At 69.2% G+C, this 56,768-nt stretch carries 46 protein-coding genes (1 of these 46 running past the window's edge); 24 read left to right on the top strand and 22 right to left on the bottom strand.

The genetic code is table 11. From position 1 onward, the window contains the following. Window positions 1-4,242, bottom strand: partial view of a GH36-type glycosyl hydrolase domain-containing protein gene (locus DFR50_RS25720; RefSeq protein WP_113892131.1) — the 5' portion only. The gene continues 1,197 nt to the left of window position 1, outside the view; only the first 4,242 of its 5,439 coding nucleotides appear in the window; the start codon lies at window positions 4,240-4,242; the stop codon falls past the left edge of the window. 124 nt (window positions 4,243-4,366) lie between these two features. Between DFR50_RS25720 and DFR50_RS25715 the strand changes: the two genes are divergently transcribed. Further along, entirely contained in the window at window positions 4,367-4,597 is a 231-nt protein-coding gene (locus DFR50_RS25715; protein WP_113892130.1) for a hypothetical protein, read from the top strand. On the opposite strand, the gene DFR50_RS25710 is transcribed toward DFR50_RS25715, so the two are convergent. Beyond that, window positions 4,590-4,934 carry an IS3 family transposase gene (locus tag DFR50_RS25710; RefSeq protein WP_113892129.1) on the bottom strand — a complete coding sequence of 115 codons (345 nt, stop codon included), beginning with the start codon at window positions 4,932-4,934 and terminating at the stop codon, window positions 4,590-4,592. The genes DFR50_RS25715 and DFR50_RS25710 overlap by 8 nt on opposite strands. Window positions 4,935-5,844: 910 nt before the next feature. On the opposite strand from DFR50_RS25710, the gene DFR50_RS25705 reads away from it, so the two are divergent. From DFR50_RS25705 to DFR50_RS25695, 3 genes are all read left to right on the top strand, one after another. After that, window positions 5,845-6,966, top strand: coding sequence for an acyltransferase family protein (locus DFR50_RS25705; RefSeq protein ID WP_113892128.1), 1,122 nt, complete (start codon window positions 5,845-5,847; stop codon window positions 6,964-6,966). A gap of 132 nt (window positions 6,967-7,098) precedes the next feature. Further along, the gene (gene queF / locus DFR50_RS25700; RefSeq protein WP_113892161.1) at window positions 7,099-7,563 is read left to right on the top strand and encodes a preQ(1) synthase; all 465 of its coding nucleotides are present in this window, start codon (window positions 7,099-7,101) and stop codon (window positions 7,561-7,563) included. 79 nt (window positions 7,564-7,642) lie between these two features. Beyond that, on the top strand, window positions 7,643-8,242 hold the full coding sequence (locus DFR50_RS25695) for a DUF4142 domain-containing protein (RefSeq protein ID WP_113892127.1): 600 nt from the start codon (window positions 7,643-7,645) through the stop codon (window positions 8,240-8,242). A gap of 62 nt (window positions 8,243-8,304) precedes the next feature. On the opposite strand, the gene DFR50_RS25690 is transcribed toward DFR50_RS25695, so the two are convergent. Further along, on the bottom strand, window positions 8,305-9,204 hold the full coding sequence (locus tag DFR50_RS25690) for a lysophospholipid acyltransferase family protein (RefSeq protein WP_113892126.1): 900 nt from the start codon (window positions 9,202-9,204) through the stop codon (window positions 8,305-8,307). 69 nt (window positions 9,205-9,273) lie between these two features. Further along, window positions 9,274-10,131: a 3-deoxy-8-phosphooctulonate synthase gene (gene kdsA, locus DFR50_RS25685; protein WP_210209044.1), complete on the bottom strand. Its 858-nt coding sequence runs from the start codon at window positions 10,129-10,131 to the stop codon at window positions 9,274-9,276. A 131-nt stretch (window positions 10,132-10,262) separates the two neighbouring features. Here kdsA and DFR50_RS32330 point away from each other — a divergent pair, with 131 nt between their 5' ends. Further along, window positions 10,263-10,562, top strand: coding sequence for a type II toxin-antitoxin system Phd/YefM family antitoxin (locus DFR50_RS32330; RefSeq protein WP_170153394.1), 300 nt, complete (start codon window positions 10,263-10,265; stop codon window positions 10,560-10,562). Next, on the top strand, window positions 10,559-10,726 hold the full coding sequence (locus tag DFR50_RS32655) for a PIN domain-containing protein (RefSeq protein WP_210209043.1): 168 nt from the start codon (window positions 10,559-10,561) through the stop codon (window positions 10,724-10,726). Before DFR50_RS32330 ends, DFR50_RS32655 begins: the two co-directional genes overlap by 4 nt. A 1,296-nt stretch (window positions 10,727-12,022) precedes the next feature. Here DFR50_RS32655 and DFR50_RS25675 read toward each other — a convergent pair. The 3 genes from DFR50_RS25675 to DFR50_RS25665 are packed head-to-tail and all read right to left on the bottom strand — an operon-like array spanning window position 12,023 to window position 14,205. Then, entirely contained in the window at window positions 12,023-12,235 is a 213-nt protein-coding gene (locus tag DFR50_RS25675; protein ID WP_113892125.1) for a hypothetical protein, read from the bottom strand. Then, the gene (locus DFR50_RS25670; protein WP_113892124.1) at window positions 12,232-13,014 is read right to left on the bottom strand and encodes a bestrophin-like domain; all 783 of its coding nucleotides are present in this window, start codon (window positions 13,012-13,014) and stop codon (window positions 12,232-12,234) included. Before DFR50_RS25670 ends, DFR50_RS25675 begins: the two co-directional genes overlap by 4 nt. A gap of 21 nt (window positions 13,015-13,035) precedes the next feature. Continuing rightward, on the bottom strand, window positions 13,036-14,205 hold the full coding sequence (locus DFR50_RS25665) for an alpha/beta hydrolase (protein ID WP_210209045.1): 1,170 nt from the start codon (window positions 14,203-14,205) through the stop codon (window positions 13,036-13,038). A gap of 288 nt (window positions 14,206-14,493) precedes the next feature. Here DFR50_RS25665 and DFR50_RS25660 point away from each other — a divergent pair, with 288 nt between their 5' ends. The 4 genes from DFR50_RS25660 to DFR50_RS25645 all read left to right on the top strand — a co-directional run bounded on the left by DFR50_RS25660 (window position 14,494) and on the right by DFR50_RS25645 (window position 16,796). Beyond that, window positions 14,494-15,018, top strand: a complete 525-nt coding sequence (locus DFR50_RS25660; protein WP_113892123.1) for a cupin domain-containing protein — start codon at window positions 14,494-14,496, stop codon at window positions 15,016-15,018. 238 nt (window positions 15,019-15,256) lie between these two features. After that, window positions 15,257-15,736, top strand: a complete 480-nt coding sequence (locus DFR50_RS25655; RefSeq protein ID WP_113892122.1) for an L-2-amino-thiazoline-4-carboxylic acid hydrolase — start codon at window positions 15,257-15,259, stop codon at window positions 15,734-15,736. 41 nt (window positions 15,737-15,777) lie between these two features. Beyond that, the gene (locus DFR50_RS25650; protein WP_113892121.1) at window positions 15,778-16,500 is read left to right on the top strand and encodes an SIMPL domain-containing protein; all 723 of its coding nucleotides are present in this window, start codon (window positions 15,778-15,780) and stop codon (window positions 16,498-16,500) included. A 29-nt stretch (window positions 16,501-16,529) separates the two neighbouring features. Further along, on the top strand, window positions 16,530-16,796 hold the full coding sequence (locus tag DFR50_RS25645) for a DUF2277 domain-containing protein (RefSeq protein ID WP_113892120.1): 267 nt from the start codon (window positions 16,530-16,532) through the stop codon (window positions 16,794-16,796). Window positions 16,797-16,885: 89 nt separating this feature from the next. Here DFR50_RS25645 and DFR50_RS31700 read toward each other — a convergent pair whose 3' ends face one another. Continuing rightward, window positions 16,886-17,254, bottom strand: coding sequence for a hypothetical protein (locus tag DFR50_RS31700; protein WP_147262923.1), 369 nt, complete (start codon window positions 17,252-17,254; stop codon window positions 16,886-16,888). A 32-nt stretch (window positions 17,255-17,286) separates the two neighbouring features. Between DFR50_RS31700 and DFR50_RS25635 the strand changes: the two genes are divergently transcribed. Further along, window positions 17,287-17,721 carry a CHRD domain-containing protein gene (locus DFR50_RS25635; protein WP_113892118.1) on the top strand — a complete coding sequence of 145 codons (435 nt, stop codon included), beginning with the start codon at window positions 17,287-17,289 and terminating at the stop codon, window positions 17,719-17,721. A 158-nt stretch (window positions 17,722-17,879) separates the two neighbouring features. Here the strand turns inward: DFR50_RS25635 and DFR50_RS25630 are convergent, their stop codons facing one another. Together DFR50_RS25630 and DFR50_RS25625 are read right to left on the bottom strand one after the other, a co-directional pair. Further along, window positions 17,880-21,350, bottom strand: coding sequence for an AAA family ATPase (locus tag DFR50_RS25630; RefSeq protein WP_113892117.1), 3,471 nt, complete (start codon window positions 21,348-21,350; stop codon window positions 17,880-17,882). Window positions 21,351-21,353: 3 nt separating this feature from the next. Further along, entirely contained in the window at window positions 21,354-22,619 is a 1,266-nt protein-coding gene (locus tag DFR50_RS25625; protein WP_113892116.1) for a metallophosphoesterase family protein, read from the bottom strand. A 164-nt stretch (window positions 22,620-22,783) separates the two neighbouring features. Here DFR50_RS25625 and DFR50_RS25620 point away from each other — a divergent pair, with 164 nt between their 5' ends. Next, a complete protein-coding gene (locus tag DFR50_RS25620; protein ID WP_113892115.1) occupies window positions 22,784-24,091 on the top strand; it encodes a glycosyltransferase family 61 protein in 1,308 nt (435 codons plus the stop codon). A gap of 234 nt (window positions 24,092-24,325) precedes the next feature. On the opposite strand, the gene DFR50_RS25610 is transcribed toward DFR50_RS25620, so the two are convergent. From DFR50_RS25610 to DFR50_RS25600, 3 genes are all read right to left on the bottom strand, one after another. After that, on the bottom strand, window positions 24,326-24,895 hold the full coding sequence (locus DFR50_RS25610; RefSeq protein WP_113892113.1) for a cytochrome b: 570 nt from the start codon (window positions 24,893-24,895) through the stop codon (window positions 24,326-24,328). A gap of 443 nt (window positions 24,896-25,338) precedes the next feature. After that, window positions 25,339-26,088: a sulfite exporter TauE/SafE family protein gene (locus DFR50_RS25605; RefSeq protein ID WP_113892112.1), complete on the bottom strand. Its 750-nt coding sequence runs from the start codon at window positions 26,086-26,088 to the stop codon at window positions 25,339-25,341. Between the two features lie 101 nt (window positions 26,089-26,189). Beyond that, on the bottom strand, window positions 26,190-27,032 hold the full coding sequence (locus tag DFR50_RS25600; protein ID WP_113892111.1) for an AAA family ATPase: 843 nt from the start codon (window positions 27,030-27,032) through the stop codon (window positions 26,190-26,192). A 567-nt stretch (window positions 27,033-27,599) separates the two neighbouring features. Between DFR50_RS25600 and DFR50_RS25595 the strand changes: the two genes are divergently transcribed. Further along, a complete protein-coding gene (locus tag DFR50_RS25595) occupies window positions 27,600-29,798 on the top strand; it encodes a PAS domain S-box protein (RefSeq protein ID WP_113892110.1) in 2,199 nt (732 codons plus the stop codon). Window positions 29,799-29,892: 94 nt separating this feature from the next. Here the strand turns inward: DFR50_RS25595 and cckA are convergent, their stop codons facing one another. Continuing rightward, a complete protein-coding gene (gene cckA / locus DFR50_RS25590; protein WP_113892153.1) occupies window positions 29,893-32,400 on the bottom strand; it encodes a cell cycle histidine kinase CckA in 2,508 nt (835 codons plus the stop codon). Window positions 32,401-32,746: 346 nt separating this feature from the next. Between cckA and DFR50_RS32325 the strand changes: the two genes are divergently transcribed. Then, the gene (locus tag DFR50_RS32325) at window positions 32,747-34,096 is read left to right on the top strand and encodes a flagellar biosynthetic protein FliO (RefSeq protein WP_170153391.1); all 1,350 of its coding nucleotides are present in this window, start codon (window positions 32,747-32,749) and stop codon (window positions 34,094-34,096) included. Window positions 34,097-34,253: 157 nt separating this feature from the next. Here DFR50_RS32325 and dksA read toward each other — a convergent pair whose 3' ends face one another. Beyond that, window positions 34,254-34,670 carry an RNA polymerase-binding protein DksA gene (gene dksA / locus DFR50_RS25575; protein WP_113892107.1) on the bottom strand — a complete coding sequence of 139 codons (417 nt, stop codon included), beginning with the start codon at window positions 34,668-34,670 and terminating at the stop codon, window positions 34,254-34,256. Between the two features lie 210 nt (window positions 34,671-34,880). On the opposite strand from dksA, the gene DFR50_RS25570 reads away from it, so the two are divergent. Continuing rightward, entirely contained in the window at window positions 34,881-35,303 is a 423-nt protein-coding gene (locus DFR50_RS25570) for a universal stress protein (protein ID WP_113892106.1), read from the top strand. A 508-nt stretch (window positions 35,304-35,811) separates the two neighbouring features. Here the strand turns inward: DFR50_RS25570 and DFR50_RS25565 are convergent. Both DFR50_RS25565 and DFR50_RS25555 read right to left on the bottom strand, forming a co-directional pair. Further along, window positions 35,812-36,678, bottom strand: coding sequence for a hypothetical protein (locus DFR50_RS25565; RefSeq protein WP_113892105.1), 867 nt, complete (start codon window positions 36,676-36,678; stop codon window positions 35,812-35,814). Window positions 36,679-37,836: 1,158 nt separating this feature from the next. After that, entirely contained in the window at window positions 37,837-39,012 is a 1,176-nt protein-coding gene (locus DFR50_RS25555) for a vWA domain-containing protein (protein ID WP_113892103.1), read from the bottom strand. A 66-nt stretch (window positions 39,013-39,078) separates the two neighbouring features. On the opposite strand from DFR50_RS25555, the gene DFR50_RS25550 reads away from it, so the two are divergent. Beyond that, window positions 39,079-39,951 carry a metallophosphoesterase gene (locus tag DFR50_RS25550; RefSeq protein ID WP_170153393.1) on the top strand — a complete coding sequence of 291 codons (873 nt, stop codon included), beginning with the start codon at window positions 39,079-39,081 and terminating at the stop codon, window positions 39,949-39,951. A 100-nt stretch (window positions 39,952-40,051) separates the two neighbouring features. On the opposite strand, the gene DFR50_RS25545 is transcribed toward DFR50_RS25550, so the two are convergent. Then, window positions 40,052-41,185: a Hint domain-containing protein gene (locus DFR50_RS25545; RefSeq protein ID WP_170153392.1), complete on the bottom strand. Its 1,134-nt coding sequence runs from the start codon at window positions 41,183-41,185 to the stop codon at window positions 40,052-40,054. 532 nt (window positions 41,186-41,717) lie between these two features. On the opposite strand from DFR50_RS25545, the gene DFR50_RS25540 reads away from it, so the two are divergent. Next, window positions 41,718-43,046, top strand: a complete 1,329-nt coding sequence (locus DFR50_RS25540; protein WP_113892100.1) for an 8-oxoguanine deaminase — start codon at window positions 41,718-41,720, stop codon at window positions 43,044-43,046. Between the two features lie 33 nt (window positions 43,047-43,079). Here the strand turns inward: DFR50_RS25540 and DFR50_RS25535 are convergent, their stop codons facing one another. Next, entirely contained in the window at window positions 43,080-43,619 is a 540-nt protein-coding gene (locus tag DFR50_RS25535; protein WP_113892099.1) for a hypothetical protein, read from the bottom strand. A gap of 184 nt (window positions 43,620-43,803) precedes the next feature. Here DFR50_RS25535 and DFR50_RS25530 point away from each other — a divergent pair, with 184 nt between their 5' ends. From DFR50_RS25530 to DFR50_RS25510, 5 genes are all read left to right on the top strand, one after another. Then, on the top strand, window positions 43,804-44,328 hold the full coding sequence (locus DFR50_RS25530) for a SixA phosphatase family protein (protein ID WP_113892098.1): 525 nt from the start codon (window positions 43,804-43,806) through the stop codon (window positions 44,326-44,328). Between the two features lie 64 nt (window positions 44,329-44,392). Continuing rightward, window positions 44,393-45,832, top strand: a complete 1,440-nt coding sequence (locus DFR50_RS25525; protein WP_113892097.1) for a YcjX family GTP-binding protein — start codon at window positions 44,393-44,395, stop codon at window positions 45,830-45,832. Beyond that, window positions 45,829-46,878 carry a YcjF family protein gene (locus tag DFR50_RS25520; RefSeq protein ID WP_113892096.1) on the top strand — a complete coding sequence of 350 codons (1,050 nt, stop codon included), beginning with the start codon at window positions 45,829-45,831 and terminating at the stop codon, window positions 46,876-46,878. The genes DFR50_RS25525 and DFR50_RS25520 overlap by 4 nt, the downstream gene beginning before the upstream one ends. Window positions 46,879-46,949: 71 nt before the next feature. Continuing rightward, window positions 46,950-47,600: a PEP-CTERM sorting domain-containing protein gene (locus DFR50_RS25515; protein ID WP_113892095.1), complete on the top strand. Its 651-nt coding sequence runs from the start codon at window positions 46,950-46,952 to the stop codon at window positions 47,598-47,600. A 551-nt stretch (window positions 47,601-48,151) separates the two neighbouring features. Beyond that, window positions 48,152-49,747 carry a carbohydrate porin gene (locus DFR50_RS25510; protein ID WP_113892094.1) on the top strand — a complete coding sequence of 532 codons (1,596 nt, stop codon included), beginning with the start codon at window positions 48,152-48,154 and terminating at the stop codon, window positions 49,745-49,747. A gap of 140 nt (window positions 49,748-49,887) precedes the next feature. On the opposite strand, the gene DFR50_RS25505 is transcribed toward DFR50_RS25510, so the two are convergent. Beyond that, window positions 49,888-50,760 (bottom strand): protein-methionine-sulfoxide reductase heme-binding subunit MsrQ, encoded by an 873-nt coding sequence (locus DFR50_RS25505; RefSeq protein WP_113892093.1) that lies wholly within the window; start codon window positions 50,758-50,760, stop codon window positions 49,888-49,890. A gap of 177 nt (window positions 50,761-50,937) precedes the next feature. Here DFR50_RS25505 and DFR50_RS25500 point away from each other — a divergent pair, with 177 nt between their 5' ends. Then, on the top strand, window positions 50,938-51,501 hold the full coding sequence (locus tag DFR50_RS25500; protein ID WP_113892092.1) for a Yip1 family protein: 564 nt from the start codon (window positions 50,938-50,940) through the stop codon (window positions 51,499-51,501). A gap of 51 nt (window positions 51,502-51,552) precedes the next feature. Here the strand turns inward: DFR50_RS25500 and DFR50_RS25495 are convergent, their stop codons facing one another. Further along, entirely contained in the window at window positions 51,553-52,176 is a 624-nt protein-coding gene (locus DFR50_RS25495; protein WP_113892091.1) for an MSMEG_1061 family FMN-dependent PPOX-type flavoprotein, read from the bottom strand. A gap of 92 nt (window positions 52,177-52,268) precedes the next feature. On the opposite strand from DFR50_RS25495, the gene DFR50_RS25490 reads away from it, so the two are divergent. Continuing rightward, window positions 52,269-53,066 (top strand): AraC family transcriptional regulator, encoded by a 798-nt coding sequence (locus DFR50_RS25490; RefSeq protein WP_113892090.1) that lies wholly within the window; start codon window positions 52,269-52,271, stop codon window positions 53,064-53,066. A gap of 57 nt (window positions 53,067-53,123) precedes the next feature. On the opposite strand, the gene DFR50_RS25485 is transcribed toward DFR50_RS25490, so the two are convergent. After that, the gene (locus DFR50_RS25485; protein WP_113892089.1) at window positions 53,124-56,459 is read right to left on the bottom strand and encodes a PAS-domain containing protein; all 3,336 of its coding nucleotides are present in this window, start codon (window positions 56,457-56,459) and stop codon (window positions 53,124-53,126) included. Between the last annotated feature and the right edge of the window lie 309 nt (window positions 56,460-56,768).

Raw genomic sequence — 56,768 nt, 5'->3', positions numbered from 1 at the left:
CAGCACGATCTGCGCCCGGGTGAGGCGCGGCTCGATCAGCGCGAGCGGCAGCACGTCCTGAAGCTGGTCGCGAAAGCCGGTCGCGCCGCCGCGCTGATTCGGGCCGACCCGGCCCCACAGGCGCGAGGCGTAGAGCTGGTAGGGCAGCCAGGTGTTGACCAGGCGGTCGAAGTCGGGCCGGTTGGTGCGGATCTCGACCTTGCCGAGGCGGGCGGCCCAGGAGGCGCGGGTCGCGGCGAGGTCGGCCTCCGCCTCCGCGACCGAGACGCGCCGCGCCGCGGCCAGCGCCTCGTCGCGGCTCCTCGCCTGCCCGAACACGACGACGAGCTTCGCCTCGCCCTTCGGCGCAATGGCGATCTCGCCGCAGAACGCCGCGACCCGCCGCCCGTCGTCGGGCGCGGCGCCGTCGGGCGCGCCGGTCTCGACCATCGCCGGCGTATGGATGTCGCGCCCCGGGCCGCCGAAGAACCGCGTCCGCACGGTTTCGGTCGCGGCCCCGTCGAGGCTGGTCGCCGCAAAGGCGAAGCCGCGTTCGAAATCGTTCGACCGGTTCTGGAACACGAGCGTCGCCCCGACCGTCTCGTCGCGGATTTTTCCGACGCTTTCGTTTGGGCTCTCCTCGAGGGCGATGTCGAAGAACGGCACGATGCGCAGGCGCTTCACGCCGTCGCCATCGTTGCGCAGGGTCAGGATGCGGACGTCGCACGGCCGGTCCGGCGGCGCGAAGACGACCATCTCCATCGTCATGTCGCCGCGCGTCTTGAGGAACGTCGCGACGCCGGGCTCGTAGGCCACTCGGTAGGTCGCGTCCGCGCGCTGGAAGGGGACGAAAACCGGCGAATCCGTCTCCTGCGCGTCGAGGTCGCGCAGGTAGATCACCTGCCCCGGCTGCACCACCGTGGCGCTGTCGAAGCGAAAGGCGCTGAGGCCGTTCTGGCGCGCGTTGGCGAAGGCGGAGAAGATCTCGCCGTCGTTCGACGCCATCGTCGACATGCCGAGTTCGTTGGCCATCACGTGCGCCCACGGGCGCGGCGTGCGGTGGGTGAGCTCGAGGCGCCTGCCGTCGTCGGAGATCGCGAACGGCCAGCGGCTCGGCAGGGCGTGCGTCGGCTCGACCGCGCGGGTCTCGTAGACCCGCGTCTCGAGGTCGCGCCTGGCGATCGGCGGAAGGCCGAGGCGGGCCGCGATCAGGTCGCTCGCCCACACGGCGTTGTCCGAACGGCCCATGATGAACTCGACCTCGGCCGAGCCGTTGGCGTCCAGCGTCGTCTCGACGGTGAAGCTCGCTGCGGGATCGAAGGTCCAGAGCTTGCCTTCGTCGTCGAGCTTTCGCCACCGCCACGGCTCGCACCCGGTCGGGCGGCTGAGCGAGCCTTCGCCGAGAAAGCGGGTGCGCGAATCCTCGTAGCCGACCAGTTCCGCGTTCGCCCCGGGCTTGACCGCGAAGAACGCCGTCTCGCCGCGATCCGCCCGCGCCGAGCGCAGCAGCCGGTTGCGCGCGAGGATGGCGTTCAGGGCGCGGACGAAAATCGTCTCGACGTGCATCCCGGCGAAATCGAGATCGCGCGCGTAGGCTTCCGTCTCGTGGCCGGCGATCTCGCAGAAGCTCGTCAGCCGCAGCCGGCGGCCCTTGCCCGACCGGTCGGTCAGGCGGATTTTCCAGCTCAGGATCGCCGCCTGGCCGGCGTCCGGCGCGATCTCCATCCGCGCTTCGATCCCGTTGAGCGCGTGCGCGACGACGAGGCGATGGAAGCCCGGCTCCTCGATCGAATAGTCGCCGGCGCGCCGGCACGGCTCGAAACCGATCGACCAGGGCGCCTCGCCCTCTTCCGAAACATAGAAGAAATGTCCGCGCGCCTGCAGCGGATCGAGCGGGCGCCGGATCAGGTCGATGCCGCCGCCGCCGCGCTCGGCGCCCATGACGAAGGCCGCGCCGCGGCCGTCGCGGAACATCTCCACCCCGACCGCGCCGTTGGTGAAGACGTAGGAGCGCGGGTTGCGGGCGAGCTCTCGCGGCGCGCTCGCGAGCCACGGCGCGGGCTTGCCGGTGTTGCGCCCCGCGCGGACGATGACGGCCCCGGCGCCGACGGCGAACAGCGCGAGCGCGCCGGCGTAGGCGAGGCCGAGGGTGCGGATCGGCTCGGGCATCGGGCCGCCGCGGGCGAGCTTCTCCGCGCCGGTCCAGGCGAAGTCCCACTCCGCGCCGCGCGGAATGTAGAACGGGATCAGCAGCGGGGCCCAGGTGCCGAACCGTCGGATGCCGTCCGGAATGGCGCGGGTGCGGGCGTTGTGGCCGACGAAACGGGCCGCGGCCTCGTCGGCCCGGTCGCCGCCGAGGAAGGACAGGTTGACGAGGCTCGCGACCCTGAGGCCCATGTGGTCGAACCAGATCAGGATGCGCAGCCAGTCGTAGGCGAGCAACCCGAGGAACAGAACGAGGCTGAAGCGCCGGAACGCCTCGGGCGTCTGGGTCGCGTCGGCGCCGATGACGACCGCCGTCCGGACCGCTCCGTCCTGATTGTACCAGCTCGGATCGTGCGCCTGGCGCAGGAACGAGTTGATGATCGGCGCCATCCACAGGCCCCAGCGCAGCACCCGCACCCCCTGCGCGACCACGCCTTCGACCCCCTTGGGGCTGACGAGCCCCTTGATCGGGCGCAGGCTGCGCTGGAGCAGGGCGTCGAGCAGGACGTAGTTGATCGAGAACAAAGGCGCCGCCAGCGACCAGTTGATGACGCCCGCCACCGACTCCGCCCAGAACAGCCGCACCCCGCCCGCCACCTCGCCGAGGTTGATCGAGCCGTATTTGTTGAAGATCGGATAGGTGACGAAATCGCCGAGCTGCCGGCCGCTCTGGCGGTAGTTGACGTCGGCGTAGGCCCAGAATTTGGCGATCACCACCTGAAGCTGGGCCGAATCGAAGTACCAGCCGAGCGCGCCGGCGACGAGCGCGCCGAGGCCCGCGCCGAGCGCGTAGAGACGCCAGCTCTGCAGCCGGGTGCGCGCTCCGGCCCGCACCGCGTAGAGGTCGAAGCCGATGTCGACGCCGGCGTAGGCGAGCGCGCCGACGGCGGCCATCGCCAGGAAGCGCGCGCCGCCGTCGGAGGCGGCGAGGTCGAACGCGTAGGCGAGGCCAAGGCCGAGGCCGGCGACCGCGCCGCGAACCCAGCTGCGGCGGTCGAGGTAGGCGGCCCGCAGGCGGCCGAAGAACGGCGGCGTGCCGTCGGCGCTGCCGACGACGGTCTTGGCGAGCGGGAACAGCGCCGCGCCGAGCGCCGGCCCGACCAGGAGGGCGAAGGCGCCCATGAACCCGGTCGCGCCGGGGATGCGCAGGACGAGCGCGGCGATCAGAATGAACGCCATGAACAGGGCGCCGTAGATCGCGCCCTTCACCACGCCGGTGCGCCAGTGGTCCCAGGCCGCGTCCCAGCGCGGCGGCCGCCCGGCGAGCCAGTCGAGCGCCACCCCGGTCATGAGGTACACGGCCGCCCACAGGCCGCCCTGCGCCAGCGCGGCGCAGAGGCTCGAGAAGACGATCGAAATCACCGGAGTGGCGACGAGCTGCGCGGCGTTGGCGATCAGCGGCGTGACCGCGGCATAGGCGCCGCTCAGCGCGAACAGCGCCACCACCCGCAGCGATCGCGGCGGGTGGTTGAGGCTCACGACGACGATCAGCGCCAGCATCGCCTCGCCCAGCAGCCACAGCGTCAGCCCCCGCCCGATCGCGACCTCGACCGGGAACGGTAGGGCGGCGTGGAAGGTCACGAGGGCGCCGATCTCGGCCATGTGCCAGTCGGCCCCCACGACGACGAGGAGGTTGAACAGGAACGGAATCGCGATCAGGCTCAGCGCCTCGACCACCCGCAGGCCGCGGAAACCGGCGATCAGCGCCATCGCCGAGGCCGCGGAATAGAGCAGCAGCGCGATCGTCGCCGAGGGCAGATTGAAACGGAGCACGTCGAGCCAGGGCCCCGGCAGTTGCCAGAAGCCGAGTCCGTCGTTGCGCAACAGCGCGAAGGCCGCGAAGGCGAGCGCGTCGACCGCGATCAGCGCATGCGAATAAGGCCGCTCCGCGCGCGCCCGGCGCAACAGCGCGAGCCCGCCGGCGCCGGCGACCGCCGCCGGCAGCGCCTGGCTCCAGGCCGCCGCGCAATAAATTCCGACCGCCACGAGCGCTGCGCCGACCAGGGCCGACCAGACCCGCGCCGACCGGCGCTCATCGACAGCGGGCGTCATGTCCATAGTCTGCGCCGCTCCCCTCATCCGCCGACGCCTATTCCTGCGGGATGGCGCCGTGAGACGCAAGTGGACATTGTGGCGCGCCAAACTGCATAATCCGGCCTTGTGTCCGAAGGGAGGAGCCGTCATGGCCCCGATTCGCGCTTTCCTCATCGTCGCGCTCGCGCTGTCTGCTTTTGCCCCGATACACGCCGCGGAACTGCCGTCGCAGGCCAGGAAGGCGAAGACGCCGGAAAGCGCGCAGGCCCAGCGGAAATGCAACGTCGGCGGCCTGGTCGGCGTGCTCGCCGCAAACGGCGTCTGCGTGAAGCTCAGCGGCTCCGTGTCGGCCGAGTTCGGGAGCGGGCCGATCAAGTAGCGGGGTCGGTCCGGCGTGATCCGTGCGGCGCTGCGACCCGGCGACGCTGTCGCGCTCGACGAAGTCCCGATCGCTCGCCGGCGCGTGGTCCCCATGAGGCGCGCATCAGCCGCTGCACGCGCTTGCGTTTCAAGGGCGAGCCCTCGGCCCGCAGCGTCGCCGTCATCCGGCGCGAGCCGATGAACGGCCAGGCGGTGAGCCTCTCGTCGATCCGGCGCGTCAGCGCGGCGTCGTTGTCGTTGGCGGTCTTCGCCGCCCGGTAGACGCCCGAGCGCGGCAGGCGCCGAAGCGCGCATTGCCGCCGGACCGACAGCGCCTCGTCGGCGCGGTCGAGCATCGCTGTGGCGGTCCGGCGCGCTCAGCTTCCGGACCTCCCGCGCTAAACAATCCCGCTCGACCGCGGGCTGCCCGATCTTTGCGTGCAGCCGCTCGATCTCGCGCGCACGCGTCCTTCCCCACGCCAAGTCGAAGGCGCGCCGCCTGATCCTGAAGCTGCTTCTTCCAGGCGTAAGTCTGGTTCGGAGGAACCTCGTAGCGCGGCGCAAGGTCGGTGACCGTCGGCTGCTCCGGCAGCGCCTCCAGCGCGAGCTTCGCCTTCAGCCAGGCCTCGATCCGCCGTCCCGTCTTCTTCGTCATCGTTGGCTCCGTCTATCAACCGAAGCAGCCGGTCTCCAAAATAACCCCTAGCTCCAAAAGCGCGGTCGACTTCGGAGCGGCCAGCATCCCACTGATTCTAAAAAAGAACTCAACAATAAAAAATCTCCGTTTATGTTTACAGAGGTTGATAACAATTGATCTCTGAGATATTTGTGATAAAATAAATGAGCCGGTTGCTATTGTTTACACCACGACTTGCAGATTCAGACTGGATTCTCTAACCCGGTTCGGAGGCTGACGTCGGCGATCTTCTTTGGTGCGCGAGCGCCTTGATCTGTCATCGCCTTGCGACCGGCGGTTTTGACTCCGGCTCGCGTCGTCGACCGCTCGTCCGGTCGGAGCGCCGCCGCTGGGCTTGCCGGGCGCCGGGCGGTCAAAGGGTTGATGGCGTCCAATCGCAAACGTCTCCTTGGACGAACAAAATAGACCCGACTCAAGCTTATCCTGCAACATAATTGATTTGGATGTGAGCACTGAGTTCTAATCTAATTGTCGAGATCGTCTTTGGTTTCGTGGCGGTCTTGCTTTGCCTCGTCACTGTATCATACCTCGGTCGTGGCCAGTTTCCGCTGCCTCCGAGCCGGAACCGCATGGGCAGCATCGATGGTCTGCGCGGGTATCTGGCGCTGTCGGTTCTGCTTCATCATTTCATCATGTGGACGCTGGCGACGCGGCTGGGCCGGCCCTGGGGGGGAACCGACATCAATCTGGTCAACCAGTTCGGGGCGGCAGCGGTCGGCCTGTTCTTCATGATTACCGGCCTCCTGTTCTATCCGACCATCCGCCGCGGCCTGTTCAGGGGAAACTGGCTGCGACTCTACATCCGCCGGGCGTTTCGCATCCTGCCGATGGTCGCGGTCTCGGTCGTCCTCGTGACCGCCGTGATCGTGCTGCGAACCGGCCACGGGCTCGACGCCAATTATGCGTCGGGCGCCCTGAAGTGGATCACGGCAAAACAGGAGGTCGACCTTCTCGGATATCCGAACAGCGGCCGGATCAACGGCTACGTGCTCTGGTCGCTTCACTACGAATGGCTGTTCTATCTGCTCGTCATCCCGCTCTGCGCGACGGCCATGGAGTTCCGCGGCCGACTCCCGACTTGGTCGATCCCGCTTGGTCTCCTCGTCGTCGCCATCGTCCTGCGCGCCGCCGCACCCAGAATGTCCATGTTCATTCCGTTGTTTTCAGTCGGGATGCTGGCGTATGAGTTGCAAGAGCGGCAGGCGATAAGGGAGGTCTTGCAGACGCCGGCCGCGGCGGCGCTCGCTCTGGCGGCGTTGGCCGCCGGGATGATCCTGTTCAGGACGCCGTACGAGGCGGCGCTTCCCTTGTTCGCGTTTTTCTTCGCCTGCGTGGCCGCGGGAAACTCGTTCTTCGGCGTCCTCGCCTTGCGGCCGTCGCTCGTTCTCGGCGAATGCTCGTATGGGATCTATCTGGTGCACGCCATTTTTCTGTCGATCCTGTTCGTCGACTGCAGGGCGCTGCTGGACAGGGTTCCGACGATCGCCCTGCCCGCTCTCCTTCCGGGCGTCGCCGTCGTCGTCGTCCTCGTGACGTCGTGCACCTACGTTGCGGTCGAGCGGCCCGCGATCGCTCTCGGCGCCGCCGTGGCGACCTTCGCGGAGCGACAGGCGGCGCGTCTCCCCGGCCGCAAGGCCGGCGCCCTCGCGTCGGAGCGCCGATTGGGCCAGCCTCGGGACGGGACGGCGTAACCGGCCTCGCGGGCGATCGGCCAGGACTCCGCAGGTTTTGCGTCCCGTCGCGCCGTTTCCGGCGGGGAGAACCGGACCGGGCGCGGCGTTCGCGCCTTGCGTCCGGCGGGCGCGCCCGATATTGCGCCGCCCATGACCAAGAAGCCCAAACCCGAATTCGCCCATCTGGGCAAGACGTCGACGATTCCGGACGAGCCCGACATCGCGATCCTCGACCGGGCGCCCAACCCGCACGACGATTCGGACTTCGTGGTCCGCTTCGTCACCCCCGAATTCACGTCCATCTGCCCGATGACCGGCCAGCCGGACTTCGCCCATCTGGTGATCGACTACGTCCCCGACAAATGGATCGTCGAGTCGAAGTCGCTGAAGCTCTACCTCCTCAGCTTCCGCCACCACGGCGCCTTCCACGAAGACTGCACGGTCCGGATCGGCAAGGACCTCGTCGCGACCCTGAAGCCGCGCTGGCTCCGGATCGGCGGCTACTGGTATCCGCGCGGCGGCATTCCGATCGACGTGTTCTGGCAGAGCGGCAAGCCTCCGGCGGGAGTCTGGCTCCCCGATCAGGGCGTCGCGCCCTACCGCGGGCGCGGCTGAGCGTCCGGAACCGCGCGCCTCCGGGAAACGTTGGGAGAGCGCCGCGCCGTCCCGGCGCGAGCGTCTCCGGAGGCCTCCCATGAATCGTCGTCTGATCCTGACCTCGATCGCGAGCTTCGCCGCAGCGCCCGTCCTCGTCCCATCCGCGCTCGCGCAGGACGCGCCGGCGCAACTGTCGGCCGCGCGCCAGACCCACATCACGGACACGCTGGCGGTGGGATCTCTGAGCCTGATGCTGAGCCGGATCGCCGAGCCCAGGGTCTATGCGCCGCCGCTCAAGCAGTTCGCCGGGTTCGAGATCGCCGAGCAGGAGACCATCGCCTCGATCCTCGGGGCGATCCGGAACGGCGGCAGGCCGAGCGGGGCCGTCCCGTCGCCGAGCGACTCCGACGTGATGCAGACGCTCGACGCCGCGGGGCGCGCTGAAGTCGAGAAACTGCGTCAGATGGCCGCCGGCCGGACGTTCGACCGGGAATACCTGCGCGCCCAGATCGAGGGCCACAACAAGCTGCTCGACATCCAGGAGGCGTATCTCCGCGCGCCCGACGACCTCGACGAGACGAACGTCGCCAAGCTCGCCCGGGGCATGATCAAGGAGCACCTGACGCTGCTCGGCGACATCCAGAGCATCAGCCTGGAAAACGCCGAGCGGATGCGCGGACAATCCAAGGCGCATTGACGCCGTGGGCGGGCTCGCGTCCTGCGCGCTTCCCGGCGGCGAGACGCCGCCCGACCGAAGGCTCAGGCCGCCCGCTGCGCCTTCAGCGCCGCCTTCACCGGCCTCAGCAACCGCTGGGCGGGATTGAGCTTTTTCGTTATCGTGGGGGCGAGCTTGGCGAGCGCGTAGACGCGCTCCCGCAGATGGTCGGCGAGCGCCTGGCGGTCCTTGATCGGCGGCAGGTCGGCGAACGCGATCGGAGCGCCGATCACCACCGGCAGCGCGGTGCCGATCCGGGCGCGCACCTCGTGGAAGATCAGCGACAGGCGCAGCGTGGAGCTGAGGTGGCTGGCGATCTGGAACAGGCGGCTGTTCTGGCCCGAGAACCAGATCGGCACCACCGGCGCCTTCGACCGCTGGATCAGCTGGGCGACGAACGGCTGCCAGCGCCAGTCCACCGCCGGCTTCAGGCCGAGCTTGTCGGGGGCGGTCGAGACCGCGCCGGCCGGGAAGACCACGACCACGCCGCCCCTCTCGAGCTGCGCGCGCGCCGCCGCGCGCGAGGCGAGGTTGGTCTTCGTCGCCTCCTCCGTCTCGCTGAAGTCCACCGGCAAAATGTAGCCGTTGACCTCGGGGGCGCGCATCAGGACGGCGTTCGTCAGCACGAGGAAGTCGGAGCGCACCTTGCTGACCAGCCAGGAGATCACGATGCCGTCGAGCACGCCGTAGGGGTGGTTGGCGATCACCACGACCGGCCCGGTCCTCGGGATCCCCGCCAGCGCGTCGGCGTCGTAGCGGACGTCGAGCGCGAGCTTGCGCACGGCGGCCTGAAAGAAATTTTCGTTCGGGCGCGGGTGCTGCTGGTTGTCGAGATACATCCGCTTGAGCGTCGGCTGACCGGTCGCCTTCTCGACGAGCCGGATCACGCTGCGCTTCAGGGGCGGGTCGCGTTCCGTGGCGTAGCTGAAGAGATATTTGTCCATGAGCAGGATTTCTGACGGCGACGTGTCCGGATTATCTCGCGCAGGCGACCGTCATATGACAAGGTCTGTTTACACTGGCCGGGCGCGGCGCTTCGTCACGCGGTCGTAGTCCTGGAGTTCGGCGACCAGCGCCTCGAAGTCGTTCAGCGCCACCATGTTCGGCCCGTCGGAGGGCGCGTGGTCGGGATCCGGATGCGTCTCGATGAACACGCCCGCGACGCCGACCGCGACGGCGGCGCGCGCCAGAACGGCCACGAACTCGCGCTGCCCGCCCGACGACGATCCCCGCCCGCCCGGCTGCTGCACCGAGTGGGTCGCGTCGAACACGACCGGCGCGCCGGTCTCGGCCGCCATGATCGGCAGCGAGCGCATGTCGGCGACCAGCGTGTTGTAGCCGAAGCTGACGCCGCGCTCGGTCACGAGCACGTCGCCGGCGCCGGCGGCGTCGAGCTTCATCACCACGTTCTTCATGTCCCAGGGCGCGAGAAACTGCCCTTTCTTGACGTTGACCGCGCGGCCGGTGCGCGCGGCCGCCACCAGGAGGTCGGTCTGCCGGCACAGGAAGGCCGGGATCTGCAACGCGTCGACCGCCTCGGCGACCGGAGCGCACTGGGCGCTCTCGTGCACGTCGGTGATCACCGGCAGGCCGAGGCTGTCGCGGATCTCCGCGAACACCGGCAGCGCGGCCGCGAGACCGAGGCCGCGAGCGCCGGCGCCCGAGGTGCGGTTCGCCTTGTCGAACGACGACTTGTACACGAGCCCGATTTTCCGCCGCGCCGCGATCTCCTTCAGCGCCTCGGCGGTCTCGAGCGCATGGGCGCGGCTCTCCATCTGGCAGGGCCCGGCGATCAGCGCGAGCGGAAGGTTCGCGCCGAATGTGGCCGCGAGCGGTCCGCGGCCGACCTGAACGATGGCGTTGTTGCGCAAGGATTGCCGTCCTGTCTCGGTTCGCGCGCTCTTTGCGGCAAGGGCGCGGACTTGGCAAGGAACTCCGTCCGCGCCGTTCCCGATCGCGTGACGGCCTTGAACGCCTCCGGCGAGACGGCTATTTTAGCTTGATGAAAACGGCCAGCATCACCGAAGCCAAGAACAACCTGAGCGCGCTGATCGACGGCCTCGAGGACGGCTCGCCGGTCTTGATCGCCGATCGCGGACGGCCGGTGGCCAGACTCGAGGCGGCGCTCGAGAGCGACGACGGCGCGGACGCCGGGAGGATCGCCCGGTTGGTCCGCGAAGGGCTCGCGAGGCCGGCGCGCGGCGCCCTGCCGCTGTCGTTTCTCGCCGAGCGGCCGCCTCGCGCCGATCCGGGCGAATCGGCGGTCGATATGGTGATCGCCGAGCGCCGTGAGAGTCGATGAAGTTCTGGGACGCGTCGGCGATCGTTCCGCTGCTCGTCGAGGAGGCTGGAACGGAACTCGTGACCGCCCTCCTTGCGCGCGACCCCGGTGGTTGCGGGGTCACCCCAAGAGGTCTGTGCGCTTTGGCGCTAAGCGTGGCGTCGATTCCGGCACGCTGGCATTGAGCCAAGCTCCATCTCAGCCACCGTGCCGAGGACGGTCAATACCATCTGGCACACCGGACCGGCTGTGCTGATTGCAGGCTAGGGGACGCGCCGGGACGCATCGTGCTCCGACAGTGCGTGAACGAGGTTGAGCAGGTCGCCGTGGATCGAGCGAGCCAGTCCGGCCTGCGGACTGCCAGTCGTCACCGGGGCAGACGAACTTGAGATTTGTTTCAAGCTCCCTGACCAAACGCGCCTCGCATTTCTGCGACCGAAAATCGTGGCTCCATTCTGCCCGTCAGCGTATCTTGAGACTGACCGGAGCAAACTCTGTCGAGGGCACGCGAACAGCGTGTTGTGTTTTCGAAGTGAACATTTTTCAGCTTTTATTGGAATGGTGGGGTGCGGTCCCGCAGACACTAGTTGCCTTCACAAGCGGCGCTGTTGGCGGGGGAGTGAGTACCTTTGTGGCTCCTTGGGTTCAGTGGGGTATTGAACAGAAGAAAGAATCACGCCGGCACCACCGAGAATTGATAGCCAGCTGGCGGGCGATGATTGGCGAGATAAATGAGAGGCTAAGTCGACTTGAAGAAGAAAATGCCGGTATCGGTCCGTACACGCCTCGCGACGTATTACGTCTACTAGTGAGGCATCCTGCATACAGCAGTTTTGATTCGGCTTATTTTCAATATAGCCGTTCAGGAATGCGCGGGTTATTTTATAATATAAGGATATCACTGATTGGTAGGACGCTTCAACGATTGAGACGGTCTGATATTGGCCGAAAAGTACTTGGTCAACCTAGACTTGGGGTTAACCCAGAGATGACCCTAACTGCAGGCCCACTGCCAATGCGAATACTAATTACAACAAGTCAGATAGGCGAGATTGAAAGATGGTGGAAGCTTTAGAAATGAAGCAGACCTCACTCCTCGTGCTGCCATTTGAACCAGCGGCACCGAGATCCGAGTTTGGTCTTCGCTCCTCTAGCCCTACCATCCGTCCATTAATACTCTCACGGTCGGTCCCGTGAAAAATAGACGCCGCTCCGGACTTGGATATACTTCTGCTCACTTAGAATATGACGCTAGCATAGAAGACGACGGACAGGGTATCACCTCGTGTATCACCCGAGCGACCAAATCAAGGTGCCAAGTCACTGATCCGACGCCCAGCGGGCGGCGGACGCGCTCCAACTCGTCGCCGCCTTTGTCGCTGGCGAGCGCCGGCCGCCCTCCCTGGAAGTCGTGACGTTCGACAGGCGCCTCGCCGACATCGCGCGAAAGGAAGGCTTCGCGCTGGCCGACGCGCTGACCGCTATTTCTGCGCCGCAAATCCGTCGAACCACGCCGTCCACAGCGGCGCGGCGGTCGCGTCGGCGCCGCGGTCGCTGGTTTGGCCGGTCGAGATCGCCTCGACAACCGTGTCTCCGCCACCGATCGCGTGCTGGAAGGTCACCGCGAAGCGGCCGAGTCCCGTCGGAATCGCTTCGTCCGCCTCTCCATAATAGTGGCCGCGCGGCCCGCTCATTTCCGGGCGGCGTTGACCTCCAGCGCTCTCTGAATCGGGGCCACGCTGACGCTGTGCTCGCCGATGAACGGCAGGTCGACGATGACGACCAGCGACAGCAGCAGTCCGATGGCCGCGGCGATGGCGGCCAGGGAGACGGAACGGTTGAAGCTGCGGTCGGCGAACGCCGCCACCGCGAAGGCGATAATCATCAACCCGATGACGGCCGTCCAGAGCGACGTTGGCAGAGCCCCGGCGCTCGCCGCGAGCCGCGCCTCGCGCAGGCCTTCCAGTTCGTCCAGGCTACGCAGCAACGCGTTGTAGAGCGCCTGCCGGCGCGTGTCGTCGGGGCCGAGCGCGCGAACCCTGTCGGAAACGCCGGCGAACGCCGCAGTTGCGGCGGCGCTGCGGCCGCCGATCGACTGCGCGCGCCATTCGTCGTCGACGATCAGCGCGCCATAGCTGGCGAGTCCCGGCCGGACGGCGGCGAAATCCGGCGTCCCCAACCGCAGCAGGGCGCGGTCGGCCTCCGAGAGGGCCGCCGCCTCCTTCACGATGTTCGACTGGACCTCGCGATGCGCCATCGCCGCCTGCGCCAGCAGGAACGCGAGCATGACGCCGAAGGTCGAAAAGACGATCTTGTAGCCTTCGAACGCCGACGCGTCGCGCTCCGCGCTGCGCGGCAGGCGAAGGAGCGCGCCGCCGATGTGCGGCGCGGCCGCGGCACAGCCTGCGACGACGAGGACGAACGTCGCCATCACCAGGACGTCCGGCTGACGCAAGAACGGAGTTAACCACATGCCGGCCGGATCCGCCGGGCGCTACCGCCCGTCGAACCACGCCTTCCACAGCGGCGCCGCGGTCGCGTAGGTGCCGCGATGGCTGGTTTGGCCGGTCGAGATCGCCTCGACAGCCGTGTTTCCGGCGCCGATCGCGTGCTGGTACGTCATCGCGAGGCGTCCGAGATCGGTCGGGATCGCTTCGTCCGCCTCGCCGTAGTAGTTGCGCACCGGGGTCCTCACCACCCAGCGATAGGCGTGGGTCTTCTCGGCCAGCAACCGCCCGTAGGCGGAGGCCGCGAAGAACTGCGGATCGAAATAGTCCGGCCGCACCAGCTTGCGCAGGTCGGTCGGGATGTCGGCGACGGCGACCGCCTCCCGCTCGTAGAGCTTGCGGGACGCTTCATACGCCGCGTCGTTGATGATCGAATGCGCCAGCCCGGGAACGCCGTAGTAATTCTCGAACGAGAAGGCCGAGAGGATGACGATGGTGGTGAGCCACGGCGCGTCGGTCTTGCGCGGAAAGTCGAGCGCGCCGCTGATCAGCGCAAAGCCGTCGACCGGCGCCGAAGCGGTCGCCGCCGCCGCGACCGGGACGCCCGACGCCTCGAGCTTCTCCAGGAGCGCCATGGTCACGAACCCGCCCTGCGACCAGCCGCCGAGAAACAGCTTTGCGCTCGACACGCCCAGATGGTCGAGCACGGCCCGGCTCGCCAACAGCATGTCGAACGGCGCCTGGCTCTGACTCGCCTTGACCACGTAGCCTTCCGGTTCGCTCGACGGCCCCATGCCGAAATAGTCCGCGCCGATCACGATGTAGCCCTGCCCGCCGAACACGGCGAGCGCGAGCCGGGTCTCCGCGGACTTGTCCGGAAACGAGGGGACCTCGTCCTTTCCGTAGACCGTGCCGTGCTGGTAGGAGAGCGTCGGAAAGACTGTCCCGCCCGTGTCGGGAACGGCCAGGAGGCCGGTCGCGACGGTCGGCCGGTTTCCGCGCTCGGGGATGACGGACGGGTACGTGACCCGGTACAGCGTCACGCCGTTCTGCGCCGGCGCAGAGGCCACGTGGACGCCGAAGAACGCCGGCGCGTCGTCGCTCAGGATGGAATTGAGCCTGGCTGCGTCCCAATGGTCGATCCGCTCATAGCTCACGCCGGAGGGAACTGCGACCTTGGCGCCGCCGCCGGTTTGCGCCGAAACCGCGTTCGCCATGGCGAAAGAGGCGAGCGCGACGATCATCAACCAACGAACGAGCGCCGCCACGAGCCTCTCCCCAACCTGCCTGCCGCGAGCCGCGCAACGTCCGCCCGCTTCCGTGATCGAGCGTTACCGCTGCGCGGCGCTCGCGACAAGGCCCGCGCCGCGTGACCGCCGTATGACGCCTGCGCGGACGGCCGCCGAGGGACCGCGATATTGCCCGACGCTTGAAGCGACGTTATCGTCCACCCGACGCCCGGTGGTCAGGGCCTTGGGACGCGCTGAGCGTTTGGTGGTGCAAAGATGATCGGATTCGGAGTCGTTCGAAACATCGCCGTACCCGTGGTCCTCGTCGGCGCCATGATGGCCGCGAGCGCCTATGGCGAATCGTCCATGTCCTCGTCAGCAGCCAAGGAAGGCCCAGCCTCAGCCAGCACCATCAATGACAGCGTGCCTCCCGGCCAGGTAACCCGATTAACCGAGCAAAATGTGATGCTAAGAGCGGTTACCGCACAAGGAGAGGAGGAGCTGATCATCAAGGGAGTCCGTCCTGCCGGAACGCGGGCCCCGATCCACACCCACCCCTACGGCGGATCGACCTGCGTATTGGAAGGTGCGATGACGCTGTACATGCAAGATTCAGCCCCTGTCACCAAATCTGCGGGGAGCTGTTACTATATGCCGCCCGGCATGGCCATGTCCGGCGCCAACGAGGGAACGGTCCCGGCCGTCCTGATTGACTGGTTCATCACGCCCAAGGGTATTGGCCCGTGGAAGGTCATTGAACCCGGTCACCAAGACATTGCCGACCAATTTGGCGGCGACTGACGGCAACGCAGCGGTGAGCCCAGTTCGTTTTGGCGCGGGTCGGCGTGGATTCGGGCGACGATCGGTCAATCTCAGCAGCTCGGGAAATGGCGACCGCCGTTCGGCCGCAGGGATGCAGGTTGAGAGGCTTATCCGCTTCGGGCGCCATGCCCCCTTTTCGCCGCCTGTCTGATCGACAGGCAACTTTTTCCGCACAGCCGGCGGCGCGCGCCGCCTGCCTACGAGAGGCGCTCGCCCCATGACCGAACTCGGCATCCTCGCCCGGCGCAGGATCGAAGCGGACATCATCGCGCCCATCTACGACGAGCTGCGCGAGGCCGTCGGCGAGGAGCAGGCGCGAACAATCCTGCGCAAGGCGATCCGCCGCGCCGCGGTTTCGGCCGGCGCCGCGATGGCGGCGCAGAGTCCGGGCGGCGCCGATCTCGACGCCTTCAAGGCGGTGTTCCCGCTCTGGACCAAGGACGACGCGCTCGAGGTCGAGGTGCTGCGCGACGAGCCGGGGCGCTTCGATTTCAACGTCACGCGCTGCCGCTACGCCGAGACCTATCGCGCCATGGGGCTCGGCAGCCTCGGCGACGTCCTGTCGTGCGACCGCGATGGCGCGTTCTGCGAGGGTTTCGATCCGCGCATCGAATTGACACGGACGCAGACGATCATGGGCGGGGCGAGCCATTGCGACTTCCGCTACCGGCAGAGGACCGACGAGGCCGCGGATTGAAGGCGGCGCGCCGTCCCCCGGCGGATCATCGAGGAGCCATCATGAGATGTCTGACCCTTCTCGCCGGGGCCGCGGCCCTGATCGCCGCGGGCGCGGCGACCGCCGCCGCCCAGTCTCAGGCCGCCGTCGGCCCGAGCCGCTCGATCGAGGTGACGGGCGAAGCGAGCGTCGAAGCGACGCCCGACTTCGCCCTGGTCACGCTCGGCGTCACCACGACGGGCAAGGACGCGGGCCAGGCCATGGCCGCCAACGCTCGGGCGACCACGGATCTGATCGCGGCGCTCAAGGGCGAGGGCGTGGCTGCGGCCGACATTCAAACGTCGAGCCTGTCGGTCTCGCCCAATTTCGCCAATCCGCCGCCGGGCGCCGTCGCGCCGCCCGCGATCGTCGGCTACAGCGTCGGAAACATGGTGACGGTGACGGTCCGCGACCTGGCGCGCCTCGGTCCCCTGCTCGACAAGGCCGTCGCCGGCGGAGCCAACGCCCTGAACGGCGTCGTCTTCGGCGAAAACGACGCGAGCGCGCTGCTGGACAAGGCGCGGCCGCTGGCGGTCGCCGACGCGCGCCGCAAGGCCGAGATCTACGCCGCCGCCGGCGGCGCGAAGGTCGGCCGGCTGATGCAGCTCAGCGAAGGCGCCGGCGGACAGCCGAGCCCGTTCCAGCCGCGCATGTACGCCGCCGCCAAGGCCGTTTCGACTCCGATCGAGGCCGGGCGGGACAGGCTCACCGCGGCGGTGACGGCGCGCTTCGAGCTGACCGACTAGCCGTCCTTGCATCGCCCGGAGACCGCCAGATGTGCCGATCGATTCGCCCGCTGTTCAACTTCGAGCCGCCCGCGACCGAGGAGGAGATCCGGGCGGCGGCGCTGCAGTTCGTTCGCAAGGTCAGCGGCTCGTCGCGGCCCTCGCAGGCCAACGCGGCGGCCTTCGCCCGCGCGGTCGACGAGGTGGCCGAGGCGACGCGCCGGCTGGTGTCGTCGCTCCACGCCGCGGGGCCGCCGCGCGACCGGGAGACCGAGGCGGCCAAGGCGCGAGAACGGTCGCGCCAGCGGTTCGGGTGAAACTGAAGCAGCAGGCTCGCGGAGGTGGCCGCGCGGACAATGACGGGCCACCTCCGATCGTGCTGCCCGATCGAGTGGCTCGGGCCGCCTCAGCCACCCTGTTCGAGCGCATGCACGCGGCTCGTGAGGGCCCTCATTTCGTCGCGGAGAGAGGTCAGCGTGTTGTCGATGCGGATAGCGCGCATGACCACGACGTCCAGATCGTCGCGCAGGTGTCGCACGTCCGTCTTGAGGTCGCGAACGTCTGTCTCCAGCGATAGAAGCTTGAGGCCTATCCAACGCAGATCAATGTTCTCGGGCAGGTCGGACACGTCAAACCCTCGCTCGGCCAGCCGCCGATATAGCAGAAAAATTCTTGCAGATCGAACGGTCGCGCGCCGGCGATCGCCGGCTCGTATGATCAGCGCCTCGGCGAGACGCACGGAAGCCGCAAAATCGCCGTCAGGCGTGTGTCCCATGCGCCGTCGGACGCATCGAGAAGGAGACTATCATGCGCGCATCTCACATCGCGGCGGCTCTCGCGGCCGCAACGCTCGGGCTTTCGATCGCCGCGGCGAACGCCGAGACGATGACCTTCAAGGCCGTCCTCTCGGGTCCGGCGGAAACCCCGCCGACCGACAGCAAAGGGACCGGGACGCTGACGGCGACCTACGACACGGCGACCCGGACACTCGCCTGGACGGTCGACTATTCCGGCCTCACCGGCCCGGCGATCGCAGCTCATTTCCACGGGCCGGCGCCGGCCGGCAAGCCCGCGCCGATCGAGGTTGCGCAGAAGCCGCCGCTCGCGAGCCCGATGAAGGGCTCGGCCGTCCTGACCGCCGAGCAGGCCAAGGACCTGACGGACGGCATGCTGTATTTCAACATCCACACCGCGGAGCACAAGCCGGGCGAGATCCGCGGCCAGGTCGAAAAGGCGATGTGAGCGCTCCCGCTTCGCCGCTGCGCTCGCCATGACGGTGGTCAAGCCCCGCCGTCCTTGCGAGCCGAAGGCGAAGCCATCCAGCCGCGGACACAGCGGCGCTTATGGATGGCGTCGCTGCGCTCGCCATGACGGCCTCGAGTCCCGCCGTCCTTGCGTCGTCAGGCCTTCAGCTCGTGCAGCCTCGCCGTCGGGCAAATCTTTTGCGCGATCTCGGCGAGGCGCCCATGGTGGGTGAGATAGATCACCTGCCCGACGGTCCCCATGTCGGCGAACAGCTTCAGCGCCTCCTCGGCGCGGAAGTCGTCGAAGGTCTCCATGATGTCGTCGGCGACGAACGGGGCCGGGCGGCGCGACCGCGCGAGTTCGTGGAAGCCCGCCACCCGCAGCGCGAGATAGAGCTGGAAGCGCGCGCCCTTCGACAGTTGCCCGGCCGATTTCGAGCCGCCGTCGGCGCCGAGCGCGATCAGCGTCTCGCTCTGCCCCTCCGGCTGGGTCGAGAGGCCGCGATAGGCGCCGCGGCTGATCTCGCAGAACGCCTGCGAGGCGCGCTCCATCATCGCGCCGCGATGCCGGTCGCGATAGAGCTTCAGCGCCTGGTCCGCCGCGGCCACGCCGGCGCGCAGCGCGAGATAGCGCCGGGCGCCGTCCTTGATCTCCTCGAGGATGGTGCGCCGCTTCTCCTCGATCCGGGCGACGGCGTCGTCGCCGCCGACGGCCGCGAGCGCCCGCTCCGCCTCGGTCAGCGCGGCGAAACGCTCCGCGTGCGCCGCCTCCTCCTGAGGCGCGCGCGCGTCGCAATCGGCGAGTTCCTGCTCCAGACTCGTGCGGTCGGCGGCCTCGAGGGCGGCGCGTGCGGCGTCGAACGAGCCCGCCACCCCCGAGGCGACGATGGCGCGGCTCTCGTTGGCGAGCTCCTCACGCAGCGCCTCGCGCCGCTTGCAATCGTCGAGCTTCGCAGCGACGTCCGGCAGCGTCGCGACGCCGAAAAAACTGGTCATCTCCTGTTCGAGCCTGCGGTTGACGGCGAGCGCCGCGCCGATTTCGTCGAGCGTTGTCCGGGCGGCGACGAGCGCTTCGGCGCGCTCCGTCCGGCGCCGGCGCGCGTCCTGCGCGGCCGTGGCGCGCGCGACGACGGCGTCGGCGAGCCGCGAGGCGTCCTCGTCGGGAGGGAAACCCAGCGCCTCGCCCACCGCCGCGACCTCGTCGGCGAAGGCCGCGCGGTCGCGCGCCATCGCCGCGATGCGATGCTCGAGATCGGCGCAGTCCTTCAGCCCCGCCCGGAGCTCCTCCAACGCCTTCAACGTCTGGCGCATCGCGCCGACCGTCGGCGGCGCCGGCCCCTCGGCCAGCCAGGACTCCGCGCAGGCGTCCCGCCAGGCGCGGCGCCAGCGCGCGTCGTCCTCCTCGGCGGTCGCGAGCCGGCTCTCGGCGCGCAACACCTCGGCCCGGCGCTCCCGGACTTTGGCGTGCAGCGCCTCGGCCCGGGCCGCCGCCGCGACCGCGGCCTCCGCGCTGTCGATCAGGGCCGCCATCCCCGCGTCGGCGTCGTGGGCGACGCCCGCCGCCGCGAGGCCCTCGCCGAGCGCCTTACGCGCCCGCTCGGCGTCGTCGGCGACCCTGCGCACCGTCTCCTTCGCCGCCTGCGCGTGGAGGACGAGCGCCAGCGCCTCGTCCCGCTTGGTCCGCCAGGCGTCGAGAAAGCCGAGGGCGTCGCGGCCGGCGGGCGCGGCTGCGGGCATCAGGCCGGCGATCTCGTGCGCAAGCGCGGTCTCATCTTTCTCCGCCGCCTCGACGTCGGCCTGCGCCCGGGCGCGGTCGACCCGAACGCCGGCGAGGATCACCGCCCGCTCGCGTAGAGACGCGAGTTCGCGCGCATGGGCGAGCCGGGCGGCGGAGGCGGCGTCGTCGCGCCGCATCGCGCCCTCGAAGGCGTCGGCGGTGTCGGCCGAGAGCGCGCCTCGGTGGCGGCGCCAGGCGTCGTCGCGCGCGGCGCGCAGGTCCGAGGCCGCGGCGTCGCCGACGAGATCGCCGGCGCCGGCCGCCGCGGCTTCGGCCTCGAGCCGCAGGACTTCGGCCGACTTCTGGGCGAAGGCGTCGGCGGCGGCGCGTCGGCGGGCGCGGATCTCCGCCTCGCGGGTCCGCAAGCCCGCGGCTTCCGCCGCCGAGGGAACGGCGGCCTCGGCGAGCGCCTCCGGGTGGCCGGACCACGGCTTCAGCGCCGCCATCGCGGCGACCACTTTGCGCCCTGCCGACTCCAGCTCCTCGCGCGCCGCGGCGAGGCGCGCGCCGCTCGCGTCGCGGCGCGCCGCGGCGAGGCGGCGCTCGAGCATCTCGGTCCGGGCCGAGCCGGCCTCGGCCGGCGGCGCGGCCTCGACCGCTTCGGCGAGCGCGGCCTTCGCAGCCTCCAGCGTCCCGCGCGCGGACGCGCGTTTCGACTCGACCCCCGAGCGCGCGGCGATCAGGTCCTCCAGCGCCCCGACCGTGCGCGCCGGCAGCAGCAGGGCCTTCGGCGCCGCCTCGCCCTCGCGTCCGAGACGGCGCAGGATGTCGGCCACGACCGCCTGCCGCGCCGTGAGCTCGTTGCGGCGGACGGGAATGTCCCGCGCCGTGTCCCAGCGGCTGCGCAAGCTTCGCCAGCCCTCGACCCGGGGAAGAAGCGCGACCGCCTCCGGATCGTCGCCGATTCGTTCGAGCTCCGCCTCGAGCCCCTTCACCGCCGTGTCCGCGCTCTCCCGGCGCGCGACGAGGCGGATCGCCTCGGCCTGAAGGCGGCCGAGCGCCTCGGGCCATCCGGGCGGCGGCGTCGGCAGGCCGGCGAGCGGCGCGAGCCGGCGCTCGGCCTCGGCGAGCGCGGCGAGCCGGGGCAGCGCCGCGAGCAGCCGGCGGATCGCCTCGGCGCGCGACCGCCGCGCCCCGAGCGTGCGCACCGCCGCGTCGTGGGCCGCCTTCGCTTCGTCCCGCCTCGCGAGAAGATCGGCGTAGGCCGAGGCGGCGGTGTCGAGCCGGTCGCGCTCCTCCCTGAGCGAATCGAGCGCCCGCTTCTTCTCCGCGAGCTCGGTGATCTTGCCGCGCGGCTTGTAGAATTTTTCCGCCTGGTCGCGGAGCCGATCCAGCCGGCCGCTCATCTCCGACAGGCCGGCGCTCGCCGAGAACAACAGCCGGCCGAGGTCGCCCTTGCTCTCCAGGATCGCCTCGCCGCCCTTTTCCAGGCTCTCGTCGTCGAGCGAGAACATCATCCGGAACGCCTCGCGGTCGACCCCGCCGAGTTCGGCCCGCAGGACCGCCTCGTCGAAGGCGAGGTTGTCCTTGTCGACCAGGCTCGCCCTGTCGCGCTTCAGGCGCGCGACCTCGACGGCCGTCCCGTTCAGGTCGAGCCGGGCGCCGATCCGCATGGAATTGTAGGCGTGCCAGTTCGGCACGCTCGCCTTGCCCTTGGCCGCGCCGTAGGCCGAGCGATCCTCGATGCCGAACAGCAGGTCGAGAATCGCCGCGGCGACAGTCGACTTTCCCGCTTCGTTCAGCCCGTAGATGACGTGGAAGTCCGGCCCGCGCTCCGGCCGCGCGCCGAAATCGATGGGATAGTCGCTGAACCGGCCGTACCGGACGAGATCGAGCCGCTCGATCCTCATGCGCTACGCCTCCCTGTCGGCTGCGCGCAGAAACGCCAGCACGTCGTCGGCGCCCTCGCGCGCGATGACGCCGAGCGCTTCGGCGAAGCCTTCGGCGTCGGCGCCGAACAGATCTTCGCGCGCACCCGGCGGCAGATGCCCGCGCAGGTCCTCCGCGATCGACTGAAGCTCGTCGCGAAAAGCCTTCGACCCGGCGACCTCGGTTTCCATCAAGAGCCTCAGCTCGGCGACCGGATCGGCGCCGCCGCCGGCCCCGGCGAGCGGCTCGCGGCAGCGAATCTCGATTGTGTCGAGCCAGGCGCCCCCGAGATCGGCGCCGATTCGGCGCGCCTCCTCCTCGATCAGATCGGCGTCGCTGCGCAGCCGCCAGGCGAGCGGCGTCGCGCCCTCCAGGATCAGGCGGGCGACGAGGTGCTCGCTCGACGTCGCCGCGCGCGCCGCCTCGAGCGCCCGCTCGATCCGCCCGACCGCCGCGCGCCAGTCGCCGGCGCCGGCGAGATCGACGGCGACGCGCCGGAACTCGGCGATCGCGGTCGGCCGCTCTTCGACCGCGATCGCGCCGCCGTCGTCGATGGTGACCAGCGTCGCCGATTTCGGCCCCGCCTCGTTGATGTCGCGCCCCTGCGGATTGCCCGGCATGACGATCGTCGCCCTGCCCTGCTCGACCGAGCGCTGGTGGACGTGGCCGAGCGCCCAATAGGCGAAGCCGCTGCCATGCAGGTCGGCCGGCGCGCAGGGCGCGTAGCGGTCGTGCGCGGCCGAGCCGCCGAGGCTCGTGTGCAGGAGGCCGATGTTGACCGCGCCCGGCCGCGGCTCGCGGAACTTCGTCAGAAGACTTTCGGGAGCGTGCTTCTGGGCGAAGCTGATCCCGTGGATGGCGACGTCGAGCGCGCCGGCGGCATGGAGGACGACGTCGGCTCGGCCGCCGAACACCTTCACCGAATCCGGCAGGACCAGCTCGCGGGTGATGCGCGATTCGGCGTCGTGGTTGCCGCGAATGACGTAGGAGGAAATCCCGGCCTCGTGCAGCCGGCGCAACTGATCGGCGAGGAAGCGCGCCGTCTTCATCGACGTCTGATCGCCGTCGTAGAGGTCGCCCGCGATCAGCAGCGCGTCGACCCTCTCGGCGAGGCAGAGGTCGACGATCGCAACGAAGGCGCGCCGGGTGGCGCCGCCGACGAGCTCCGCCAGCGCCGCCTCGCGCAGCGCCAGCGTGCGCAGCGGCGAGTCGAGGTGAATGTCGGCGGCATGAACGAATCGGAACGGCATGGCGGCATGCTATCCCACCAGACCCCATCGAACAAACCATGAACTCAACGGCATCCACCGGTATTCGCAGGCCCGCCGCGGTTCGCCTTGAGGCCGCAGCCGCCTTCGGGCATAGACCGGCGCGATGCGCGGGCGGCTTTCGCCCGCCGAAACGGGCGGCGTCCTTGGGTTTCAGAACGACATCGGGCAAGCTCGAGAACGCGACGGGCGTGCGTCTCAGCCGGTCGCTGCACGGGCTCTGGCGCAAGGCCGTGCGGCTGCCGCTGAAGACGCTGGGCGCCAAGCTGCGTCGGGCGCGGGCCGCGGGCGCGACCGGAGGCCTGCCGGTGTCGGTCGACGAGACGACGGCGCTTGCGCTCGTTCCGTTCGAGGCGCGGCTGCCGCCGCCGCTGGCGCAGTGCACGGTGGTCGAGTCCTGCCGCTATCCGACCAAGCTTCACCCGCTCAGCGTCAATTCGACCACCTCCGAGGCGATGCACTACGTCCCGCACACGGTCGACGCGCCGGCGATGACGCTCGAGCATCTGGTCGAACCGTTCTGGTTCCCCAAGCTCGGGCTCCTGATCTCGAAGGACGGCCTCGTCTGGCGTCACTCGTTCCTCGGGCCGTTCCAGCCGGGCTTTCTGACTTCGGTCAAGGAGATCGTCGACCTTCCCGGCCCGGACGGGACGGCGCGGCCGCTGTTCTTCCCGGAGCGGCTCGCGGGCGCCCCGAGGATCGTGGGCGAACGCCTGCTGATCGCCAATTCCGAGCAGCCGAACTACGGCCATTACCTGCTCGACATGGTCCCGCTGATTCACCTCGGCGCGCGGATCGGCGCCCCGATGCTGACATGGACCCTGAAACCGTGGCAGCGGGCGCTGATCGCCCGCCTCGACGTCCCCGTCGGCCTGATCGAGGAAATCCGGCCCCGCCCGGTCGTCGTCGAGCACGCGATCGTCAGCAACCGCATGAGCGGCGTCAGCAGCCAGAACGTCCACCCGCAGCACCGCGAGGCCTTTGGCGCGATCCTGGCGAACGTGCGCAAGGCCGTTCCGGGGCTGGAGACGCCCAGGCGCGTGCTCATTTGCCGCAGCCTCGCCAACAGCCGCAATCTCCTGAACCGGGCCGAGGTGATCGAGGCGCTGACGCCGCTCGGCTTCGCCGCGATCCAGCCGGAAAAGCTGAGCTTCGACGAGCAGGCGCTGACCTTCGCCGGGGCGGAGATCGTCGTCACCGAGTTCGGGGCGGCGATGGCGAACGTGATGTTCTGCCGCCCCGGAACCCGGGTGGTCGAGATCATCGCCGAGGGCCAGCACGACCCGTGGTCGGCGCATCTGGCGGCGATGCTCGAGCTCGAGCACGTGGTGCTGTTCCAGCCGCAGACGGAAGAGGCGCTCCTGACCGCGCCGCGGCATGTGAAGGACTCGACCTTCGCCTACCGGGTGGATGTCGCCCGCCTCGTGGAGACCGTGCGGGCGCTGATCGGGTAATGGCCCGGCGCACCGCGGGGTCGCTGACCCCGCCGGCGCGCTCGACACGCGTCCTGAAAGCGGATCGCGCCCTGTTCGCCGCGGTTACGCAGATCGGGCAGCGGCTTCGTCAGCGGGCGGAGAAGCGCGTGTGCAGCCGGGGGCTGGAGCCATCTGGCCCGTCCCTCCCGATCCGGGAGGGCAGTCTGCCGAGCGCCACCGCCTTCCCCGGCTGAGCCGGAGAGGGCGATCGGCTCACGTCCTGGCCGGGGTCCAGCGCGGCCACATCCGGGTCAGCACCGCGTCGCGCTTGACGACGACGTGCCACACCACCGCCAGCAGATGCACGGCGATCACGACGCCGATCGCCCAGGCGAGGACTTCGTGGGCGAGCGCCGCCCGCCCCGCCAGCTCCTTGTTCTCGGAGACGAGCTGCGGCAGCGTGTACAGGCCGAAGAACGACACCTCGCGGCCAGCGAAGCCCGACATGACCCAGCCGCTGATCGGCAAGGCGATCATGAGCACGTAGAGCGCCGCATGCGCGCCGCCGGCGGCGATCTCGGTGAGCCGACCCAGCGGCGCCGGATAGGCCGGCAGGCCGAGCACGAGCCGCGCCAAAATCCGGATCACGACCAGCGCCAGCACGGCGACGCCGAACGACTTGTGAACGAACAGGATCTCGCTGCGCAGATCGCCCTTCGGCAATTGCGACGCCCAGACCCCGAGCCCGAGCCCGATCAAGATCAGCAGCGCCATCAGCCAGTGGAGTGTGCGGAAGGCCGGATTGTAGACGGCGATGAATTGCGCCGGGGTGTAGCTTTTCATGACGACGGACCTTATTGACGGCGATCCCCTGTCCTTGCCCGCGAACGCGACAATCTCAAGACTCCACGTCGTCGCAGGCGATCACGACTCGATGATCGCCGCCGCCCGAGGACAGCCTGCGCCATCATCGCGAGGAGCCGGAAGGACGACAGGGCGACCCAGGGCGCGGCGTTCTTCGGCGCCCGCCTTGGCTGCAAGGGCCTCGCTGGGCTCGCAAAGCGGAGGCGAAAGTTCTCGAAATCGCTGTCAGGGAACTGTCAGGGAATAGGAAGCGGTCGGGGGCGACGCCAGCTAGTTTCTCCCGAAGCAAAGGGGCCCTCGGCGCTCCGCTGATCACCGGCCGGCATCGCCCTCACAGTTGGACATGATCCGCCGACGGGAGACAACCGGGGAATATTGCGTAGCGGCGGTTTGACGCACCCCGCGCCGCGACCGGCGCCCGCTCACGCCCTCCAGAACAGCCCGACCGTCAGCAGCAGGCCGATCGCGACCACGCCGAGCTTGAGCAGCTTCTCGTTCACGGTCCTGAGCATCACCGCGCCGGCCCAGCCGCCGATCGAGGCGCCCACCGCGGTGATCGCGGCCTGGAGCCAGTGGACGTCGGGGGAGAAGACGAAGATCGCCACAGCGGAAGCGTTCATCACCCCCGCGAGCACGTTCTTGGTCGCCCCGGCGTTGCGCACGGCGAGGCCGGCCATGGTCAGCGACGCCATCATCAACAGGCCGATGCCGCCGCCGAAATAGCCGCCGTAGACGGCGATGCAGAATTGCGTGACCGCCTCGCCCCAAGGCGAGAGGTGATTGGCCTCGCCCGGCTTCGGGGGTTTGCGGAAGAAACTGCCCCAGGCGAACAGCACGGTCGCGAACAGCACCAGCCAGGGCACGAGGCGGGCGAACACCGAGGGCGGGGTCATGAGCAGCACCACGGCCCCGATCGCGCCGCCGACCAGGCTGATGACGAGCAGCGTCGTGAACTTCAGGCCGGGCGGGCTCTGCGCGTCGGCGCGCCCGGTCACGCCCATGACGATCTGCGACGGGAACAGCGCCACGCACGAGGTGATGTTGGCGGCGCGCGCGTCCATGCCGGTCAGCATCAGCGACGGCAGGGTGATGAACGACCCGCCGCCCGCGAGCGCGTTCTGCGTTCCGGCCCAGATCGAGGCGAGGAACAGAACGAGGAGCGTGAGGGTCATCGGACGGCGAAGGACAAGGCGCGCTCCTCGGGGAGACGGACGAACGGGAGCGGCCTCCTAGCACGGCGCGGCGAAGCCATGGAAGGAGCCGCGCCGCGCTGTCAGCGCTCCCGGCGGCTCAGGAACGCCAGCTTCTCGAACAAGTGAACGTCCTGCTCATTCTTGAGCAGGGCGCCGTGCAGCGGCGGGATCAGTTTTTTCGCCTCGCGCTCGCGTAAGGTTTCGGGCGACACGTCCTCGTTGAGCAAGAGCTTCAGCCAGTCGAGCAGTTCCGAGGTGGTCGGCTTCTTCTTCAGGCCCGGGGTCTCACGCAGGCTGAAGAACGCGCGCATCGCCTCCTCGACCAGCCGCGGCTTGATGCCCGGGTAGTGCGAGTCGACGATCCGGCCCATCGTCTCGGCGTCGGGGAAGCGGATGTAGTGGAAAAAGCAGCGGCGGAGAAAGGCGTCCGGCAGCTCCTTCTCGTTGTTCGAGGTGATGATCACGACCGGCCTCACCTTGGCCTTGATCGTCTCGCCCGTCTCGTAGACGTAAAACTCCATCTGGTCGAGTTCGAGCAGCAGGTCGTTGGGGAACTCGATGTCGGCCTTGTCGATCTCGTCGATCAGCAGCACCGGGCGCACCGGCGACACGAACGCCTCCCACAGCTTTCCCCGCCTGATGTAGTTGGCGATGTCCGACACGCGCGGATCGCCCAGTTGAGAGTCCCTCAGGCGCGACACGGCGTCGTATTCGTACAGGCCCTGCTGGGCGCGGGTGGTCGACTTGACGTGCCAGGCGATGAACGGCGCGCCGATCGCCGCGGCGATCTCCTGCGCCAGCAGCGTCTTGCCGGTGCCCGGCTCGCCCTTGACCAAAAGAGGACGCTCGAGCGCGATGGCCGCGTTGACCGCGGTCTTCAGTTCGTCGCCCGCGACATAGGTTGTCGTGCCTTCGAAACGCATGCTGCATCCTTGCCGGGAAATTTCTGGGGCGCCGGCCCCTCAGGCTTTCTCGCGCCTTTGCCCGCAACGATCAAGGGCGCGCGGTTCGGTCAGGTTCGTGCACGGTCCGCGCCGCGCCCGGAGGTCGAGGACGAACCGTCGGCGCCGGCTCGGAAGGCGGAGCGGCCAGCCCCGGGCGGCCTGACGCGGCGATACCCGACGCGTCGCCACCCTCCCGGCGCCCCGTCGTCGAAAGCAGGCCCCCGCAAACCCGACGGGGCAACCCGGCCGCGAGTCTTGCGCAAGCTGCAACCTGGTCCGCGCCGGAGGGTTCAGCGGCCACAGACTTTTATAATACAGGCGCTTTGATGACTTGGTGTCGGTAAGTCAACAGCCTGCGTGATCAGACTAAAATGCAATCTAAGCATAATCTACAAATAATGTTACGTTCATAAACTTACATGTGAGCAGCATAAAAATCAATTATCAACGTTAATATTGGTTGACTCGTGTAATCCGTGGTGTATTACGAATATTGCGAAAATTACAACTTTATCACAGCACGTTTGTGCTTCAGGGGAATTTCGCATGTTTTGGTCCTCAGGCCGGCGACGCCAAAGGACGGCGTGGATCGAATCGGAGGCCGAGGCGCTGGTCCGGGAGCTCGGAAACGCGGGGTATGACGCCGCTCGCCGCAAGGAGCGCGGGGCGAACGATTTTTCGGCGGCCCGTTCCTGGCGTGCGGTCAAGGACGCCATCGCGCGCAGAACGGGCCAGCGGCAAGCGTCCATCGCCGTGACGCCGCAGGACCAAACGGCGCAAGCGTCGCCGGAGCCGGCGCTGGCTTCCGCCGCGCCGCCGGCGAATGACGACGTCAACTTTCAGGAGCTCGTCGCCGCGATCAGGAGCGCGCCCGGCGGCTCGAAGCCCATCGGAACGGAGGCGTCGGAGCCGGCCGCGACAGGCGATGCGCCCGGGCCCGGCCGGCTCGATCCCGACCTCGATCATCGGGCGGAGCGCTCGGTTCCCGACGGCGCTTCGTACAGGGCCGCCGCATGGACCGATCCAGCCCTCGGCAGCCGGGCGAGCGGGTTTGCCCGCTTCGATGCATCGCTCGCAGCCGCAGCCGCTCACACCTTTCTCTATCACCAGTCCGATCGAACCGACCCGATGAAAGCAATGGACGCCATGACCAGTATCGACACACCCGGACCCTCGATGACGCAAGACGAACAGGCTCGCCTGTTGCTGGAGGCGGTCACGGACTATGCAATCTACATGCTGGATCCCAACGGCATCGTGTTGAGCTGGAACCCCGGCGCCGAGCGTTTCAAAGGGTACGCGGCGTCGGAAATCATCGGCAAGCCCTTCTCCGTGTTCTACACGGCGGAGGATATCGCCCGCGGCGAGCCGCGAAGGGCGCTCGACACCGCGACCGCCGAGGGACGGTTCGCGAGCGAAGGATGGCGCATCCGGAAGGATGGCAGGCGGTTTTGGGCCAGCGTGGCCGTCGATCCGATCCGCGCCCCTGACGGCGCGCTGCGCGGCTTCGCCAAGATCACCCGCGACATCACCGCGGAAGTCGAAGCCCAGCGCGCGGTCGAGCTGGCCCAGGCGGCGCTGTTCCAGTCGCAGAAGATGGAGGCCATCGGCCAGGTGACCGGGGGCATCGCCACCGATTTCAACAATCAGCTTTCCGTCGTACGCGCCAGCCTGGAACTCGTCCGCAAGCGCCTGCCAAAGGATCATCCCAGCAGCGGCCTGATCGACAACGCCGTTCTCGGGACTGTGAGAGCGGCGGCGCTGACCAAGCGAATGCTTTCCCTTTCGCAACGCCACGAGCTCAGATCGGAGTCGATCGATCTGCCGTCGCTCGTCGGCGAAATGATCGATCTGCTTCAGTCTTGCCTCGGACCCTCGATGACCATCGATACCGAGATGGCGCCCACCCTGAACACGATCCTCAGCGATCCCCGACAGATCGAACTCGCCCTGATCAATCTCGTGTTGAACGCGCGCGAGGCGATGCCCCGCGGCGGCGCAGTGACGATCGCGATCCGGGAGGAACACGTCCCGCCGGGCCACCGCACCAACCTCGCGGCGGGCGACTATGCCTGCCTGAGCGTGATCGACCCCGGCGAGGGGATGGACCAGACGACCCTGGCGCGGGCCGTCGAACCGTTCTTCACCACCAGGGGGACGAGCAAGGGCTCCGGCCTCGGCCTGCCCATGGTCCACAGCATCGTGACCAGATCGGGCGGCGCGCTCGCTCTCGCCAGCGTCCAGGGCAAGGGCACGACCGTGGAGCTCTGGTTCCCGATCGAACAGAGGCAGGGCAAGGCCGCCAGCGCGCCGGAGAGCTCACGCGGTGTCGGCGGAAGATCGGGACCCCTGACCGTGCTTGCGGTCGACGACGACGCGCTCGTTCTCGTGAACCTGTCGGCGATGATCGAGGACCTCGGGCACAAGGTCCAGCGGGCCGGATCAGGCCGGCAAGCGCTCGAAATCCTGGCGCGTGAGGCCTCCGTCGATCTGCTCATCACGGATCAGGCGATGCCGGGAATGACCGGGGCCGCGCTCGTCGAGATGGTCATGGGCATGCGGCCGACCCTGAGGACGATTCTGGCGAGCGAACCCTCCGAGCGGCTCCCGGACATGGGGGATCAGGTGAGCCTTGCCAAACCGTTCCATCAGGAGGACCTGGCGCGCGCCATCGCGGAGGCCTTCGCCAGGGACGCCCCGAACCAGAACGTGCTGACGTTCCCCAAGCGGGACATCGCGCCCTAGTCCGAACTGTTCGGGGCGAAACCCGGCCCTCCGGGTCGCGCAGGCCGACCGCCTCCGCCTCCTTCGCGCGCGGGACGCGTCGGGCGCCGGCCCCCTACCCCATCGTCGCCTTCACCGTCTCGACCAGCTGCTTGAGCGTGAAGGGCTTCGGCAGGAAGACGAACTCCTGCTTGCCGGGCAGGTTGCGGGCGAAGGCGTCGTCGGCGTAGCCGCTGACGAACACCACCTTGGCGTCGACGCCGCGCTGGCGCAGTTCGGTCAGCATGGTCGGCCCGTCCATCTCGGGCATGATCACGTCGGAGACGATCAGGTCGATGGCGACGCCCGCTTCCTCGACCACCTTCAGCGCCTCGAGCCCCGTCTCGGCCTCGAGCACCGTGTAGCCGCGCGAGGTCAGCGCGCGCGAGGCGAAGGCGCGCACCGCCTCCTCGTCCTCGACCAGCAGGATGGCGCCGCGCCCGGTCAGGTCGGCCGCGGGCTTGGCCGGCTCCGTCTTCGCCGGGGCCTCGACCTCCGCCTCGACCAGGCGCGGCAGCAGGATGCGGAAGATCGCGCCCCGGCCCGGCTCGCTGTCGAAAAACACGTAGCCGCCGGTCTGCTTGACGATGCCGTAGACCATCGACAGGCCGAGCCCGGTGCCCTTGCCGACCTCCTTGGTGGTGAAGAACGGCTCGAAGATCTTGTCGCGGACGTCGGCCGGCACGCCATGCCCGGTGTCTTCCACTTCGACGAGCACATAATCGGCGGGCGCGACGCCCGCGTCCTTGAAGCGCGCGCATTCGGAGGCGTGGACGTTGCGGGTGCGCAACGTGATCTTGCCGCCCTCGGGCATGGCGTCGCGGGCGTTGACCACCAGGTTGAGGATGACCTGCTCGAACTGGTTGATGTCGGCCTTGACCAGCCACAGGTCGCGGCTGTGGACGACTTCGAGCGCGACCGGCTCGCCGACCAGGCGGCGCAGCAGCATCTGCAGTTCCGACAGGACGTCGTTGAGCTGCAGCGTCTGCGGCCGCAGCGTCTGCCGGCGCGAGAAAGCGAGGAGCTGTCGCACGAGGCCGGCCGCCCGATTGGCGTTCTGCTTGATCTGCATGATGTCCTGGAAGGACGGGTCGGTCGGGCGGTGGTTGGCGAGCAGGAGGTCGGAATAGCCGATGATCGCGGTGAGCACGTTGTTGAAGTCGTGCGCGACGCCGCCGGCGAGTTGGCCGATCGCCTGCATCTTCTGGCTTTGGGCGAGATTCTCCTGCAGCGCGCGCTGCTCGGTGGTGTCGAGCGCGAACACGATCGCGCTCGCGCCCTCGTCGCTCGCGGGGTCGGCGGCGGAGACGAACAGCCGCGCCGAGCGCGCCGGCTCCTGGCCCTCGATCGAGACGTCGAGCGGCTCGATCCCGCCCTTGCCCGCGGCGGCGGCCGCGAGCGCCGCGCCGAGCGCCGCGCGGTCGCGCTCCACCACCAGCCGGAACACCGACGGCCGGCCGTCGGCCGCCCTCAGCGCCGCCGGGGCGAGCCGGGCGAAGGCGGCGTTGGGTCGCAAGAGCGCGCCGTCGGCGCCGACCTCGGCGATCGCCACCGGAGTCGAATTGAAAATGCGGGCGAGCCGGACCTCGGCGGCGCGCAGGTCCTCTTCGCCCTTCACCTCGCCCGGCGCGCGGCTGATCACCAGCGAGCGCGACGGCCCCGGCGCGCCGTCGCTCGAGAAGGCGACCTTGTGATGGATGCGCGCCGGCATGACCCGGCCCAGGCGCGGCCTGAGATCGACGTCGAACGACTGGGTTTTGACCTCGCCGGGCCGGCCCGACATGGTGGTGAGCATCGCGCCGCCGTCGCCGGCGATGATGTCGCCGACCCTGAGCTGGCCGAGCCCGAACTGAGCGAGGTCGTAGTCGAGCCACTCCGCCAGCGTCGCGTTCATGTGGACGATCGCGCCGTCCGGCTCGGCCGAGAAGAAGCCGGCGGGCGCGTGGTCGAGATAGTCGATGGCGTGCTGGAGGTCCTGGAAGAAGGTTTCGTGGCGGTCGTGCTCGCGGGTCTCGTCCGAGACGGTCCACACCGTGGCGGCCTCGCGGGCGACGCCTCCGATCTGCCGCACCCGGATGCGATACCATGCGACCGGACCCTCGCCCGAGGGCGGCGGAGCGAGCCGCAGGTCCTCGCTCGCCTGTTTGCCGGCCTTGGCGGCCTGGGACAGCCGATAGACCGATTCCGACACGTCGGGCGAACCGGCGAACGCCCGCTCGACCGGCCTGATCTCGCCCCCGCCCGACAGGGCGCGGTAGGCGGCGTTGGCGTACAGGATGCGCGACTGCCGGTCCGTCACCATAATCCCGTCCGGACTCGAATCGGCGATCGCCTTGGCGGTGTCGGAGCGGCCGCCGCCGGGCGGGAAGCCGATCCGGCCGAAGGCGAACAGGAGAATCCCCAGCGCGCCGACAAGCGCCAGCGCTGCGAACGCCCCGGTCAGCACGGCCGCGGCGAGGCCGTTCGATCCGAACCAGGCCGAAGCCGCCACGACCGCAAGCGCCAGCGCCAGCGCGCCGAGCACGATCGGATTCGCCGTCCGCTCGATCCGGTCCACCACAGGCGGGGGCGGCGTCGAATTCATGGTCTGACTGGACCCCAAGCAGGCGCGGCGCGCGCGCGCCGAGTCGTTTTCCAACACGCCCTCTTGCTACCATGCGTTCCGACCGATGTCTTGGCGCGGGCCGTGACGATCAGGGCGTAAATGCGGCGCGCGGCACAGTTTTCATTGCCGCCTTGTTTTGTTATGGTTTGCGCTTGGTTCCATCCGGAGCCGAGATGCGCCGGTCTCTCGGGCGAGTTCAAACGCCCGGGGCGGTCCATGCAGTGCGAAGCGACGCGTTCTGGCGCGACGGCCCGGCGGAGACCGCGGACGCGCAGGACGGTGAGCTTTGGCATGCGCGGGCGGCGGCGCGGGCGCGGGATTCAGCATGCAGTGGTTGAATGACCTTCCGTTCGGCGACAACCGGGTCGCTCAGATCGGACTTCTGGCGGCCTGCGGGATCGCCATCCTGGTGGCGCTCGCGATCGTCTACCGGATCGCCTTCGCCCATCGTCTGCGCGTCCCCGGAGGCCGGACGCGCCAGCCGAGGCTCGGGCTGGTCGACGCCTTCAGCCTCGACGGGCAGCGGCAGCTGGTTCTCGTCCGGCGCGACAACGTCGAGCACCTGATCATGATCGGCGGGCCGAACGACGTCCTGCTCGAGGGTCAGATCAACCGCGCCTTCGCGCAGGCGCGCGAACCGGGCGTGGCGGCGGCTTCGCAGCCGCCGCGCCGGCAGGCGGAGCCGGCCGCGCCGCCGCCCGCCCCGGGACCCGTCGCCGTCCCGCCCGCGGCCGCCAAGACGCCGCCGGCGCCGATTCCCGCCGCCGCCGAGCCGCAGCGCGCGATCCCGATTCGTCCCGCGGCGGTCAGGGAGCCGCCGCCGCCCGCCGCTCAGCCGCAACCGGTCAAGGCCCCGCCTGCGGTTCCTCCCGCCCCTGCGGCCTCCCCTGCCCCCGCGGCTTCCCCTGCCCCTGCGGCTTCCCCTGCTCCTGCGGCTTCCCCTGCGGCTGCTCCTGCGACGGCGCCGGCCGCCGCCGCTCCGGCCGCGCTTCAGGCGCACGCGACGCCCGAATCGGCCGCCGTCACAGGCCCGCCGCCCGAGGCGCCGCAGGTCGCCGCCGTTGTCCGGCCCGCCCCTACGGTGCGCCGCGGGATGCCGCCGCCGATCGCGCCGTTGAGCCGGGCGAATGTCGTCCGCGCGCCGGAAAGGCCGCAGCCGGCGGCGCCCGCGCCTCACCCGGCCCCGGCCCCGGCCGCGCCTCACCCGGCCCCGGCCGCCCCGGCCCCTCAGGCGGCCGCGCCGCAGCCTGCGCGCGCCGCCGAATCCGCCCCCGCCCCCCACGCGGCCGCGCCGCCGCCCGCCGTCAAGACGGAGCCGATGGTTCCGGAAGGCGCCCCGCCGGCGCCGCGCGCGCCGGAGCCGCCGGTCGCCCCCGCGCCGCCGCCCGCCGCCGTCGCGCCCCCGCCGCGAACCGATCCGCCTGCGCCCCAGCATCCGGCTCCGCAGCCGCCTCGCGCGGAGGCGCCCCCGCCGCAGGAGCCGAAGCCGGCGGCGAGGGTCGAGACGCGGCCTGCGCCCGCGCCGCCGCCGCCGCCCGGCGCGCCGGCGGACAGGCAGGCGCCGCAGGCCGAAGCGGCGGCCAAACCGGCGCCGAAGTCGGACGATCCGTTCGCCGGCCTCGATTCGCTCGAGGCCGAAATGGCGAAGCTGCTCGGACGGGAAAAGCTGAGCTGAGGCGAGCGCCCGCCGTCGTGGGCGGGAGCGGCCCGGGCCCGGGCCGATGGCGCAAAGCCCGCCGCGACGGCCCGGCGCCATGGACGGCGTCGCATTCGGCTCGCAAACGGCGGCGTTTCTGCCCGCCGACCGGCGCCCAGCGAGGGCGCCGCGGGGGTCAGTCGTCCCGGTAGATCTTCTCGCGCCGCTCGTGGCGCTCCTGCGCCTCGACCGACAGGGTGGCGATCGGGCGGGCGTCGAGACGGCGCAACGAGATCGGATCGCCGGTCTCGACGCAATAGCCGTACGAGCCCTCCTCGATCCGCGACAGCGCGCTCTCGATCTTGGAGATCAGCTTGCGCTGGCGGTCGCGGGCGCGAAGCTCGATCGCGCGGTCGGTCTCCGACGACGCCCGGTCGGCGATGTCGGGGTGGTTCTCGCTCTCGTGCTGGAGCGCGTTCAGCGTGTCGCGGCTTTCGGCGAGGATCGACTCCCGCCACGCGATCAGCTTGCGCCGGAAATATTCGCGCTGTCGCTCGTTCATGAACGGTTCCGCGTCCGACGGCTTGTAGCTCTCAGAGCCGAAATCGTTCATCCGTGATCCCTGTCTCCAGTGGATTTTCGCGGCCTTATAGCGACCCCGGGGCGAAGGAACAACGACTATCGTCTGACGGCCGCCGCACGCCCGTAAACAGGGCGCCTCCGGCGGAGCATATTGCCGCAGGCCGCTTGCCAGACGCCCGCGCGGGATTACGTTGCGCCGAGGAGTCGGCCCCGGACGCGGGATCGGAAACGGAGGGTGGTCATGTACAAGCGCATCGTTCTCGCGGTCGACCTCGGGGAAACGTCGGCTGCGCCCAAGGGCCTCTCCGAGGCGCTGGAGCTCGCCAAGGCGTGGGGCGGGTCCCTGCGGCTGGTCAACGTCCAGCCGGTGGTGCCGGCGACCTTCATGGAATACGTGCCGGCCGACTTCGACGCGGAACAGACCAAGCGGGCGCTGGAGCAGCTCAACGAACTCGTCGCCGGGGTCGACCTGCCGGCCGACCGCAAGAGCGTCGCCGCGCGCGCCGGCGGCATCTACCACGAGCTCCTCGAGGAGGCGACCGAATGGGGCGCCGACCTGATCGTCGTCGGCTCGCACCGTCCGGTGATGAGCGACTACCTGCTCGGTTCGAACGCCAAGACCATCGTCCGCCACGCGCAGTGCTCGGTGCTGGTGGTGCGGTGAGTTCGGGGCCCGCCGGGCCGGGCGTTCACCCCTTCCCCAACGAATGTTGGGGAAGGTGGCGCGCAGCGCCGGATGGGGTGTGGAAAGCAGGAGTCTGACGGCGCGGCGAGGCTGAGACGGTCGTGCAATCCGTCGATGGCGATGCAGCAGCCTACACCCCATCCGGCCCTTCGAGCCACCTTCCCCAGCAAAGCTCTACCGCCTGCGCACAACTCGCCCAGCCGGGGCAACCGTCGACGCGTGCGCCTCCTCCCCCCTTGTGGGGGAGGAACGAGGAGGGGGGTCACGCCGAACCTCGACGGTGAGCGCTTTTCCAGCCGCCGAACGGAAAGGTCCGAGAGACCCCCCACCCTGTCCCGCCCCCACAAGGGGGGCGGGGACGCTCCCGTCGCTTGAAGTTCCGCCGATATACGAGGTGTGTGCATGCCGTAGAGCAAAGCTGGGGAAGGGGTGCGCGACCCGAGAGATTTGGGCATGCCGTAGAGCAAAGCTGGGGAAGGAACATATGTCACCCGATCGCGACAGAACTCCCCCCGCTCGCCTGCCCGACCTTGTTGGCGTCGCCGGTCACGGTCGCCGTCTGCGCCGTCAGCGCCGCGCCGCCTGCCCTCAGCAGGGCTTCGAGCGCGTTGGCCGCCTCGGGGTCGGCCTTCAGCGCCTTGATCAATTGCGCCTGCAGCGCCATGGGATCAATTGCGCCTGCAGCGCCATGGCGTTGGCGGCGTCCTTCGGGTCGCGCTCGGCGTCGCCGACCGCCTCCGCGCCGGCGGGGCTTTTCAGCCGGCCCTTGATCCAGACCCAAATGCCCTCGGCGGCGGCGTGCGCCGCGACGTCCTTGCCGAAGTCGAGCAGGTGGGGGCGTGGCGACAGCGGCGGCGGCGAGCGCGGCGGGGTCCATGGGCGTTGGTCCTTTCTCGCTCGCGGAATAGTCGAGGATGACCAGGACCGGCCTGTCCCAGCGCCACGGCTCGACGCCGTGCTGGGCGCGAAATCGGTCGAGCTCGTCCGCCGGGACAAAACCCGCGAGCCAGCCGTCCTTCGCGACAGCGCGCGCGAGCTCCAGCGCCAGCCGAGTCTTGCCGCGCCCGCCCGCGCCGACAAGCACGCGGATGGAGACCGGCGCCTCCGCGTCGAGCCACGCCCGCAGATCGGCCCGAGCGCCGTCGCGACCGAGCAGCGGGACCACGTCGGCGCGGTAGGCGCTGAGGAGCCCGGCCTCGGAATCGTTCCGCGCCGCGAGCTTTGTCCGCTTCTCGTACTGGGTCAGGCGCAGATAGGGTTCAAGGCCAGTCGTGATCGTGACGACGCTCCCGCTCGCCTGGACGACGATGTTGTCATTGCCGGAGACGTGAGCGTTCTGGGCCGGCTGATCCATCGGGCGCTTTCGGAAGACGCGAACCGACCGCGACAGTGAACTGCGGCGCCATGTTGGTCAAATCTGTTGACCGTCGCGAGCAGGTTCATCGCCATCCTCCTCCGTCCCGGCTCCGCCGTCCGGCGAGCCGCCCGATGGGAGGACGGCCGCGGGATTGGACGCCGGTGGACGCAGGAGGCGCGGCAATTTCTTCCGTAAAACCGAAAACTGTGCTAACGTGCAGATGTTGGGGTCGGCGTCCTTCGACAGGAATACGGACAGGCCGGACGGCTGTTTGAGATGTTCATCTTCCGGGACGCTCGCGACACGGGGGCCGCGGGCGCGACGCGCCGCGCGCCGACGGGATTCTGCGCATCGTGCGCATGAACCCGAGCGTCGCAGGCGGACCAGGTCGCCTCCTCGCCGTCATCGAGAGGAGCCAAGCGACGTAGCGATGCACGGGCCAAAACAGCGTCAAAGCCGTGTGGATTGCTCCGCCTTCGGCTCGCAATGACGGCGCCCACCGTGACAGCCAAGGCCGACAGGCGAACGTAACTGCCAAGCCTAGGCGCACCTTGGAATGACGGCGGTCGTCGACGCCGAGGCGGGGGCGATGACGCTGCCCGCCGTCCTCGCGAGGAGCCCGAAGGGCGACGCGGCGATCCAGGGGCCGCCTGCGCCGACGTTGAAGCGCGGCGACGCGGGGCATACGGCAGACCTTGGCCCCGCCCGCCTGGATCGCCACGTCCCCCCGGATCCAAGTCTGGATCCAAGTCCGGGGGTCGCTCCTCGCGATGACGGGGGTGTTGCCACGTGACGTAACTCCCAACCCCGTCTTTGCGAGGAGCAAAGCGACGAAGCAACCTATGCCGCCGGTTGCTTACGGCGGAAAAAAATCGCTCCGTCTTCTGCTCGCAACGAAGGGCGGCGGGACGACCAGAGGGCGCGACAGCGGCCCAGCGGCCCTGGATCGCTTCGCTTCGCTCGCGATGACGGCGCTGTTCGCTGCCGGCTTGGGAGTTACCACGTGACAGGTTTTGGCGTTCGAGGCGTTGAAATCCTTGGGGTCGCGTCTAAGAAGCGTACGCGCCCGGCGCCGGCTCGGGCGTTGCAGTCGCCAGTCGCCCGAAAATTCCCGCGCAAGCCTTTGAAAACCCACAAAACCGGCCCGGGCCGCGGTCAGTGCGCGAGCGCCTTCATCGCCGCCTCGACCCCGTCGGGCGTCAGCGCAAACATCCGCCGCTGCAGAATGTCGGCGATGATCTGGGTCGATTGCGAATAGGCCCAGTGCGGCTCGGGGGTCGGGTTGATCCACACCGTGCGCGGCCAGGTCGCGAAGGCGCGTTCGAGCCAGACCCGGCCGGGCTCGGGGTTGAGGTGCTCGACCGAGCCGCCCGGCGACACGATCTCGTACGGGCTCATCGACGCGTCGCCGACGAACACGACGCGATAGTCGCGCCCGTAGGCGTTCAGGAGGTCGCGGGTGGCGATCCGCTCCTCGTAACGGCGGCGGTTGTTCTTCCATACGCTCTCGTACAGGCAATTGTGGAAATAGAAGTGCTCGAGCCGCTTGAACTGGCTCTGCGCTGCGGAGAACAGCTGCTCGGCCGCCTCGACGTGCCAGTCCATCGAGCCGCCGACGTCGAGGAACAGCAGCACCTTGACGGCGTTGCGCCGCTCGGGCCTGAGCTTGACGTCGATGTAGCCGCGGTCGGCGGTCGAGCGGATGGTGCCGTCGAGGTCGAGCTCCTCGGCCGCGCCCTCGCGCGCGAACCGCCTGAGGCGCCGGAGCGCGAGCTTGATGTTGCGTGGGCCCAGTTCGGCGTCGCCGTCGAAGTCGCGGAACTCGCGCTTGTCCCACACCTTGATCGCGCTGCCGCGCCGGCCCTTGTCCTGGCCGATGCGCACGCCCTCGGGGTGGTCGCCGTAGGCGCCGAACGGCGACGTGCCGCCGGTGCCGATCCACTTCGAGCCGCCCTGGTGGCGCCCCTTCTGCTCGGCGAGGCGCTGGCGCAGCGTCTCCATCAGCTTGTCGAAGCCGAGTTTTTCGATTTCGGCCCGCTCCTCGGGGCTGAGGAAGCGCTCGGCCATGCGCCGCAGCCATTCCTCCGGCAGCTCTTGCGCCTCGACCGCCGCGGCGAGCGAGAGAACCCCCTTGAAGGTCGAGGCGAACACCACGTCGAACTTGTCGAGGTTGCGCTCGTCCTTGACGAGGAGCGCGCGCGAGAGACGATAGAACTCGTCGACCGACCGGTCGGCGAGATCGCCCTCGAGCGCCCGCATGACGTCGAGATATTCGCGCGGCGTGACCGGGACGTGCGCCTGGCGCAGGTTGGCGAAGAAGGTGAGAAACATGGATCCGATGCTAGCGCGCGGCGCGTTGGACTTGCAATGCCGCGCGCGGCCGGGATAGGGGACGTCATGGCGGCCGTCGTCGAGCGCGAGACTTTTGCCCTGCCGAGGTCCGTCGCTGCGGACACGGAAGTGTTCGCCATCGGCGACATTCACGGCCGCACCGATCTTCTCCACGCGCTGATCGACGAGGCCGCGCGCGAGCCGCGGCGGCGGCAGAAGCGGGCGCTCGTCTTCCTCGGCGACCTGATCGACCGCGGCCCCGACAGCCTCGGGACGGTCGATCTCGCGCTCGCGGCGGGCGCGCGCGTCGGCGCGAGCGAAGCGATCGGGCTCATGGGCAACCACGAGACGATGATGCGGCTCGCCCTCGATCCGCGCACGCCGTGGGACGCCGCGCTCGCGGCGCTCGCCAACTGGCTGCGCAACGGCGGCGGCGCGGTGGTGCGGCAGTTCCTGAATTTCGAGGTCAGGCCGATCGACCCGGAAGAGCTTCTGACCATGATCCGCGTCGCGCTTCCCGAGCGGATCCGCGCCTGGCTCGAGGGCTTGCGGGCGAACTGGCGCTCGGACGCGGTCCTGTTCGTCCACGCCGGCGTCAACCCGACCGTCGACCTCGAACGCTTCCTCGCCCTGCCCTGGAACACCCCGCTCGACCAGATGGAGGAGGACCGGCACTGGGCCTGGGTGCGCTGGCCGTTCCTCGACGCCTCGCCCGGCCCCGGCGGCTTCAGCGGCTATTTCGTCGTGCACGGGCACACGCCCAACGACGCCCGTCCGAATCCTTCGCACGAGGCGCAGATCCGCGACTTCCGGCTCAACCTCGACGCCGGCTCGGGCAAGACCGGGCTCGCCAAGATGGGCGTGTTCCGCGGATCGGAGGTCAAGGTGCTGACCGCGCTCGGGCCGACCAACGCGATGCTGGGCCGGGCGCACGGCTGACCGGCGGGGCGCGAAAGCGGCGGGCGAGCGCGGAAACCAGAGCCGTCCGGGAAGGGACGGCTCCGGGCTCTTTCGCGGCGGTCGAAATCCCGTTCGCGACTCAGCCGACAGCGTACAGCCGCGGACGGGCCGCGGGCGCCGGTTCCGCGGCCGGGGCGATCCACTTGCGGGGGCCGCCGCGCCGGCGGGTCAGGCGGAGGGAGACGTCGCCGGACAATCCCTTCCAGAGTTCCGGGTCGAGAACGAGCTCTCCGGTCGTCCAGCGGAGCCCGCTCGGCTCGACGGCATGGACGCCGTCGCGGAGCCGCGGGTCATCGACCGCGATCTCGCGTGTCTCGCCGCCGGCGGAAAACACGAGCCCGAGCAGATGCACGCCGAGCGTTCTGCCGTCCTGAACGCCGAAATCTTTGGGGACGTGGGTGTTCGACACAAGTCTGATGTCGAGCGCCTCGGCCGGAAACACGAACGTCTCGGCAGTGTTTGCCCCGGCCGGCCGGCGGATCTCGCCGTCGACGACGAGGCGCAGGTCGTCGTCGTGGGAGGGCGTCCAGCCGAACGACCGCGCGCGCTCCGTCAGGCGTTCGCGAACGAAAGCCAGCCCCGGGCCCTTGGCGATGACCGGCCGGCAAAAATCCGCATGCGTCGTGTCCTTGCCCTCGTCGAACGAGTCCAAAGTCGCGCCGGCCTCCTCGAAGAAGCCGCGGTTGCCCATCGCAAGGTAGCTCTCGGCCGGGAGATCGTTGGCGACGAGGACGTCGTGGCTGTCGAGTTCGACGTGCCACAGCGTGACGACGTCGCGCCATTCGCGCGTGACCGTCGCGCCGTTGACCAGATGCATCGCCGGGATCAGCACCTCGCCGATCAGGTCGAGGCAGATCGCGTGGCCGGGCGAGACGACGAGGTCCTGTGAGGGGCGGTCCGGCCCGAAGGCGTGCGCCGCGATCCGGACGACTTCGTGCTTGCGCCCCGCGAAGTCGCGGCGGAACCGGCGGTGGCCCATCCACTTGATCGGGCGGCGCTCGCCGGACGCGGTCAGCACCATGTCGCCGGCGGACAGGGACTCGACCCGGACGTCGCCATGCGGCGTGCGGATCAGCGTCCCGGAGGCGAAGCAGACGGGGGTCGAGGTCAGCGAACCCGACGGACTCCCGAAGGTCTCGTTGACCGGCGAATACGTGGTGACGGAGCCCGAGTACAGAAACGTCGGACTTACGCCGTTGTATGAAAAGCTCAAAGCTCCGGTCGGCACGCCAGTGGAATAGGAGGTTGACGACGCCGTCGTGGCAACTGAGTGAACATCCGACGAAAAAGACGAAAAAACATACGACTGAGATGAGACTGGAGTGCTGACCGTCGCTGTCAGCGTGCCTGTCATGGACGGATTAGTATAGTCGACCTCGATAGTCCCGTTAAGGTACGCTAGATCCCCCGAGGAGAGGTTGGTGAATTGAACGTTGTTGAACGTGATATCGTAAATTTCGTCCGCCGGCATAATATCCCCCTCGTTCTGTAGCTGACCTCAAGGCCGATCACACGATTGTGACAATTTGTTCCGTAGCTGACAAGGTCATTGCGAAGAAAATTTACAGCGATAACCACAAGCCAGCGGAGCGTGAAACCGCTTCCGTCGGCGCTGCTTTTCGCTTGTCTCGGCACCGGTCTGCCGGGCGGGAACTTGACGCCGCCCTTGCGATGGCGCCACGAGGGCGATTGAAACGGGGCCGCGCGTCGGAGCGCCAGGGCTCCTCGAAACCGACCGGAACGCCATGCGCACCTGGATCAAGGACCCCCTCGCCATTTTCGCCGACGGCGCTGAGCGCGGCGTGATCGTCGAGGGGACGACAATCGCCGGGCGGGTCGGGCGGGGCCAGGTCCCCGAGCGCGTCGACGCGGTGTTCGACGCCTCGCGCCATGTCGTGCTGCCCGGCCTCGTCAACGCCCACCATCACTTCTACCAGACGCTCACCCGCGCCCATCCCGCCGCGATCAACCAGAAGCTCTTTCCCTGGCTGGTCGCGCTCTATCCGATCTGGTCGCGGCTGAAGCCGAAGCATCTGCGCCTCGCCGTGCGCATGGCGCTGACCGAGCTTCTCCTGTCGGGTTGCACGACCGCGGCCGACCATCACTACCTCTATCCGGCGGGGCTCGAGGACGCGGTCGACATCGCGGTCGAGGAAGCGCTCGGCCTGGGCGTGCGGATGACGGTGTCGCGCGGCTCGATGAACCTGTCGGCCAAGGACGGCGGCCTGCCGCCCGACAGCGTGGTTCAGGACGAGGACACGATTCTCGCCGACAGCGAGCGCGTCCTGAAGCTGTTCCACGACCCCAAGGACGGCGCGATGATCCGCATCGCGCTCGCGCCCTGCTCGCCGTTCTCGATCTCGAAGCGGCTGATGACCGAGAGCGCCCGGCTCGCGGAACGTTACGACTGCCAGCTTCACACGCATCTTTGCGAGACCGACGACGAGGAGCAGTTCTGCTTGCGGATGTACGGCCTGAGACCGGTTGACCTTCTGGAGGAGACCGGATGGATGTCGCGCCGGGTCTGGCTCGCGCACGGCATCCACTTCACCGCCGAGGAGATCGGGCGGCTCGGGCGCGCCGGAGTGGGCGTCTGCCATTGCGCCGCCTCCAACATGGTGCTGGCCTCGGGAATCTGCCGGACCTGCGAACTCGAGGCGGCGGGCGCGCCGCTCGGGCTCGGCGTCGACGGTTCGGCCTCGAATGATTCGTCGAACATGATGGAGGCCGCGCGCCACGCGCTGATGATCGGCCGGCTGCGCTACGGCGCCGACCGGGTGACGCATCTCGACGTGCTGCGTTGGGCGACGGAAGGCTCGGCGCGCTGTCTCGGACGCCCGGACGTCGGCCGCATCGTCGAGGGCTGCGAGGCCGACCTCGCGCTCTTCACCCTCGACGAGCCGCGTTTTTCCGGCGCCCACGATCCCCTGGCGGCGCTGGTTCTGTGCGGCGCCCATCGGGCGGACCGGGTGATGGTCGCGGGCGCCTGGCGGGTGGTCGACGGCGCGGTGGTCGGTCTCGACCTCGGCGCGCTGATCGCCGAGCACAAGGCGGCGGCGAAGGATTTCGCCTGATGGAGGTCCCCTCGGTCCGGCCGCCAAATGCGGTCAATCGGTGAATTGCACGATGCGGTTGTCGTTCAGATCGATGATCGCGGGACGGTCGTTGACCATGGCGCGGCCGTAGCCGGGCCGGTCGGGCATCGGACTCGGCGTGGACCCTTCCGGCAGCGTCTGGCCCTCCGTCGCCTTGCCCGGCAACGAGATGTTGGGAACGCTGCCCGAGTTTGAGGAACTCGAACCGGCGAGCGTCGAGGAGAGGGGCGCAGGCGCGGGCGACTGGGGCGGCCCGTACACGCCGCGCAGCTGGCCGACGCCGGACGCCGGCGGACCGTAGACGCCCCGCAGGCCGCCGGTGGCCGATTCGGGCGAGCCGAAGGCGCCCTTGAGCCCGCCGGTCTGCGGCGCGCCGCCGCTCTCGGGCGCGCCGCCGCTCCGGGGCGTGGCGCCGCCTTGCGGCGCGGTCCCGCTTCGTGGCCCGGTGCGCTCGACGCCGCCCCCCGGCGGCGTGTTCGGACTGTTCTGCTGTGCGCCCGCCGCCGCGACCGCGCCCACGAGAACTGCGAGCGAAAGCCCGAAACGCCGCATGACACGCTCCTGACCGCACTTCACAGCCTGCAATCTAGCAGGCGCGCCCCGCGAACGCGACCTCTTCGGGAGCGACTCGGATTCGCCCGCCGGCCGGGGTCCGGTGTCGTCCGCACCCGACCACGCGCCCCTGCTGCATATTGCCGCCTTGACGAATGAAAAACCGCCGTCGCAATCTCCGCCCATGCGCCGCCTGTATCTGATCCGTCACGCCAAAGCCGAGCCCGGCGTAGGCCAGGACGATTACGAGCGCGCCCTCACCAGTCGAGGGCGGGCGGACGCCTGCCGAATCGTCTCGGCTCTTGTCGCGAGCGAGCCGGCGCCGGCGGTGCTGATCCACTCGGGCGCGTTGCGCACCAAGCAGACCGCCGAGATTTTTGCCGCGCACTGGCCGCGCCGGGTCGAGCTGCAGGAGGAGATCGGCCTCTACGACGCGACGAAGGACATGCTGTTCGCCCGCGCCTGCGCCCTGTCCGATTCGGTCGACTGCGTCGGCCTCGTCGGCCACAACCCGGGAATCGGCGAGCTCGCGGCCCGTCTGGCCGGGACCGGCGCCCATCCGGAGTTGCGCCGCCTGGCGTACAAATTCCCGACCTGCGCCGTCGCGGTGATCGATTTCGACGTCGCCGCGTGGGACGACATCGATCCGGGGCGCGGACTGCTCGCCCGGTTCCTGACCCCCGCGGAGCTCGAGGCCGAGACGGACTGACCCTGTCCAAACCCCGGCGCGCGCCCTACATAGGCGCGGCTGACACTTGAAACGCGGATGCGTCTTGTCTTTTCTCTCCGATCTCGCGTTCGAGGCGGCGCTCATCGCCCGCTCGCTCGGCGACTATTTCTCGGGCGGCGGCCTGCGCCTCGGCGTGACCGGCCTCTCCCGCTCCGGCAAGACGGTGTTCCTGACGGCGCTCGTCAGCAATCTGCTCGCCGGCGTGCGGCTTCCGGTGCTCGCGGCCTCCGCCGAAGGGCGGATTGCGCGCGCCCGCCTCGAGCCGCAGCCCGACGACGCCGTGCCGCGCTTCGCCTACGAGGACCACATGGCGAGCCTCGCCGGACCGGACCGCTGCTGGCCGCGCTCGACCCGGCGCATCTCGCAGCTCCGTCTGACGATCGAGTTCGAGAGCGCCAACCGCTGGGGCGGCCGTGACGCGAGCCTCGCCATCGATCTCGTCGACTATCCGGGCGAATGGCTGCTCGACCTGCCGCTGCTCGACAAGGCCTACGCCACCTGGGCGCAGGAAACGCTGGTCGCCAGCGAGACGCGCGCCCGGGCGCCGCTGTCGGCCGACTGGCGCGCCGCCATCGCCGGCCTCGATCCGCACGCCGAGGCGAACGAGGACAGCGCGCGCGCCATCGCGGAACGGTTCACCGCCTACCTGCGCCGCGCGCGGGAGAGCGTCTACGCCCTCTCGACCCTGCCCCCCGGGCGCTTTCTCATGCCCGGCGACCTCGAAGGCTCGCCGGCGCTGACCTTCGCGCCGGTTCCGATCGAAGGCGACATGATCGCGCCCGGCACGATGGGCGCGATGATGGAGCGCCGCTACGAGGCCTACAAGACCTTCGTGGTGAAGCCGTTCTTTCGCGACCATTTCGCCCGGCTCGACCGCCAGATCGTGCTGGTCGACGCGCTGACCGCGCTGAACTCGGGGCCGGCGGCGCTCGCCGACCTCGAGAACGCGCTCAGCGAGGTGCTCGGCGCCTTCCGCGCCGGGCGCTCGTCGTCGCTCGCCTCGATCTTCCGCCCGCGCATCGACAAGATCCTGTTCGCCGCCACTAAGGCCGACCACCTGCACCACACGAGCCACGACCGGCTCGAGGCGATCCTGCGCCTGCTCACCGCCAAGGCGATCGCGCGCGCGGAGGGGGTGGGGGCGGAAATCGACGTGATCGCGATGGCCGCGATCCGGGCGACGCGGGAGGCCGAGATCCGCCATCATTCCGAGACGCTGGAGGCGATCATCGGCGTGCCGCAGAAGGGCGAGACGATCGGCGGCGAGATTTTCGACGGCGTCGCCGAAGCCGCGGTGTTTCCGGGCGAGCTGCCTGAGGACCCGGCCGCGATCTTCGAGGGCGACGCGATCGCGCTGCCCGAGGCGGACAACGACTGGCGCTTCGTTCGGTTTCGACCGCCGCTCCTCCAGCGTGGGCAGCCCGCCCCGCAGATCCGGCTCGACCGCGCCCTGCAATTCCTGATCGGCGACCGACTGGCATGACCGAGCGCCCTCCCCGCCCCCGCGCCTTCCGCCTCGACGACGCACGCGTCGCCGTCGACGACGGCCCCGTCCCGCTCGCCCCGGCCGCGTTCATCCAGTCGCAGAACGATCCCATCCCGGCCGCGAGCGCCCCGCCCGGCGTCGACGAAGCCGAACTCGAGGTCGAGGCTGCGCAAAGATCCGGCCTCCTCGCGCGTTTCCGACTCAAGCTGACGACGATCGTGTGGACCGGCCTCGGCGGCCTCGTGTCGCTGGCGCTCGGCCTGTGGACCACCAACCTGATCGAAGGGCTGTTCGCCAAGGCCGAGACGCTCGGCGTCGTCGGCCTCGTCTTCGCGGCCCTGTTCGCGATCGGGCTTGTCGGCCTGATCGCCCGCGAGGTTCTGGCCGTCTCGCGCCAGACGAAGATCGCCGAGATGCACATCGCCTTCGCCGCGGCGCGCGCCGCCGACGACCGCGACGCCGCGCGGCGGCTGGTTTCGAGGCTGGTCGCGCTCTATCGCGACCGGCCGGAGACCGCGCGCGCCCGCGCCCAGGTGCAGGAGGCCGCGGCCGCGATCATCGACGGCCGCGACCTCGTCGACGTCGCCGAGCGCGCGCTCCTCAGGCCCCTCGACGAGCGCGCCCAGGCGGAGATCGCCAAGGCCGCCAAGGCGGTGTCGGTCGTCACCGCCATCAGCCCGCGCGCGATCCTCGACGTGATCTTCGTCATCGCCCAGATCATCCGGCTGGTGCGGCGGATCGCGGAAATCTACGGCGGCCGCCCGGGGCTGCTCGGCCTGGTCAAACTCGCCCGCTCGATCGGCGCCCATATCGCGATCACCGGCGGCATGGCGGTCGGCGACAGCCTGATCCAGCAGATCGTCGGCCACGGCATCGCCTCGCGCATTTCGGCCAAGATGGGCGAAGGCGTGCTGAACGGCCTGCTCACCGCCCGCGTCGGCCTGTCGGCGCTCGCCGTCTGCCGCCCCGCCCCGTTCGCGGTGACGAAGCCGCCGGGCGTCAAAGACGTCGCGCCGTTCCTGTTCGGCGGCAAGAAAGAATAACTCTACAATGTTGACGCGGTCATCGGTTTTGATAAATTACTGAGGTCATTTTCCATCTAAGGGGAAACATCATGAATTCTCAATGGATTGGACCGGTCAGCCGGAAAATTGTCATTGCGTTGGCTTTCGCCGCCGCCGCGTCTGCAGCTTCCGCCGCCGCGGTCGCAACCCCTGGCGACCCTTTCCCTGCCGGCAGCATCGTCAACCTCAGCCCATCGTTTTCAAGCGCCTTTGGAACCATCAGCCTTGCGTTCGGCGACTTCGACCTCGTCGGCCACACCGGCTCTCTCTTCAACTATAACGCCGAGCTCATCGCGACTGTGAGCGGAACGACATACGATCTCCCGGGCCAATTCGAGGTCACCGTCGCCGGACTGGCCAATCCGGTTGTGGACGGCCAGTATACGGTCGCCTTCGACTCCGGCACGTTTCAGTCGACGATCGGGACCGATGCGATCGTGGTCACGGGAAGCACCAGTTTGCCTACCAGCGGCACATCGACTTACACCGGGTCCGGCGCCAATCTGGAGGTCAACACCTCGGTCACCTTGAACCTTAAGTACACCGTGAACGGCGGCTCGCCAATCGTCGTCCCGACGCAGACGGGAAGCACGACTGCGGTTCCCGAACCCTCGACCTGGGCGATGCTGCTTGCGGGTTTCGCCGGCCTCGGTTTCGCCAGCTATCGGTCGTCGCGCCGGAGCGGCGCCCTCGCCGCGTAGCATGCGTCGCCGATGGACGTCAGAACGGGTCGCCGTGGGGCGGCCCGTTCGACGCTGTCGGCCTTCGGTCATCGCCGCTGCGGCGTGGGATGCGTCCCTGTCGGGCGCGTTCCATGATGGTCGTGGCGGCGGCGCGCCGGGTTGACCGCGCAGACCTACGGCGCCGCTTCGGCGCGCGCCAGTTCGTAATTTCGGGCGGCGCTCGGCAGCCTCGTCCGCTTCGACCCTCTCGATGGCCGCGCCCTCCCGACGGAGTCCAGCGGCTCGGCCAAGGCATCGCCTGGCGCATCCCGGCACGGATGAGCGCAGGATGGGCTGATGATCGCCGAAGTCGCCGGCCGGAGATGCGGCGTGCGTCGGCTCGACCTGGTCAACTCGGCGGCGCGCGGCGACTTGACCCGGAGCGGAGCGGTCTCGATTCTCCATCGTCCGCGGACTGTCATCTGACGGTTTTGCGGGGGGACTATCCCGGAAACGAATCGACTTCGCCTGCGCGCCCCCGGCTCGCCCGGCGGACCCAGGAGTTCGAGGTGTTCTTGTTACGACGACAGATGTCTGGCGCTCGCCCCTCTTCGGTTTCGCGAGCAGCGGCGGCGCTTTTCCCGGTATTCGCCGCGGCGTTCCTCGCCAGCGCCGCGGAGGCCGCCCCGGCGGCGGATGCGACGCCGGGCAGCGCCTCGACGCTTCCGGCCACCGGGATACCGGCGGCGGACGCGTCCGCTTCCCTTCCGGTCCTCCCCGCCCTTTCCGCTGAGGCGGCGCCCGACCGGCGCTTCCGCGCCCAGGCCTCTGAGGCGACCGCGACCCCCTCGGCGCCTGCGGCGAGCCCGGGTCCGTGGGGCGTCTTGAGCGGCGACTGGCAGAACGCCGACCTGCTCGGCGACCTCGGGGGATTGCGGCCCGCGCTCGGCAAATACGGAATCTCCGTACAACTCTCCGAGGAGGCGGAGACGTTCGGCAACCTGACCGGCGGCGTCCGCCAGGGTTTCGAGGTCAACGGCGTCACCACCGCCCAAGTTCAGCTCGATACGAAGCCGCTGTTCGGTCTCCCCGGCGGCATCGTCAGCGTCAGCGGCTTTCACATCTGGGGCGGCGCCCTCAGCCCCTCCAATCTGATGAACCTGCAGACCGTCAGCGGTCTCGAGGCCTTCGCCTCGATCCGGCTCTGGGAGCTCTGGTGGCAGCAGAATTTCGGCCCCCGATTCGACGTCAAGGTCGGCGAGCAGAGCCTCGACAACGAATTCATGATGAGCCAGAATGCCGGCTACTTCCTGAACTCGGTGATGGGCTGGCCGATGCTGCCGTCGGCGAATCTGACCGGCGGCGGACCCGCCTATCCCCTCGCCGGCCTCGGCGTCCGCGCTCGCGGGCGCCCGACCGACGCCGTCACCATCATGGCCGGCGTCTTCAACGGCAGCCCGATTCCGCTGAATTCCCCCAACACGCCGCTGAGCAATCCCAACGGCGTGAGTTTTCCGCTCAACACCGGCGTGCTCGCGATCGCCGAGTTGCAATATACGGTTCCCGCAGCCGATTCGTCGGGAAAGACGCCGGCCGACGGCCCGCTTCCCGGCACGTACAAGATCGGGGCCTGGTGGGACAGCGAGGACTTCAACAGTCAACAGTCCGACAATATGGGCGTCCCGCTCGCCGACCCCGCGAGCGACGGGGTTCCCGCGAAGAAGCAGGGCAACTATTCGATCTACGCCGCCGCGGATCAGATGATCTGGCGCGCGGGCGACCCGAACCGCTCCGTCAGCGCCTTCCTGCGGGCGGAGATGACAACGCTTCAGGACCGCAATCCGATCGGCTTCGCCATCAACGGCGGCCTCACCCTGCACGATCCGCTGCCGGGGCGCGACAACGACGTGTTCGGCCTCGGCTTCGGCGTGGCGCGGGTGAGCGCCGGCGCATCGAATTACGACCGGCAGATGCAGGTCTTCCAGCCGACGGTCTACACCCCCGTGCGCGGGGCGGAGACGTTTCTCGAGGCCACCTACCAGGCGCAGATCCTGCCGGCGTGGCAGGTCCAGCCCGACGTCCAGTACATCGTCAACCCCGGGGCCGGCCTCGCCAACCCGGATGCGCCGAACCAGACAATCAAGAACGAACTGGTGATCGGTCTGCGCACCACCATCACGTTCTGACCGCCGACCGGCGCATCGGCGCCGCGGACCGGGGCGCGCTTCCACAAGGGGGGGGGGTCCGATGCGCCCCCGTCGCGGCGATCGAGTGGACGGCTCGCCGCCTCCGCCGAGGTCCTGACGGCGTCGGCGCAAGCGCGCCGTCACCGGACCCCCGACGGCGCCGAACGAGCGACCGCCGCCGGGACGCGCCTGGGCGCCGGACTTCTGCGCAGGACCGCAACGGCCAGCAGCGCCGCGCCGCCCGCCAGGACGTAGGCCGACGGTCGGAACGCCATGTCCGGATCGACATTGGCGTCCAGGACTTCCCGAAACGGGATGTGGCGGACGAGCGCGTACCAGCCGGCCTCGATCAGCGCCGTCAGCGGCGGCGCGAGCGCGGCGGCGGCGAGCGCCGCGGCCCAGGCCGGCGCTCCCCGCTTCAGCACGGCGCGGAACAACATCAGGACGAGGAACAGCCCGATCATGATCACCGGCTCGGTCACGTCGGCCTTGGCCTGGATCATGAAGTGCAGCAGCGCGAGGACGCCGATGGCGTAGACGAGCGCGTGGAGCGTCCGCCATTTCGTCCCCAGCCGCTTGATCATGGCGTCGGTCGAGGTGGCGGCGAGCGCCGCGAGGCCCAGCCATGCGACGAAGCCGATCGTCAGATAGAAGCGCAGCGCGATCTCGCTCGCCACGACCGCGAGGTTGTAGTGCTTGTCGACCACGAACAGCGCGAGATGGGCCGAGGCGTAGGCGAAGGCCGCCACCCCGACCATGCGCCGGACGGCGACGAACTTGGGGTAGCGCGCCGCGCGCATCAGCGGCGTGACAAGGAGCGACAACAGGAGAAAGCGGATCGCCCACGTCCCGGTGCGATGGATCATCTCCGTCACGACCTTCGGATCGAGCGCCCCGGTCGCCGCCAGCCAGACGATCCACGCCGCCGGAACGAACAGTCCGGCGAAGACGACCGCCTTCAGCGGCGCGAAGCGGCCGTTGCGTTCGGTCCAGGGCGCGTTCAGGCGGATCATGGAAAAAGCCTATCGTTGGATTGCGCCGGGTCAAGCGTCACCGAAGCCTTACGAACGCGGGCGCGCGTTTGTTTCGCCGCGGCGCCCGTGGCGCCGGGCGGCGACGCGCCTTATAATCCCGCGCGGGCGGCCGGCGGGGCGTAGGGACCATTTTGCGGCCGCGGCAAGGGGGCCGTCATGGATGTCTTCGAGCGCGCCAGGGCCATGATTCTATCGCCGGCCGCGGAGTGGCGGCGAATCGAGCCGGAACCGGGCGACGTGGGGTTTCTGTTTTCCAATTACGCCGCCTTTCTCGCCGCGATCCCGCCGGTCTGCGCCTTCCTGCGCCACGGCGCGTTCGGCTGGGGGCCGCGGCTCCACCACGTCCACCACGGCTTCTTCGCGAGCCTGTTCGGCGGAATCGTCCACTACCTCGCGACCTTCGTCGCGCTCTACATCATGGCGGTCGTCGTCGACGGCCTCGCGCCGAATTTCTCTACGCAAAAGAACCCGCAGAACGCATTGAAACTCGTTGTTTATTCGATGACGCCGGCGTGGGTGGCGGGCGTGTTCGTCCTCGTTCCCGGCCTCGGCTTCCTGCGGCTCCTCGCCCTCCTCTACGCCGTCTATGTGTTCTGGCTCGGGCTGCCGATCCTGATGAAGGCGCCGCCGGACAGGACCTTCGGGTATGCGCTGGCCACGGTCGTCTCGGCCGTCATTCTGTCGATCGTCCTCTCGGCGTTCGTCGGGCCGATCGTCTGACCTTTTCCGGCGGCATTGCCTCCGCGAGCCGATCGGCAGGGAAGCAACCGGCTAATAGAGATCTTTCCTGACGGACTCGCAGTACTGGGCGTCCACCACCTCAGCCTCGGCCGGCGACCCGCCCGTCAGTGCAGTCTTCATCTGACCGATGGATGGAACGCGCGACCGGTCTATACGCGAGGTCTCGTCCCACAGCCGCGCCCGGTTGATAGCCTTGCCGCAGTGAAACAGCACCTGCTCGATCGCGACCAGGATCGCTGTCTTGGGCGTCTTCTGGCCCTCCTTGAGCGTGGCCAGCAGGTCGGGGGCGGTCAAGACGCGGCCCCGGCCATTGATGCGGAGGAAAACATCGAGCCCAGGGAAGAGAAACAACATCGCAAGCCGGTCATCGGCAAGCAGATTGCGCAGCGTCTCGATGCGGTTATTTCCCGGCCAGTCGGCGAAGGCGACGTGATGCGGGTCGACCACTTTGACGAAGCCTGCCGGGCCGCCGCGCGGCGAGGCGTCAAGGCCTTGCGCGCTCCCGCTCGCGAGGCACAGGAAGGTCGCCGCGGCGATATAGGCCTCGTGAAAGGGGACGAGATGCGGCAGCACGGCGCGCTGGATCGCCTCGGAAGGGGGCGCATAGAGTCGATCGAGATCTGCGCCGGTTACGGAGGACGCGATGTTGGACATGGGAAGGGCCTCGGATGAACCAGGCGCTGCGGTTAGCGCGATCGCCTTGGCCGCGCTAAGCTACTGCCGCCATTGAATAGCAGTTACACGCCATGCCTCATCGTCAGCCGCCCGACCTGATCGGCCATGACCTGGACGGGCCAACCGTCGCGGCCTTTTCCGTCGCGCTCAAGTCCGAGTTCGCGACGCCCGCCCATCGTCATCCGCGCGGGCAGATGATCGGCTGCATCCGTGGCGTGGTGACCGTCCTGACGGATATCGAAGCCTGGGTCGTGCCATCGGGCCATGCGATCTGGCTGCCGCCGCACCAGCTCCATGGCGGCCAGAGTTTCGGTCCCGGCGCCGGTTGGAGCGTCTATGTCGCCCCGGCGGCGTGCCGGGACCTGCCGGAACGACCTCGCACGGTGTTCGCGCCCCCGCTGCTGCGCGAAGCAATCTTGCGCGCCGCCGCCTGGGAGGACGACCGATGGGATGTGGCTCGCCAACGCATCGCCGACCTGATCGTCGATGAAATCGGCCGGCTCCCAGCCGAGGCCCTCGGCTTGCCGATGCCGCGCGATCCGCGCCTTCAGCGGATCGCGCGGGCGCTTCTGGAACATCCCGAGGACGGTCGCACCATCGAGGAATGGGCTGCGTGGGCGTGCAGCACGCCGCGTACGCTCAGCCGCCGCTTCCCGCAGGAAACGGGCCTCAGTTTTATGGACTGGAGGCAGCGCGCTCGGCTGCTGCGCGCGCTGGAGATGCTGGCGGAGGGTCATTCCGTCACGTCCATTGCGCTCGACCTGGGCTACAGCAGCGTCAGCGGGTTCATCGCTCTATTTCGCCGCACCTTCGGCGCGACGCCGACCGCCCATCCAATCTGTCGGGGGATTGAAGCCCGAAGGGGATGACGGGCCCGCAGCGGCGACAGTCTCTCAATCCGCCCGGGCCGGGGCGCGCCTGCGCGGTCAGGCGGCGGCTGCGGCGTCGAACCGTGCGCGCACGATCAGGGTCGTCCCGGCGCCCGGCTTCGACTCGATCTGCAAGCTTCCCCTGATGGCGGCGAGTCGCTCGCGAATGCCGAGGAGGCCCAGGCGGGTCGTCGACGCCGGGTCGTTCTGCGCCAGATCGAGGCCCACGCCGTCGTCTTCGATGATCATCAGCACATCGCGGGGCGACGCCTTGACGATCACGCCGACCGTCTTCGCCCTCGCGTGCTTGACGACGTTGGTGATGGCTTCCTGCAACACCCGGTAGAGGGTGGTCTCGACGAGGGGCGGCAACCGGGACGCGTTCAGGGCGAGGTGACAGTCGAACGCGAGCCCGGACCGGCCGGCCCAGGTGTCGACCAGGTTGCGGATGGCCGGTTCGAGGCCGATGTCGTCGAGCGCGATCGGGCGCAATTCCCATGCCAGGCGGCTGACTTCCTCTCCGACCGTCGCCGTCAGCTCCTTCAGGTCGGCGAGGCCGGACTCGATCGCGGCGACGTTCGGCGTCGTCCGGCCGAGCAGTTCCAGCTTGATGGCGATCGCCGCCAGGTACTGACCGAGGCTGTCGTGCAATTCCCGCGCGATCCGCTGCCGGACGGCTTCCTGGCGGCTCACCAGGTCGCGCTGGACCTCCGCCAGTTTCGCCTCCGCCGCCCGCTGCTCGGTGATGTCGACCATGCTCGCCCGAATGAGGGCGCTGCCCGGCAGGCGAACCAGGGTCACGTGGGTGATTCGCTGTTCGCCCGAAGGCTGGCGGATCCACCGCTCGTGCGTGACCTCCCTGCCGGAGAGGGCCCACCGGTTGTTTCGCGCAAAGGAGGCTTCGATCGGCAGTCCGTCCGGCTGCTGCGGCGTGAGGAACGGCAGCGGCCCCCGTTCGAGCAGCGCGTCCCGGGGGACGCCGAACAGCCGCTCGGCGGCGGCGTTCGTGGCGATGAAACGATTCTGGCCGGCGTCGTAAAGGAGAATCCCGTCGGGCGCTTCCTCGACCAGCATGCGGAAGCGTTCCTCGCTGGCGCGCAGCGAGTCCTCGATCGAGCGGCGCCGGGTGATGTCGTGGAAGAACCAGATCCGCCCCAGGCGCTCGCCATTGGACCCGTAGAACGGCGCCGTCGTCCGCTCGACCACGCGGCCGTCCCTGAATTCGACTTCGTCGCGCCCGGACGCGTCGGGATGGTCGTCGTAGTGCTGCGCGCCGCGCCAGAACGCCTCCGCGTCGCTCAATTGCGCGACGGCGTAGGCGCGAACGGCTTGGTCGTCTCCACGCGCGAGCAAATCGGCGGGGATGGCGAAAATCTCGGCGTAGCGCCGGTTGGCGAACAGGATGCGCGATCGGAAATCGACCGCCAGGATTCCCTCGGGCGAGGCCTCGTGCACCGCGGCGAGGAGCGCGGCGGCGGACAACAGGTCGCGCTCGGCCCGATTGCGCGCAGTGACGTCGAGAACCACGGCGATCGACGCCGGCTCGCCCTGGAACATCGATTTCGAGGCGTTGACCAGCACATCGACGATGCTTCCGTCGCGCGCGCGAACGGTCGAGGCGATCTGGACCGTCGCGCCGGCGCCGAACAGTTGCGAACTCAGGCGGCGCACGACGACCGGCTGTTCGGCCTCGGGCACGAAATCGAGCAGCGGCCGGCCGACGACCTCCGACGACGCGAACCCGAGCATGGCGGCGAAGCAGCGATTGCAATAGCCGATCGTTCCGTCGGCCCGGACGATCACCGCGCCCGCGACGTCCTGTTCGACCAGGCTGCGGAATTTCGCCTCTTCCTCCCGAATCCGCGCCTCCGACGCCGCGCGCTCGCTGATGTCGCTGTAGACGTAGACCCCGCCGCCGTCCGGCATCGGGCGGAACCGGACTTCCGTCAGGCGCCCGTTCATGAACAGGATTCGGCTCCACCGGATTTGCGCCCGGAATTGCTCGGTCGATTCGCGAACGAACGACTCCGCGTCGCCGTCGCTGTCGCGGAAAACGCCGCGTTCCCAGCAGGATTGCGCAATGTCGGCGAAAGACGCCCCCGGCCGGACCAGCTCCGGCGGCAGGCCGACCAGCAGCGCCGCGTTCCGGTTGAAGGCCGAGAGCCTGAGATCGGGACCGAAGACCGCGATCCCTTCGCCCATGGTCTGGAAGGTGGCCTCGAGCAGCGCATTGCGCCGGGCGAGCTCGGCTTCGGCGTCGGCGCGTTCGGTGACGTCGCTGAACACCAAGACGCCGCCGCCGCCGGGCATCGGCTCGAACCGCGTGTCGATCACGCGTCCTTTGGGGCCCCGCGTCGTCACCCGCCAGGGCTTTTGCTGGCGAAACGCCTCGATCCGGCCGTTCACGAGCGACTCGACGTCGACATCGCCGAAATCGCCGCGCTCGGCGCGATATCGCGTAACGTCCTCCAGCAGGACGCCGGGCTGAACCAGCTCGGGCGGCACGTCGAGCAGGCGAACGACGACATCGTGGGCGACCATCAGGCGACGGTCCGGGTCGAACACCCCGATCCCTTCGCCCATGTTCCGGAAGGTGGCTTCGAGGAGCGCGTTCCTCCGCGCCAGTTCCCGCTCGCGGGTCTTGAGGTCGGTGATGTCGGTGCGGATCACGACGGTCCCGCCGTCGGGGGTGCGGCGCTCCTCGCTGAGCAGCCACCGCCCGTCGGCGAGCCGGCGCTCGACGGCGCCGCACGGGTTGCGATGCCGCTCCAGCCGCTCGCGGACGTACGCTTCCCGGTCGCGCGCCGCCTCGTCGCAGATTCCCCGGTCAGCCACGGCGCGGACGAGGTCCTCGAACCGCATGCCCGCGAGGATGTCGCCGTCGCCGAACCGGTAGAGCGTCCGCATGGCCTTGTTGAAAACGAGCAGGCGCTCGTCGGCGTCATAGATCGCGAATCCTTCGGGAATCGCGTCGAGCGCCTGCTCGAGGCAGCGCTCCGCCCACCGCACGTCTCGCGCCAGATCCTCGGCCATCGCCTGCGAAACGACGCGGTCGGCGACGTCCTCGCCGGCGACGACGATTCCGGCGATCGCCCCCTCTCCGTCCCGCCACGGGCGGACGAGCCATCTGACCGGCCGCGAGCGGCCGTCGGCGCCGGGAGGGCGAAGGTCGTCGGCGCTCTCGGTCGCGCCGGCGAGGCCGCGCTGGTGCGCGGCCGCGAGACCCTCGGGGTTGCCGGGAAAGTCGTGGTAATGGCTGCGGCCCATCGGGCAGGCCGGGTGGCCGAACCAGGCGAGCCACCTCGGGCTCGCCGCCAGATACTGCATCTCACGGTCGAACATCGCCGTCGCATTCGGAGCCTCCGCGACGAACTGGCGCAGGCTGTCCGTCATGCGAAACGGCTTCGACCGTCGGCGCAACGATGCGTTGACGAAGCGGCGAGGGGCGAAATGCGCGCGCCGTCGCGTTGACGCGCGTCAAAGCGCGAACTCCCCGTTTGGATATGCAATGGCTTGCCCCTTGGGCGACCCCGGTCGGAAGACCGCTTCCTCCCGCGCTTCCAATTGTAGAAACGATTGTCTCGTCCCGCAACGAAGCAGGCCGCGCCTGTCGGTAGCACATGATATGTCCGGTTTAGGTAGCGCACGATCTGTCCGGTAGCGTCGGTCCCTTTGGGGGGTCTGAGATGCGCCGGACGGAAG

The sequence above is a fragment of the Roseiarcus fermentans genome (genome assembly GCF_003315135.1).
Lineage (GTDB): Bacteria > Pseudomonadota > Alphaproteobacteria > Rhizobiales > Beijerinckiaceae > Roseiarcus > Roseiarcus fermentans.
Note: the sequence above shows the minus strand (reverse complement) of the source record. Positions and strands in the feature narration are given on the sequence as shown.

Bases quoted from the DNA above. Each gene is read 5' to 3' on its own strand.
- DFR50_RS32325 (WP_170153391.1), top strand. From the start codon at position 32,747: ATGCAGTGGTTGAATGACCTTCCGTTCGGCGACAACCGGGTCGCTCAG.
- DFR50_RS25565 (WP_113892105.1), bottom strand. From the start codon at position 36,678: ATGGATCAGCCGGCCCAGAACGCTCACGTCTCCGGCAATGACAACATC.
- DFR50_RS25505 (WP_113892093.1), bottom strand. From the start codon at position 50,760: ATGATCCGCCTGAACGCGCCCTGGACCGAACGCAACGGCCGCTTCGCG.
- DFR50_RS25715 (WP_113892130.1), top strand. From the start codon at position 4,367: ATGGCCCCGATTCGCGCTTTCCTCATCGTCGCGCTCGCGCTGTCTGCT.
- DFR50_RS25495 (WP_113892091.1), bottom strand. From the start codon at position 52,176: ATGTCCAACATCGCGTCCTCCGTAACCGGCGCAGATCTCGATCGACTC.
- DFR50_RS25650 (WP_113892121.1), top strand. From the start codon at position 15,778: ATGAGATGTCTGACCCTTCTCGCCGGGGCCGCGGCCCTGATCGCCGCG.
- DFR50_RS25605 (WP_113892112.1), bottom strand. From the start codon at position 26,088: ATGACCCTCACGCTCCTCGTTCTGTTCCTCGCCTCGATCTGGGCCGGA.
- DFR50_RS25655 (WP_113892122.1), top strand. From the start codon at position 15,257: ATGACCGAACTCGGCATCCTCGCCCGGCGCAGGATCGAAGCGGACATC.
- DFR50_RS25520 (WP_113892096.1), top strand. From the start codon at position 45,829: ATGACCGAGCGCCCTCCCCGCCCCCGCGCCTTCCGCCTCGACGACGCA.
- DFR50_RS25610 (WP_113892113.1), bottom strand. From the start codon at position 24,895: ATGAAAAGCTACACCCCGGCGCAATTCATCGCCGTCTACAATCCGGCC.
- DFR50_RS25570 (WP_113892106.1), top strand. From the start codon at position 34,881: ATGTACAAGCGCATCGTTCTCGCGGTCGACCTCGGGGAAACGTCGGCT.
- cckA (WP_113892153.1), bottom strand. From the start codon at position 32,400: ATGAATTCGACGCCGCCCCCGCCTGTGGTGGACCGGATCGAGCGGACG.
- DFR50_RS25535 (WP_113892099.1), bottom strand. From the start codon at position 43,619: ATGCGGCGTTTCGGGCTTTCGCTCGCAGTTCTCGTGGGCGCGGTCGCG.
- DFR50_RS25485 (WP_113892089.1), bottom strand. From the start codon at position 56,459: ATGACGGACAGCCTGCGCCAGTTCGTCGCGGAGGCTCCGAATGCGACG.
- DFR50_RS25555 (WP_113892103.1), bottom strand. From the start codon at position 39,012: ATGTTTCTCACCTTCTTCGCCAACCTGCGCCAGGCGCACGTCCCGGTC.
- DFR50_RS25550 (WP_170153393.1), top strand. From the start codon at position 39,079: ATGGCGGCCGTCGTCGAGCGCGAGACTTTTGCCCTGCCGAGGTCCGTC.
- DFR50_RS25540 (WP_113892100.1), top strand. From the start codon at position 41,718: ATGCGCACCTGGATCAAGGACCCCCTCGCCATTTTCGCCGACGGCGCT.
- dksA (WP_113892107.1), bottom strand. From the start codon at position 34,670: ATGAACGATTTCGGCTCTGAGAGCTACAAGCCGTCGGACGCGGAACCG.
- DFR50_RS25690 (WP_113892126.1), bottom strand. From the start codon at position 9,204: ATGGACAAATATCTCTTCAGCTACGCCACGGAACGCGACCCGCCCCTG.
- DFR50_RS25600 (WP_113892111.1), bottom strand. From the start codon at position 27,032: ATGCGTTTCGAAGGCACGACAACCTATGTCGCGGGCGACGAACTGAAG.
- DFR50_RS25595 (WP_113892110.1), top strand. From the start codon at position 27,600: ATGTTTTGGTCCTCAGGCCGGCGACGCCAAAGGACGGCGTGGATCGAA.
- DFR50_RS25630 (WP_113892117.1), bottom strand. From the start codon at position 21,350: ATGAGGATCGAGCGGCTCGATCTCGTCCGGTACGGCCGGTTCAGCGAC.
- DFR50_RS25665 (WP_210209045.1), bottom strand. From the start codon at position 14,205: ATGGCGAACGCGGTTTCGGCGCAAACCGGCGGCGGCGCCAAGGTCGCA.
- DFR50_RS32655 (WP_210209043.1), top strand. From the start codon at position 10,559: ATGAAGTTCTGGGACGCGTCGGCGATCGTTCCGCTGCTCGTCGAGGAG.
- DFR50_RS25490 (WP_113892090.1), top strand. From the start codon at position 52,269: ATGCCTCATCGTCAGCCGCCCGACCTGATCGGCCATGACCTGGACGGG.
- DFR50_RS25675 (WP_113892125.1), bottom strand. From the start codon at position 12,235: ATGAGCGGGCCGCGCGGCCACTATTATGGAGAGGCGGACGAAGCGATT.
- DFR50_RS25625 (WP_113892116.1), bottom strand. From the start codon at position 22,619: ATGCCGTTCCGATTCGTTCATGCCGCCGACATTCACCTCGACTCGCCG.
- DFR50_RS25660 (WP_113892123.1), top strand. From the start codon at position 14,494: ATGATCGGATTCGGAGTCGTTCGAAACATCGCCGTACCCGTGGTCCTC.
- DFR50_RS25670 (WP_113892124.1), bottom strand. From the start codon at position 13,014: ATGTGGTTAACTCCGTTCTTGCGTCAGCCGGACGTCCTGGTGATGGCG.
- DFR50_RS25500 (WP_113892092.1), top strand. From the start codon at position 50,938: ATGGATGTCTTCGAGCGCGCCAGGGCCATGATTCTATCGCCGGCCGCG.
- DFR50_RS25705 (WP_113892128.1), top strand. From the start codon at position 5,845: ATGGGCAGCATCGATGGTCTGCGCGGGTATCTGGCGCTGTCGGTTCTG.
- DFR50_RS25515 (WP_113892095.1), top strand. From the start codon at position 46,950: ATGAATTCTCAATGGATTGGACCGGTCAGCCGGAAAATTGTCATTGCG.
- DFR50_RS25645 (WP_113892120.1), top strand. From the start codon at position 16,530: ATGTGCCGATCGATTCGCCCGCTGTTCAACTTCGAGCCGCCCGCGACC.
- DFR50_RS25695 (WP_113892127.1), top strand. From the start codon at position 7,643: ATGAATCGTCGTCTGATCCTGACCTCGATCGCGAGCTTCGCCGCAGCG.
- DFR50_RS31700 (WP_147262923.1), bottom strand. From the start codon at position 17,254: ATGGGACACACGCCTGACGGCGATTTTGCGGCTTCCGTGCGTCTCGCC.
- DFR50_RS32330 (WP_170153394.1), top strand. From the start codon at position 10,263: ATGAAAACGGCCAGCATCACCGAAGCCAAGAACAACCTGAGCGCGCTG.
- DFR50_RS25510 (WP_113892094.1), top strand. From the start codon at position 48,152: ATGTCTGGCGCTCGCCCCTCTTCGGTTTCGCGAGCAGCGGCGGCGCTT.
- DFR50_RS25635 (WP_113892118.1), top strand. From the start codon at position 17,287: ATGCGCGCATCTCACATCGCGGCGGCTCTCGCGGCCGCAACGCTCGGG.
- DFR50_RS25530 (WP_113892098.1), top strand. From the start codon at position 43,804: ATGCGCCGCCTGTATCTGATCCGTCACGCCAAAGCCGAGCCCGGCGTA.
- queF (WP_113892161.1), top strand. From the start codon at position 7,099: ATGACCAAGAAGCCCAAACCCGAATTCGCCCATCTGGGCAAGACGTCG.
- DFR50_RS25710 (WP_113892129.1), bottom strand. From the start codon at position 4,934: ATGCTCGACCGCGCCGACGAGGCGCTGTCGGTCCGGCGGCAATGCGCG.